This is a genomic window from Sphingomonas sp. GW821-FHT10F11, assembly GCF_058809095.1.
Window position 1 is genome coordinate 1,006,422 of the sequence record NZ_JBXASH010000001.1, and the last position, 56,374, is coordinate 1,062,795.

Below are 56,374 nucleotides of genomic sequence, written 5' to 3' on the forward strand. Positions count from 1 at the left end.
GGGCGATCCGGCCGCGTTGGCGCCCCAATCGGCTCCGTCCTTGAACGGGATGTAGAACATCACATGTGCCATGCCGTGGGTGCCCAGATCGGTCAGGTACGCCGTCTTCGACATCATGAAGCACATCGCGCCCGCTTCCAGCGGCGGAATGTCGCCGCTGCGCAGCTTGGCCTTTATACGCTCCATGATGTCGGCATCGGTGCGACCGGCAAGCGTCATCGCCGTACGAAGCCTGGCGATCGGGGTCATCGAGCGTGCCGCCTGGGGATTGTCGCAACCCGCCGCCCGAATTTTCGGATTCCATCGTTCGGACCAGTCGCTGGCACTGGCGAAGCCGCGGGCCACCCAGCAGACAAAGCCATTGGTTCCTGAAACGGCGGTTTCGTAGCCGGTCGGGGTCATGACGAGAACGGTCGCATCCTTCGAGATCGAAGCGGGCGCCGCGCTCCTGGCGAGCGCGATTTCCTGGTCGCGGTCCATCAGATAGGCGTCGATCGGGGCCATGCGGGCATATGTCTCTGCCGGCCCGGCCGTAGCGCCGGTGACCATAAACGACGCGGACGCCATGAATATGGCCCTGGTCGCCAGCCTGGCGACCGCATTCCAAATCGAGCGGCGGACGGGCCTCTCGCCGTCAGCGGCTTTTTTCCGAGACATCACCAAACGCATCGTCTTGCCTCCGTTGTGCAGGCCTCTCCCGTGGAGTGGCATCGGAACGACGAATGAGCGGATCGATATTCGACATCGTCTCGTAACTTTTTTCTACAGAAGATGCGGACGACGAATGGCTGCTTTTGGGATCGGCGCCAATTTCATTGATGACCGGAATTGGCCAGAGCGGCCGCTGATGACTGGATGAACAAGCGAATTCCGGTGACAATGCAGTCTGCCACCGGAATTCCCCGCTAGCCGACCGGCGGCTTTTCACTGATTCCGCGCTCGGCTGCTAGATCGGCTGACTTGGCTTGGCAGCTTGCGGAAAGACTGCTTCTGGCACCGTGCATGCGATATGCGGCCATTCAATCCGGCAAGACGAGAGGGTCGGCGGTGCTTGGCTGGCAAATAAATGCTGTCACCGGAATTTAAAAAGACGAACTGTCACAGCTGTCCCGAACGTTCAGTCCCGTGCGCTCGGACCTGGTCCGTCCGCGTCGAACTCGCGTGCTAGCCTGAATGGCAGTGAGGCGGCAACCCCGCGTTCGCCCACGATACGGAGCGCCTCACCTTCCACGTCCGGGCCGCCGGCCTTCGCTGCGAGACCCAACGCGAGCAGATCGAAATCAATGAGCTCGGCGGGCTGGTGAAGCCGCCGCCAATGGAACCCATCCAGCTGCGCCGTCTCCACGAGCTCGCGCCGGCGAATGGCTAAGCCAGTCAGAGTTTCGCGGCCCTTGCCGCCGAGGTCACCGGAGCGCAGTTCATCGAGCAAGCCGATATAGCGCCCTAGCGTCACGCCGGTAGCGCCGAACGGCAGTCCCCAATAGGCGGCGAGACGTTCGCGCACGATACCCTGAGCGCCGGCGAGCCCAGTCTTAGTTGCGATATCCGCCTGGATGAGACTGAGCAGTTGGCGCGGGTTGCGGGCTGCCTGGCGCACGAACGGCCTGCTCGCACCCTCGCCGCGCCCGCGCCATTCAGGGTCCATCACCGCCTCGTCGATCCACGCCGTGGTGTCTTGCACGCCCGCCCAATGGCCGTCACCGAGGCGAAGGAGGAAAGCGCCATAGAATAGGCCCAGACGGAGCCATTCCGTCCCGGCCCATGTGAACTCTGCCTTCGCATTCTTGGTGTCCCCCAGCAGCAGGGCGATCGCAGCAGCATCGCGGCGCAAGGTGGCGGCGCAGGCGCGGTGGAGATCGGTTCGGGCCTCCTCGGCCGGGCTGCCAGCAAGTATATCGCGGGCCTGGGCGCGCTCGCGCAGGAAATAGAACCGGCGCCGCGCCATGGCGTCGTTGAAACCGAGATCGGCGGTGTAGGCAACCATCAGAAATGCTCCCGCACGTTCAGGATCGGCGCGGGTCCCATGAACCTGGGGTTGATGCAGATATCCTGAGCGGCGGTCGCGTTGTTCGAGAGGTCCCACCATTCGACGCGTTCGATCTGGTTGGACGGAATGTGGATCTTCGCGGTGACCTCGCCTTCGAGTTGGAAGGGTGACCAGCGATGATAGACATTGAGGTCGCGGATCGCTTCGGCGACGCCGCTCAGTTGGACCGCCGGATTGAGGCTGGTGACGATCCAGCCGTAGAAAAGGCAGCCCGGATGGCTGCCGGCATCGGTCGCGAAATCGAGCGCGGTATCGACGGCGGAATAGACGCTGTTGCGGCGGATCAGTACGTCGCGCTCCACGCAGCCCGAGGCGAGCGAGATGAATGGCGTCTCGTCGCCGAAGCTGTCGTAATCATGCACGTGCCGCTCAAGGTTATATTCGGTCAGAACCGCGTCGACCTCGGAAGGGGAGATTTTGCAACCGGGCTTGTTGCGCCACCAGTTGGAGGTGATGCCGTGCCCGTTTAGTAGCAGCGCCTGGGCTTCGTGCCACTGCAGCCCAGAATTGCCGGCGGCGTCTCGACTGCCGATGCCCTTGACGAACCATTGCACGTACATGGGTCAGCTCCTGTTGCGCGCGAGGACGTCAAGAACGAGATGGATGAGTTCGTCGGGGCGACGAGTGATCCCGAAGGCCGCGGCTGGCACCGGTTTGCGCACCTCGTCGACATAAAGGATGACCGGCGGCGCGTTGCCAAGAGCGGCGAGTTCGTCGGCGAAGACGAGGCCCGCCTTAGGATCGTCACCGCGTGCGACGTCCGACAGGATAACATCGTAACGGACACGCCGCAGCGCGCCGCGCGCCGCCTCGCTCGATTCCTGCAGGTCGACCCGCGCCCCGGCTTCCTCGAAGAGTGCGATCTCATGTCGGTTGTTCTCGGGCTCATCGTCGATCCACAGAATGCGGGCGCCCTTGACCAGCTCGATCGAACGGGCGAGACGGCGGGAGGCGTGACCCAGCTCCGCAGGCGGCAGGACCTGCTCGCGGTTCTCGGCGGCCTGTTCGAGTGCGTTGCGGAACTCGACCTCGACGCCGGCCAAGGTGAATTTCTGCACGCGGCTGAGCAGTTCGAACAACCGCTTGCGCCCGATCCACCGCAAGGCCCAGAGCAGAAAGGCAACCCACAGGAGATGCGGACCGAGCGCATTCACGGTCTCCCACGGGAACGAGGCCCCCTTCTCGGCTGGGCCGATATGTATGTCGAGCATCCTTACCCCCTTGTAGGCGCGGCCCCCGTCCGCCTTTCGCTGATTAGCGTTGTGCCCTCGCCAGCGCGACTATAATCCGGGTCGTTTCCGTTCTACCCTGTCGCCATGGCAAAAGCCGAAGACACTCGCGCATCGATCACCCGGCAACTGCCGCCAGAGCAGGCGCGCCTGCTGGCGCGGTTCGGAGAGGCGTCACACCGTCTCCACCACCTCGAAATCCAGGCACTTCGCCTCACGACTGCGATCGAATTCACTCATCTCCTAAGCGAGCTTAGAGAACTGGGCGTGCCGCCGGACGATATGATCGAGGCCCTGCGGACGGCCGACGCCAATTGCGAGCACTGCGTTGCCGGCGCGTCTCACCCGGTGCGACCGCAAGCCCCATCGGGCCCGCCCTATTACCGGGTACTTCGTCCTATATCCTGATCGAGCAGCGAAACTCGAACGGACCGCAGACACCCCCCCCTCAAGCCTTGCGATAAGCCCAGGCCAACAACGGTCGCGCCAACGCCACCCCCGCCAGCAACCCGCCGACCGGCTCGACGATCGTCACCGACACCGCAAAGCTCTGCGCAATCACGGCAAACGCGATCTGGATCGCCATCCAGATGCCCGCGAGGATCGCGATCTGGGTCAACCGGTTATGGTGCCGCGCGATCGGAATGGCGTCCGGCACGCCGTACAACATGAAATAGGCGCCGATCACCGCGAACACCGGCGCGTCGAGCCCGGCACTCGCCAGCGCCGATCCCGGCGTCAGGATCAGCCGCGCCAGCGCGCCGCCATAGGCGCCCGCGACGAAGATCACGCCCAGCCCAAGCGGATTGATCGCCTTTTCGACATAGCGGCCGGCGATCAGCAGGAAGATCAGGTTGAAGATCGCCGACACGAAATCGCGCGCCAGGAAGGCGGAGGCGAGCGGCGAGAGCCACGACCGGATCGGATCGTTGCTCCACCCGCCGGCCAGGAAATCCCCCGGCGTGAAGCCGAACCAGATCGCGGCCGCATCCAGCCCGAGCACCGCCGTGGCGAGCAAGACGGTAAAGACCGACAGCGCAACCAGCGCGTCGGTGAACCGGCCCCGCGGAAGATCGATTCCGTTCAGATGAATTCGATCTTCGAGACGACGTAATAACGGTCGCCCGACGGCACCGTCACTTCGACTTCGTCATCGACCTTGCGCCCGATCAGGGCACGGCCGAGCGGCGAGTTGTACGAAATGCGCCCGCCCTTGGCGTCGGCCTCGGTCTGGCCGACGATCTGGTAGCGGATCGGCTTCTCGTCCTCGTCGAGCAGGGTGACGGTCGCGCCGAACACGACCTTGTCGCCCGACAGGTCGCGCGGATCGATCACCTGCGCGCGGCTCAGCTTGTCCTCGATGTCGGAGATCGACGCCTCGATCTGCCCCTGCCGCTCCTTGGCGGCATGATATTCGGCGTTTTCGGAAAGGTCGCCATGCGCGCGCGCTTCCTCGATCGCGTCGACGATGGTCGGGCGCTCCGCTTTCAGCCGCTTCAGGTCCGCATTGAGCTTTTCATAGCCCTCCTGCAGCATCGGCATCTTGTCGACGGTCGCCATCCCTTTAGGTCCTTCGTCAAAAAATCACTTGAAGCCGGCCCTCACGGACCCGCCCGCACGTCTTCTCTCATGTGGGAAATTATTTGTGCGAGTGCGAATAATAGGATTGCAAGGGCCGCACTTCAAGGCTGCGTGTCGCGAGCGCCACGATCGCCTGTGCCGCAGCGACACTGGCGGGGGCCGTGGTGAAGTACGGGATCTTCTGATTCAGCGCCGAAGCGCGGATCGGCTGCGAGTCCTTCAGCGACTGCCAGCCTTCCGTCGTGTTGAAGATCAGGTCGATCTGGCCGTCCTTGATCCGGTCGACGATATGCGGCCGGCCCTGCGCCACCTTGTTGACCCGCTCGACCAGCACGCCGTGCGCCGACAGATAATCCGCCGTGCCGCCAGTCGCGACGATCGCAAAGCCGTTCTCGGCAAGCAGCTTCACACCCGGCAGGACAACCGGCTTGTCGCCGTCCTTCACGCTGACGAACAGGGTGCCGCTCTTCGGCAGCACATTGCTCGCGCCGAGCTGCGATTTGGCGAAGGCCATGACGAAATCGCTATCGATCCCCATCACTTCGCCGGTGGACTTCATTTCCGGTGAGAGCACCGGATCGATCCCCGGGAAGCGATTGAACGGGAACACTGCTTCCTTCACCGCGACATAATCGATCGCGCGATCGATCCTGGGCAGGTCGGCGAGCTTCTCGCCCGCCATCACCCGTGCCGCGATCTTGGCGATCGGCGCGCCGATCGCCTTGGCGACGAACGGCACCGTCCGGCTGGCGCGCGGATTGACCTCGATGAGGTAAACGAGGCCGTCCTTCACCGCGAACTGGATGTTCATCAGCCCGACCACCGACAGCGCCTTGGCGAGCAGGGTCGTCTGGCGCTCGATCTCGGCGATGATCTCGTCGGACAGGCTGTAGGGCGGGATCGAGCAGGCGCTGTCGCCCGAATGCACGCCGGCTTCCTCGATATGCTGCAGCACGCCGGCGACCGTCACATCGGTGCCGTCGGAGATCGCGTCGACATCCACCTCGATCGCATCGCGCAGATACTGGTCGATCAGCACGGGCGAGTCGCCCGACACCTGCACCGCGGTCTGGATATAATCGTCGAGCTGCGCCGGGCCGTCGACGATCTCCATCGCCCGGCCGCCCAGCACATAGCTCGGCCGCATCAGCACGGGATAACCGATCCGCTCGGCCACCTTGATCGCCTCGTCGCGGCTGCGCGCGATGCCATTGGCCGGCTGGAGCAGGCCGAGCTTGGTGATCAGCGCCGCGAACCGCTCGCGGTCCTCGGCCAGGTCGATCGCGTCGGGGCTGGTGCCCAGAATCGGAATGCCGGCCTGTTCCAGCGCATGCGCCAGGTTGAGCGGGGTCTGGCCGCCGAACTGGACGATCACGCCGACCAAAGTGCCGTTCTGCTGCTCGACATGCAGGATCTCGAGCACGTCCTCGGCGGTCAGCGGCTCGAAATAGAGCCGGTCCGAGGTGTCGTAATCGGTCGACACCGTCTCCGGGTTGCAGTTGACCATGATCGTCTCATAGCCCGCGTCCGCCAGCGCGAAGCAGGCATGGCAGCAGCAATAATCGAACTCGATACCCTGCCCGATCCGGTTCGGCCCGCCGCCCAGGATGACGATCTTGCGCCGGTCCGACGGCATGGCCTCATTCTCGGGCTCGCCGAAGCTCGGCGCTTCATAGGTCGAGTACATGTAAGGCGTCTTTGCCTCGAACTCGGCCGCGCAGGTGTCGATCCGCTTGAACACCGGCCGCACGCCGAGCTTGTGGCGGAGCTTGCGCACCTCATCCTCGGTCACGCCGCCGGTCATTGCGACTACTGCGTCGTGAATCAGGCCCGACCCACGTGCGATGCTGCGGTCCATGCCGCCGTGCAAATTGGCCGATTTCAGTGCGAGCCAGGCAAGCCGCTTGTCGCTGAAACCCATCGACTTGAGCCGCCGCATGCCCGCGGCGTCCTGCGGCAGGCCACCTCGGCACACTTCCTCCTCGGCGTCGATGATCTCGGCGATCCGCTCCAGGAACCAGGGATCGTATTTCGCGATCGCGTGCACTTCGGCGACGGTGAAGCCTTCGCGCAGCGCCTGTGCCGCTACCAGCAGCCGGTCCGGCGTGGCCCGGGCCAGTGCCGCCTCGATCGCATCGCGCGGTGCGCCGACCAGCGCGTCGACCTGGTTGAAGCCGCTCAGGCCCGTCTCCAGCCCGCGCAGTGCCTTCTGCATCGATTCATGGATGTTGCGGCCTATCGCCATCACTTCGCCGACCGATTTCATCGCGGTCGACAGGATCGGCTCGGCGCCCTTGAACTTCTCGAAGGCGAAGCGCGGGATCTTGGTGACGACATAGTCGATCGTCGGCTCGAACGAAGCCGGGGTCGCGCCGGTGATGTCGTTGATGATCTCGTCGAGCGTGTAGCCGACCGCCAGCTTGGCCGCGACCTTGGCGATCGGGAAACCCGTCGCCTTGGAGGCGAGCGCCGACGAGCGCGACACGCGCGGGTTCATCTCGATGACGACGAGGCGGCCATCCTTGGGATTGACCGCGAACTGCACATTGGAGCCGCCCGTCTCGACGCCGATCTCGCGCAGCACCGCGATGCTCGCGTTGCGCATGATCTGATATTCCTTGTCGGTCAGCGTCAGTGCCGGTGCGACGGTGATGGAATCGCCCGTATGGACGCCCATCGGATCGACATTCTCGATCGAGCAGATGATGATGCAATTGTCGTTGCGGTCGCGCACGACCTCCATCTCATATTCTTTCCAGCCGAGCAGCGATTCCTCGATCAGCACTTCGGTGGTGGGCGACGCGTCGAGCCCTTTGCGGACGATCTCCTCGAACTCGGCGCGGTTATAGGCAATGCCCCCGCCCGATCCGCCCATGGTAAAGCTCGGGCGGATGATTGCCGGCAGGCCGGTCGTCTCGAGCCCGGCCACTGCCTCTTCCAGCGTGTGCGCAATGGCCGAGCGCGCCGATTCCAGCCCGATCTTGTCCATCGCGTCGCGGAATTTCAGCCGGTCCTCGGCCTTGTCGATCGCCTCGGCATCGGCGCCGATCATCTGGACGCCGTATTTCGCCAGGGTGCCGTCGTTGAACAGCGCCAGCGCGGTGTTGAGCGCGGTCTGCCCGCCCATCGTCGGCAGGACCGCGTCCGGCCGCTCCTTCTCGATGATCTTGGCGACGATCTCGGGCGTGATCGGCTCGACATAGGTCGCGTCCGCGAGCTCGGGGTCGGTCATGATCGTCGCCGGGTTCGAATTGACCAGGACGATGCGATAGCCTTCCTCGCGTAGCGCCTTGATCGCCTGCGTGCCGGAATAATCGAACTCGCACGCCTGGCCGATGACGATCGGGCCCGCGCCGATGACGAGGATCGAGGAGATGTCAGTGCGTTTTGGCATTATGTGGTGCTTTGGTCCTTCGCGTCTTCTGCTGGCTCAGGCGGATAGACGTTGGGTTTGTCGGTCATCAGCTTGTCGACGGCGGCAAAGGCCTCGCCGAAGCCGGTCATCACGGTCGCCTCGGCCGCGGGGTCGACCGCGCAGGTCTTGGCGAAATCGACGAAGGCCTCATGGACCTGCTTGCGGACCTCCGCCGCACGGTCCGCCGGCGGATCGCCGAAGTCGAAGCCCGAATTATAGCTCAGGCCCTTGCAGCCGTTGATCGCCTTGAACTCGGCCTGGATGCTGCCGGCGGTGTTGCTCTCGCTCGGGCGGTAGATCAGGTCGATCTCGGGAATGACCTTTTCGATCGTCACCAGCCGGTCGCTGTCGTCGCCGGGCTTGTGGCCGACATCCGCCAGTTTCCAGCCCGCCGCGATCGGGGTCAGGCTGTCCTGCGCCATGCTCGCGCCGGCGCACAGGAACAGGCCGGCCGCGAGGGCGGTAGCGGAAATGGCGGAGCGCGCGATCATCACTGGGCCGGCCCGGTCTCGGCCGCGCAGCCCCAGCCCTCATATTCCACGTCGTAGAGGATCTCGATCTGCAGGCATTGCAGGGTCAGCGCCTTGATCGATGCGGCATCGGCCTTCTGGTGGCGCGCGAGGAACAGCGAGATGCCGCCATCCTCATTCTCTTCGCGCTCGATCACCGAGAAACCGAACTGCCCGGCTTCCTCGGCCAGCTGGTCCAGCGCGTCTTCCTCGCCGGCAAAGCTGACATCGACCAGCCGCTCCAGCTCGGGCCGGTCGCCGCCCTCGGCGAGCCGCGCGAGCACGTCCCGGTCGCCGAGCCATTCCTGCTCGAACCGGGTCTGGTCCACTTCGGGAAGGCTCATGCCGCTTTCTCCAGTGACCCGACGAACTTCTCGAACAGATAGAAGCTGTCCTGCGGGCCCGGGCTCGCCTCGGGGTGATATTGCACGCTGAACGCCGGCCGGTCGGTCAGCTCGAACCCGGCGTTCGATCCGTCGAACAGCGACACATGAGTCTCGCGCGCCGTTGCCGGCAGCGTCTCGCTGCGTACTGCGAAGCCATGGTTCATGCTGGTGATCTCGACGGCGCCGTCGCTCAGCCGCTTGACCGGATGGTTCGCGCCGCGATGGCCCTGGAACATCTTGGTCGTCTCCGCCCCCACCGCAAGGCCGAGCAGCTGGTGGCCGAGGCAGATGCCGAACAGCGGGATGCGCGTCTCGAGCAATTGCTGGATCACCGGCACCGCATACTCACCGGTCGCGGCGGGGTCGCCCGGGCCGTTCGACAGGAAGATGCCGTCGGGCTTCAGCGCCATGACCTGCTCGAAACTGGCGGAGGCGGGCAGCACGCTAACCTTCGCACCGGCTCTCACCAGATTGCGATAAATGTTTCGTTTAGCGCCATAATCGATCGCCACGACATGTGGCCGCGCATCCCCCGAATCCATGGTCCCGTATCCGAACCCCAGCCGCCAGATGCCGCCCTCCCAGCCATAATGCGTCTCGGTGGTGACCGAAATGGCGAGGTCCATGCCCTCGAGCCCCGGCCATGCCCTGGCCATCTCCAGCAGCAGCGGAAGATCGAACTTCCCGTCCGCCCGGTGCGAGATCACGCCATTGGGCGCCCCGCCGGTCCGGATCCGCCGGGTCAGCGCCCGCGTATCGATGCCGGACAGGCCGATTCGGTCGTGCCGCTTCATCCAGTCGTCGAGCCGCTCGACCGAGCGGAAATTGGACGGCGCGGTCACATCCTCGCGCACGATGATACCCAGCGCATGTGGGTCGTTCGCCTCGATGTCCTCGGGGTTCGCGCCGACATTACCGATGTGCGGGAAGGTGAAGGTGATGATCTGCCCGGCAAAGGACGGATCGGTCATCACTTCCTGATAGCCGGTCATCGCGGTGTGGAAGCACACTTCGCCCACCGCCTCGCCTTCAGCGCCGAATCCGCGCCCCCACGCAATGTCCCCATTGGCGAGGACGAGAACCCCCGTCGCTCCTTCGGGCGCAGTTACGGGTTTGGCGTCGGCCATCGTGGCGGGCACTCCTTCGGGTTTCGATGTCGCTAAGCGGCGGTCGCTAAGCCTCGCGGGGCGGAGCGTCAATCTGTTAAAGATCGGGCCGCCGCGCTATCTGTGTGGATTACCGAAAAGGACCGACAATGATTCGCGACGACATCAAGGCCGCGCTCATCACCGCTATGAAGGGCGGAGACAAACAAGGCACCGCCGCCCTCCGCCTGATCCAGTCAGCGATCAAGAACCGCGACATCGAAGCGCGCACCGGCAAGGCGCCGGAGGACGACGACACGCTGGTGGTCGAGGTGCTGCAGAAGATGGTCAAGCAGCGCCGCGAATCGATCGACATGTTCGTGAAGGGCAACCGCCAGGAACTCGCCGACGCCGAATCCGCCGAGGTCGCTGTGATCGAGCGCTTCCTGCCGCAGCAGATGAGCGAGGCCGAGACATCGGCCGCGATCGAGGCGATCAAGGCCGAGCTGGGCGCGAGCGGCATGAAGGACATGGGCCGCGTGATGGCTGAACTGAAGGCGCGGCATGCGCAGAGCCTGGATATGAGCAAGGCGAGCGGGCTGGTGAAGGCGGCTTTGGCGTAAAAAATCGTTACGATCGGACTTCACCCCCCTCCGTTCGTTTCAAGCGAAGTCGAGAAACCGGGCTGGCAACGCCCTCAATGTGTCTCGACGACGCTCGACACGAACGGGGAGCGTGGGGCACAATGCACCATGGCTTTCTGGGCATATATTTTGCGGTGCGCGGACGGCAAATTCTATACCGGCCACACCGATAACCTCGATCGGCGCATCGGGGAGCACCAGAGTGGTGGGCACTGCGATTTCACTTCGCGCCGACTTCCGGTGGAACTCGTCTGGAGCCAGGATTTTCCGTCGCGGATCGAAGCGCTGGAAGCTGAACGAGTCGTCAGTGGCTGGTCCAGAGGCAAGAAAGAAGCACTGATCGTCGGTAACTGGTCGATGGTCTCGTATCTCTCGAAGCCACCCAAGGAAAGAAACGAACATCCCGTGCCACATGGTTTCTCGACTTCGCTCGAAACGAACGGTGGGGTGGGTAACTCCGCATACGAGCAGGGGAGCGGAAATGCGCGCCCGGATGAGGCTCTGCAATGAGCCTCTCCCCCCAATTCCTCGACGAGCTCCGCAGCCGCACCCTGCTTTCGGCGCTGATCGGCCGCACCACAAAGCTGCAAAAGGCCGGCCGGGAATTCCGCGCCTGCTGTCCGTTCCACAACGAGAAGAGCCCAAGCTTCTACGTCAACGACGACAAGGCGTTTTACCATTGCTTCGGCTGCGGCGCGCATGGCGACGCGATCCGCTGGATGACCGACCAGCGCGGCCTGCCCTTCATGGATGCGGTGAAGGAACTGGCCCAGGCCGCGGGCATGGAAATGCCGGCGATGGACCCGCGCGCGGCCGAAAAGGCGGAGCAGGCCAAGGGCCTGCATGACGCGATGAAAGCCGCGGCCGACTGGTTCGAAGGCCAACTCGGCGGCCTCGATGGCGGCGAGGCGGTGGCGCTGCTCAAGCGCCGGGGGATTACGGATCAGGCGCGGCGGGATTTCGGCCTTGGTTTCGCCCCCGATTCGCGCGGCAAGCTGCGCACCGCCCTGCGCGACTTCGGCGATCCGATGCTGGTCGAGACAGGCTTGCTCATCAAGGTTGACGACAAGGAGCCCTATGACCGCTTCCGCGGCCGGTTGATGATCCCGATCCGTGACCCGCGCGGGCGGACGATCGCGTTCGGCGGGCGCATCATCGGCGACGGCGAGCCCAAATATCTGAACTCCCCCGAAACCCCGCTCTTCGACAAGGGCCGCACGCTCTACAATCTCGATCGCGCCGCTCCCGCCAGCCGCAAGTCGGGCCGCGTGCTGGTGGTCGAGGGCTATATGGACGTCATCGCGCTCGCCCAGGCCGGCTTCGGCGAAGTGGTGGCGCCGCTCGGCACCGCACTGACCGAGGCGCAGCTCGAACGGCTCTGGCGCCTCTCCGACATACCGATCCTCTGCTTCGACGGTGATTCGGCCGGGCAGAAGGCGGCGATGCGTGCCGCACACCGCGCGCTGCCAATGCTCGCCCCGGGCCGCAGCCTTGCCTTCGTCACCCTGCCCGAAGGTGTCGATCCCGACGATCTGGTCCGCATGAAGGGACCCGCGGCGTTCGAGGAATTGCTCCGCGCACCCGAACCGCTGGTCGACCGCCTCTGGGCGCACGAACTCACCGCCGAGCCGCTCAACACGCCCGAACAAAAGGCGGGCCTGAAGATGCGCCTCAACGAGATCGCCCAATCGATCGCCGACAAGAATGTCAGCGTGGAATATCAGGCCGAATTCCGCCGCCGCTTCGACGATCTCTACGCCCGGGTCCGCGAGCCCTTCCGCCCCTTCCAGCCGGCGGCGAAGCGCAAACCCGGCCAGAAATGGAAGGCGCCCGATCCCCCAGTCGGCGAGGTCGCAAAGGGCGTCCGCGCCATCGGAATCGACCGGATCCTAGCCAAAGCGGTGCTCGCCGGCCTGATCCGCCACCCGGCCGAAATCGCCCGTCACATGGAGGTTCTCGGCTCGCTGAAGCTCGCCGACGGCGCCCTTGGGCGGCTGTTCGAGGCGGTCGTCGATCTTGCCGTCGAAGACCAGGCGCTTGATAGCGAGCGCTTGCTCACCATATTGTCGAAATCAGGATTCGATAACATCGCCAGCAATCTGCTACGGGCCGACCAATTATCGTGGTCGTTCACGCTGAAAGGCGCCGAACCCGCGAGAGCGAGGGAGGACCTGGACGAAGCCATCGCCATTCTGGTGGCGCGGCCGGAAGTGGATGCGGCACTGGCGGAAGCAACGGCGGCGCTCATGGCGCGTTATTCGGATGAAGCCTTTGAACGGCAGGTTTCGCTGGTGAAGGAACAACAGGCGCTCGACGCACGACTTGCAAATCTGGTGCAAGCGAACGAAGACGCCAGAGCTTTAGGTACCGAGGGCAATTAATGGCGAAGACGGAAATGGCGGACGTCGCTGACACGACCGAGAACAGCGATGCGCCGCTGATCGACTTGAACGATGCGTCGATCAAGAAGCTGGTCGCCCGCGCGAAGAAGCGTGGCTACATCACCTATGAGCAGCTCAACGAGGCGCTGCCGCAGGATCAGATGTCGTCGGATCAGCTCGAGGACGTGATGTCCGCGCTGAACGAGATGGGCATCAATATCGTCGAGAACGACGAAGCCGGCGAGGACGGCGAAGACGGCGATCAGCCCGAGGACGAGGTCGAATCGGTCGATTCGTCCGAGGAAAGCGCGCCCGCGCTCGAGACCAAGAAGAAAGAGGTCATCGACCGCACCGACGATCCGGTGCGCATGTACCTGCGCGAGATGGGCGCGGTCGAGCTGCTCAGCCGCGAGGGCGAGATCGCCATCGCCAAGCGCATCGAGGCCGGCCGCGACACGATGATCCTCGGCCTCTGCGAGAGCCCGATCACCTTCAACGCGATCATCGACTGGTCGACCGCGCTCAACGAAGGCACGATGCAGCTGCGCGAGATCCTCGATCTCGACGCGATGCTGTCGAAGGACCCCGCGCCCGAGTCGCTGACCGACGAGGACGCCGAGGGTTCGGGCGAGATTTCCGAAAAGACCGCCGGCCCATCCTTCAAGGAAGAGGAAGAGCCGGAAGAGCCCGCCGCCGACGAGGATGAGGATTCGATGACCGAGCGGCGCACGCCGCGGCCGTCGGATGACGAGGAAGAGGACAACACCCTCAGCCTGGCCCAGATGGAAGAGCAGCTCAAGCCGCAGGCGCTCGAGCGGTTCGCCAACATCACGGCGATCTACAAGAAATTCTCGAAGATGCAGCAGCAGCGGCTCGAGGCGATGGCCGCGGGCGGCGAACTGTCGGGTGCCGACGAGCGCAAATACCAGAAGCTGCGCGAAGATCTCACCGCCGAGGTCGAGAGCGTCCAGTTCCACAATGCGAAGATCGAATATCTCGTCGATCAACTCTATGCCTTCAACCGGCGCCTGACCGCGCTGGGTGGCCAGATGCTGCGCCTTGCCGAGCGTCACAAGGTGCCGCGCAAGGACTTTCTCGATCGCTATATCGGCCATGAGCTGGACGAGCAGTTCCTGCCCAGCGTGTCGAAGCTCGACAAGAAATGGACGGCTTTCGTCGTCAATGAGAGCGATGCGGTCGACCGTATCCGCATCGAGATTTCGGAGATCAGCCAGGCGACCGGCATGTCGCTCGGCGAGTTCCGCCGCATCGTCAACATGGTCCAGAAGGGCGAGCGCGAGGCGCGGATCGCCAAGAAGGAAATGGTCGAGGCGAATCTGCGCCTCGTGATCTCGATCGCGAAGAAATACACCAATCGCGGCCTTCAGTTCCTGGATCTCATCCAGGAGGGCAATATCGGCCTGATGAAGGCAGTCGATAAGTTCGAATATCGCCGCGGCTACAAATTCTCGACCTATGCCACCTGGTGGATCCGCCAGGCGATCACCCGCTCGATCGCCGACCAGGCCCGCACGATCCGTATCCCGGTCCATATGATCGAGACGATCAACAAGCTGGTGCGGACCAGCCGCCAGTTCCTCCACGAGCAGGGCCGCGAGCCCACGCCCGAGGAAATGGCCGAGCGCCTGTCGATGCCGCTCGAAAAGGTCCGCAAGGTGATGAAGATCGCCAAGGAGCCGATCAGTCTCGAAACGCCGATCGGCGATGAGGAGGATTCGCATCTCGGCGATTTCATCGAGGACAAGAACGCGGTCATCCCGGTCGACGCGGCGATCCAGGCGAACCTCAAGGAAACGGTCACCCGCGTCCTGGCGAGCCTCACCCCGCGCGAGGAGCGCGTGCTGCGCATGCGCTTCGGCATCGGCATGAACACCGATCACACGCTGGAGGAGGTTGGCCAGCAATTCTCGGTGACGCGCGAGCGTATCCGCCAGATCGAGGCGAAGGCGCTCAGGAAGCTCAAGCATCCGTCGCGGAGCCGCAAGATGCGCAGCTTCCTCGATCAATAGGCGCAGCGACGCGGCGGGCCCGGCAATACGGCCCGCCGCGCCCTGAAGTCAGCTGCTGAAGGTGAGGCTGGAGAAGGTCACACTGCAGTTTCCGCTGCCCTGCAGATAGCAGCCAGCCTTGAAATAGACACTCTTGCTCGAATTATCCCAATAGCCGAAATTGGTCGTGAAGTCGTGGATGGTGCTGCCATAGGTCACCTGGATGCGGTTGTTGCTGCCATATTCCATCGTGGCCTGGGTGTAGCTGGAGGTCGTTGCCGGCCCGAGATCGAAATACTCGACCGGAGCGCTGCCGGTGCCGGTGCGGTAAATTGCCCAGATGTGATTGCTTACGCCGGACCGGCTGGCATAGAATTCGAGGCGAAGGATCGGATCCTGCGTTGATTCGCCGAAGATCTGACCAACGGTGAACTCGTCCGAATAGCTGCCACCGTTCTGCAGCTTGATCTTGCCCGACCAGGTCTTGCCGGTCGACGATCCACTGAACGATTTGCCGCGCAGTTCGACGCGGTCGCCCGTGTTGCCTCCGGTGAAGGTGAACAACATGTTGTTGTTGTCCAGGTGCCAATTGTCGGTGTCGATCTTGAAGGCCTGCATATCCGCCGTCGTGAGACAGGTGCTGGTCGACTGAACCTGCAACGCCTGGCTGTTGTCGATGACGGTCTTGTACTTGCTGGCTGAGTAAGGCGAGTTGGTCGTATCGGTCGTGGTGTTGCAGCCGAACGCCAGAGCGGGCGTCGCCGCCAGCGCAAACGAACATCCCAATACCGTGAGTCCGACGCGCAGATAGCCGATGCTCATGAACCTCTCCTGTTTTTTGTTGACCGGCGCCCATGGTGAGTCGTGCCCGGCGGACGCAAAGTTATCATACAACTGACACCGGTATCAATTCATAGGGTTCGCTTTTGGTTCTAATAGACCACCGGGTTGCGGGGCTCTTTCTGCGGATACGCTGGGGAAGGAGCGTGTATTGCGCACGCGCTTTCGTATCGGCCTGGACACCGATCACACCTAGAGGTCGGCCAGCAATTCTCCGTGACGCGCGGGCGCATCCGCCAGATCGAGGCGCCAGATCGAGGCGCCAGATCGAGGCGAAGGCGCTCAGGAAGCCCAAGCATCCGTCGCGGAGCCGCAAGATGCGCAGCTTCCTCGATCAATAAGACCGGAAACGGTTCTTTCTGCCCGCAAGACGCCTGGGACTGATGTCCGAGGCGTTTTTGCATGCCCGCACCCGCGCCCGCGCCTTGGGCGCGAGAGAATTTGCGCGGATATGCGATGGAACGACGCTGGCGGACGTCGAAATAGTCGTGGTTGAGACAGACTTAATCGCCTCTAAACCAGGTCTTTACGCCCTTCGGTATATTCCGTGCCTTCATTGATGAAACCGCGCCGGATTGGCCGGCGCTTCAACAGAAACCCCGGGGGTTCATGGCTTTCGATTCGGCACTTGGTCAACGCATCGGCGGCAGCTGGGGCACCATCGCCACGCTGGCGTCGGTCGACGGGACCGCGACTCATCCGATGCCCCGCGCGCTGTCGGGTCCGACCGTCGCCGTGCGCGACCTGACCGACGCGGTGCATGCGCTGTGCTGGCTGCACGGCCGTCACCCGGGCGTGATCGACCATGCGGTCGTCCACAATCACCAGCCCGCCGCGCAGGACTGGCTCGAATCGGCCGCCGCTGCCTTTACCGAGGAACGCACCTATCTCGCGCGGCTTACCGCCGCCGCCGGCCCCCTGCCCTCGACTCCCGGCCAGGCCGAGTCGGAAGCCGCCGTCGCCGGCCAGCGCCACGCGCTCGACATGCTCGCCCAGTCGGATCGCACCGGCTGTGCCACCGGCGCCGCGATCGCTCTGGTGCTCGATTGGGCCGCCGTTCGGGTCATGCTCGATGCCGCCGCTCGCCGCTTCGGCATCGAGCCGTCCGCCTCCGACCTGCCCGACGAAATGGAAACCGCCTCTCTGGTTTCAGCGCTCGCCGAAACCCCGGCGATCGAGCGTGCCATGGCGTTCGGCGCGCAGCAGATCCTCGCCCAGCATCGCGGCCTGTGGGACCTGCTCGAAGCCCGCGCGAGCGCCCGCAACCACCAGTAGGGCGGCAGTAAACACCGGCTTGCGCACTGCGGCAAAATCCTTCTATCCCCAAACCCGATATTCGAAACGGGATTGGACGACCGGATGAAGCGCTTCGAGGGTACGCAAAGCTATGTCGCGACCGACGATCTGAAGGTCGCGGTCAACGCCGCCGTCACCCTGCGCCGCCCGTTGCTGGTCAAGGGCGAGCCCGGCACCGGCAAGACCGTCCTCGCCTATGAGATCGCCAAGGCAGTCGGCGCGCCGCTGATCGAATGGAACGTCAAATCCACGACCAAGGCGCAGCAGGGCCTGTACGAATATGACGCGGTCGCGCGTCTGCGCGATGGCCAGCTCGGCGACGAGCGTGTGCACGACATCTCCAATTACATCCGCCGCGGCAAATTGTGGGAGGCGTTCACTGCCCCCGAGGTCCCCGTCCTGCTGATCGACGAGATCGACAAGGCCGATATCGAGTTTCCCAACGATCTGCTCCAGGAGCTCGATCGCATGGAATTCCATGTCTACGAGACCAAGGAGACGGTCCGCGCCGCCGAGCGCCCGATCGTCGTCATCACCTCGAACAACGAGAAGGAACTGCCCGACGCGTTCCTGCGCCGCTGCTTCTTCCACTATATCAAATTCCCCGACCGCGAGACGATGCAGGCGATCGTCGACGTGCATTTCCCCGGCATCCAGAAGATCCTGGTCTCAAAGGCGATGGACATTTTCTACGATGTCCGCGACGTGCCGGGCCTGAAGAAGAAGCCGAGCACGAGCGAGCTGCTCGACTGGCTCAAACTCCTCCTCCACGAGGACATGCCGCTCGAAGTCCTGCAGAATCGCGATCCGACCAAGGCGATCCCTCCACTCCACGGCGCGCTGCTCAAGAACGAGCAGGACGTGATGCTGTTCGAACGGCTGGCGTTCATGGCGAAGCGGCAGGCGAACAAAGGCTGAGGCGTCCCGAAAACATGATTTACCTCCTGTAAACCACTGTCGGATACTCAAGCTTTGGGGGGGCACCATCAAGGTGCCCGTGTATGCGTATCTTTTCCTCGATTGCCCTTGTGGCGGCGGCCTGTGGCCTGTCGCCTGCCAGCGCGGCATCCCTGCTCGATTATGTCGGCGAGTGCGTGCCCTTTGCCCGCGCGGCGAGCGGCATCCAGATCTATGGCGACGCCTGGACCTGGTGGGACCAGGCCGACGGCAAATACAAGCGCGGCGACACCCCCAGGGTGGGCTCGGTCATCGTCTTCGCCAAGACCTCACGCCTGCCGCTCGGCCATGTCGCGGTGATCAGCCGGGTCGTCACGTCGCGCGTCGTGATGGTCACCCATGCCAACTGGTCGCGTATGAACGGCGAACGCGGCCATGCCGAGCAGGACGTGACCCTGACCGACGTGTCGCGCGACAATGACTGGAGCGAAGTGCAGGTCTGGTATCGCGACCGTGACGGGCTCGGGACGACGACCTACCCGGTCTATGGCTTCATTTACGGCACGCCCGAGGCGAAACAGATCGCCAGGGCCCACCCAGCGTCCGAGCTGACCGGCGACGATCCCGACTATGTCGGCGCGATGATCGACGTCTACGCACGCTGAGCTTGTTCCTGCCGTCCCGCGTGGCATGATGCCGTAAGGGAGGGCAATATGCTCGCTGCGCGCACTTTTCTGCTTTTGCTGTCATTGACTTTTGCCCAGCCGGCCCTGGCCCAGGTCGATCCCGGCGCCGGCGCATGGAAGCTCGACGGTCCCTATGCCACGGTCACCGCAGGCGGAATCGGCATTCCTGCGGTGGCAGGTGCGCTTTCCCTTTCCCAGACAGGTGAGGCATCGCTCAAAGGCAAGGGCGTCGACAATGTCGCTCAATATGAATCGGATGATCATGAGATCCAGGGGACGATCTACGTCTTCTATCCGAGCTATGCCGATACCGCCCTGGCGACCTGGGCGACGGATCGCGCGATTCGGGAACGCTTCGGGCCGAATGTGGTGCTTGCCGCCGACAGCGTCGTCACCGTGGGCGGCATCCCACATGCCGGCGTACGGCGCATCTATCAGAAGGGCGAGCTGACCGCCGGGAAACCCCTGACGACGGCCGCGGGCTTCGTCCGGGCGGGAAGCTGGATCATCGCCTTGCGGGTGAGCGGCCCCTCGGCACGAAATGCCGATGTCGAGGCCGCGCTCGACGCCCTGCTTGCCGGCATGCGGTTCGACGGCAAGGACAAACCGATGGAGGCCTCGCCGCTGAACCTTGCGGCACCCTGCCCCGCGACTGAAGGAAAACGCGCCAAGCTGCTGAAGGACAAGGCCGCCTCGGGCAATGCGCTGCTGGCCTCGTTGCTCGGCGGATCGATCGTCATCGACGACAAGACCGATGGGACCGTCACCGAGGCGACGGTACTCGCCTTTCCTCAGAACGGCGCAAAGGCGCTGTGCCTTCGCGGCGTCGTCGACACCGGGCAACGAAAGCTCGACGTGCTGTCGCCAGCGAACGCCGATGACGGCCAGATCGCGCTGATCCTGCTCGACGATGCCGGCGGCACTTTCGCAGTCGAGCCCGCCCTGCTGCTGGGCAAGGGTTTTGTCGTGAAACATTATGGCATCGGCACCGTCGATGTCCTCGGCAGCTATGACGCCATGCCGACCCTGGCGCAGATCGGCGACATCATGAGCGGTGCCGACAAGCAAGGCGGCATCATTCGGTCGAGCACGACCTTCACACCCGACGGAAAATCGACCATCAACATCAATGCGAATACCCTGAAGTGACGTCAAAGGCGCGGCGATGTTCCTGAACTTCCTCGACGAGCTCCGTGCCGCCGGCATCCCGGCCAGCATGAAGGAGCATCTGATCCTGCTCGAAGCGCTCGACCGCGACGTGATCGAGCGCACGCCGGAGGATTTCTATTACCTCTCCCGCGCGGTGTACGTGAAGGACGAGGGCCTGCTCGATCGGTTCGACCAGGTCTTCGCCAAGGTGTTCAAGGGTATCTCGACCAATTTCGCGACGCAGAATGCCGACATTCCCGAGGAATGGCTCCGCGCCGTCGCCGAGAAATATCTGACGCCCGAGGAGATGGAGGCGATCAAGTCGCTCGGCTCCTGGGAAGAGATCATGGAGACGCTGCAGAAGAGGCTCGAGGAACAGCAGGGCCGGCACCAGGGCGGCAACAAATGGATCGGCACCGGCGGCACCAGCCCTTACGGCAATTCGGGCTACAACCCGGAAGGCGTGCGCATCGGCGGCGAGAGCAAAAACAAGCGCGCGCTGAAAGTGTGGGACCAGCGCGACTTCAAAAATCTCGACAACACCAAGGAGCTCGGCACCCGCAACATCAAGATCGCGCTGCGCCGCCTGCGCCGCTTCGCCCGCGAAGGCGCGGCGGACGAGCTGGATATCGACGCGACGATCGACGGCACCGCCCGCCAGGGCTGGCTCGACGTCGTGATGCGGCCCGAGCGGCACAACGCGGTGAAATTGCTGCTGTTCCTCGATGTCGGCGGCTCGATGGATCCCTGGGTGAAGCTCTGCGAGGAATTGTTCTCCGCCGCGACCACCGAGTTCAAGAATCTCGAATTCTTCTATTTCCACAATTGCCCATATGAGGGCGTGTGGAAGGACAATCGCCGCCGCTTCACCGAGCGCACGCCGCTCTGGGACGTGCTCCACAAATACGGCCATGACTACAAGCTGGTGCTGGTCGGCGACGCTTCGATGAGCCCGTACGAAATCACGCATCCCGGCGGCTCGGTCGAGCATTTCAACGAGGAATCGGGCGCGGTGTGGATGCACCGCCTGACCACCACCTATCCCGCCGCGGTGTGGCTCAATCCAGTGCCCGAGCAGCAATGGGGTTATTCGCAAAGCGTGCGCATCATCCGCGAGCTGATGAACGACCGCATGTATCCGCTGAGCCTGGCCGGACTGGACGATGCGATGCGCGAGCTGACGCGGAAACGATGAGGGCAGGCATGCAACGACCGACCGCAGTCATCGTCTTCACGCTGGCCATGATGCTGCCCCTGACTCTCTTGGTCTCAAGATGGCGCAGCAAGATAGCGCTGTGGATTCTCGTCGCGTTGGGCGTGCTCGGAACCCCGCTTTTTCTTTACCAGGCGCCGACCGGGGTATTCGGCGGGTGGATATTCTTCATGGCGCTTCAGACTGCGCTGCAGTTGATCGGCCTCGTCCTGCTCTTCGCTAGGCCAGCGCGGCTATGGTTCGCCCAGCGTGATCCATCTCCGATCGCTGGTTGATCTCACTTCCGAGCCGCGGCTTCGACCGCCCTTGCGATCTGGCTGATCTGATAGCCCACTCGCCTGTTACCGGGCATCGCATAGAGCGCCTTCAGATAGGCGACATCCACTTCGGTCACGGATTGCGGCGGGCTCGCCTCGGAATCGAACAGGGTGAGGATCGTGCCGACCTTCGCCTCGCCTCCCACCGGCCTGGTCTTCGCCAGAGCGCGCATCGCGACATAATCGGCAAGCTGAATCACCGTCTTGCCCGCCATGACCGGCGAGTCGATCACCACCGTCGAGGTGTCGATAATCCGCTTGCTCGATGGATTGAGGATCGATGCGGTCTTCACGTTGAGCGAGGAGGGGCCCATCGGGTTGCCGCTCGACGGCGCGGACATACGCTGGCCGTCCTCGTTCACCGTGGCGGTCGCGCTCCATGCGCGTACCGGGCCGCCGCCATCGATCAGCCGGCGGATCTGCGTGGTCTCCAGCCCGGCAAGCAATTCGGGGTTGGTCGCCCGCATGCCCTTCACCAGCGCACCGCCATCAGGGGTCGCCACCAGCGCGACATTGCCCGCGCAGCCCTCCGGCGCGACCTCCGCGCCGACTGCCTTTGCGACCTTGCGGACGCGCGCGACGATCTGGCGCGATATCTCGGGCGTGAACCCGATCACCATCGGGCACACGGGTGCCTCGAACCGGGCCACCTGGCCATCGCTCTTGCCGGCGGTGATGCTGCTGACGAAGCGGGTTGCCTCTTCGCGATCCAGCGGCTTGCGCGCGGTCACGACGACATCGTCCTGGGACGAGTCCTGCGCGGCGGCATGTACTGCCCCGGCCAGGCCGATCGCCACGGCAACACTCAATCCGTACTTACGCATCCCACGCTCTTTCCAAGGAAAATCGTGACTTTCCCCTGAACGTCCCGGCGCCCGATGACCAGCCTTTACGCCGCGGCCCTGGCCAATAATGCTTCAGCCAGCATCGGCTGTGCTGCGAACGCGCCGTCCTGCCAGCCAGGCACCAGCCGATCGACCACCAGCATCAGCCCCAACCCCTCGTCCTGCGACCATTGTTTCCGCCCGCGCCGCACTGCCTTCAACGCCACCCCAGGCGCGTAGACCTTGTTCGGCCCATCGACATAATATTTGTAGATCAGCCACTGGCCGAGCCCTTCCATCTGCAGGAAGATATCGTCGAGCGGCTTCCACTTCTCCCGCGGCCCGACGAACCACATCGCGTGCCGCACGCGCATCGCGGTCAGCGCCCTGCGGGCCAGCCGGCGCGCCTCGGCATCGGTCGGCGCCGCGGCGGCGGCATAGAGCAGGTCGGTCTCGCCCTGCCAGGCGCTGACATAGGCCGGATCGTCCTTGAACGCGGCCTGGATCGAATCATCGTTGATGTCCTCGGGCAGGCCATATCGCTTGCTCAGCACGGCCATTGCCGGATTGGCGAAGGCGAATTGCCGCGTGTGCATCATTTCGTGCAGCAGTACCCCGTCCATCAGCGTTTCGAGACCGAGTTCGCTCGTCACCCCGCCTTTCCGCCAGACCGACGGCATGCTCATCACGAAGAAGCCGCGCGGGTTCTTCGGATTGGGACCTGCAAAGGACATCACGCCCACGGGAGCGGCATTCCCATCAGGCATCGTCACCGTGCCGTGATGGAGCCGCCCGCGCCACCGGATCGGCATGCCGGACTCCGGCACGGCATTCGCCTGGCAGGCCGCATCGACCGCCACGACTTCCGGCATCGGCACGGCCGGCAGGTGCAGCAGCTTGGCCTCGGCCCAGCGCCAATTGCCCAGCGCGCGGTCGATCCACAGTTGGTCGCCGGATTGCAGGCGGCAAGCGCTCCCGTCACCGGCGATGGCCGATGCCGGTCCCATGGCAAGGCATGCCAGGAGGCCGAGGTGCCGCATCCACATCATCGGTCGCATGCCACCCCTTCCCCGCCGGTTTCGCAACGCATTAGTACAGCAGATAGGGTTTCCGTGCTTCCACCCAGGCGCTTTCGTCCGGACTCGTCACAGCATCGAGGTCGCCCGCCGCCGCCGCCGCATCGTCGACCCATTCGCGCAAGCCCGGCCCGCCATTGATCACGTCGATCGCCAGCTTGCCGAATTCATATTCGTACGGGAAATCGCGCCACAAATCATAGTCCGGATAAAGCCGCCGGATCGCCTTGAACGCCAGCGCCTGCACCCGCCACGGCCGGAAAGCCTGATGGTCGTAGAACGGCCCCTCGGCATGGATATGCACGCCATTGCACAATTGCCCGACATGCTTGTGGAAGGTCGGCTGGAACCAGATGTCGCGCAGCGCGCAGCCCCGCAGCCAGTCGGGCGCCACGCGTCGCATCTCCGCCATCACCGCGCGCGCGTCGATATCGGGCGCGCCGAACAGCTCGAGCGGCCGCGTGGTGCCCCGCCCTTCCGACACATTGGTCCCTTCGAGCATCACCGTGCCGGCATAGGCACGCGCCATATTGAGGTTCGGCGCGTTCGGGCTCGGGTTGATCCAGATCCGGTCCTCCGGCCAGCCGAAGCCTGGCGCCGCTTCGGCTGCCCAGCCCTCCATCTCGATCACCCTGTAATCGACATCGAGCCCCTTCAGCGCGACGAACCAGTGGCCGAGTTCGCCCAGCGTCATCCCGTGCCGCATCGGCATCGGCCCGGCGCCGACGAAACTTTCCCATCCCGGCAGCAGGGTCAGCCCCTCGACCGGACGCCCGGCCGGGTTGGGCCGGTCGAGCACCCACACCGACTTGCCATGCCCGGCCGCAGCTTCCAGCGCATAAAGCAGGGTCGTGATGAAGGTGTAGATACGGCAGCCCAGGTCCTGCAGGTCGAACAGCATCACGTCGAACGTACCCATCGACTGGCCGGTCGGCCGGCGCACCTCGCCGTACAGGCTGAACACCGGCATGCCATAGGTGGGGTCGGTGAAGTCGGGCGACTCCATCATATTGTCCTGCAGGTCGCCGCGCACGCCGTGCTGCGGCCCGAACACCGCCGTCACGTTCAGCCCGCTCGCCACCAGGGCGTCGAGCGAATGCGTGAGGTCAGCCGTCACCGAGGCCGGATGGGCGAGCAACGCGACCCGCTTCCCTTCCAGCGGCTTGCGCAGGGCGGGTTCGGCGAGCAGGCGATCGATACCGAATTTCATGAAGCGGTCGGTGCCGCGAGCCGTGCCGTAAAGCAATCCCGATCGTGGAAATCCTCGGGTCCCGCAGGATGGGCAAGCGCCCAGAAGGATTTGGTGCCGTCGCGCTCCTCGATCACCGTGGTCAGGGCGAGATCCCAGTCGACACCCGCCAGTCCGGGCAAATCGGCGGTCGCCTGCAGTTCGGCAACATCCTTCCCGGGCTGCCACGCCACATCGCTGACCGTCGCACCGGCCGCCCGCCGCATCCCGGTACGGTGGTCGTCGAAATCATAGGCGGCCCACTCAGTCGACGGCGCGATATTGAGCTCGACGTAACGCGGCGTTCCTTCGTCCCCGACAAAGGCCTCGAAACAGCTATGCCGCCACAGCTCGTCCCTGAAGCCGGGCGCCGCCGGCACCGGCCACAACACATCGCCGACCCCGCCGGCCACGCGATAGGTCAGGCTGAGCCTGTCCCCGTCCCTTTGCGCCGTGACCGCAATCGATCGAACCGCACGGCTCGGGCAATCGGGATGCGGTACGAGGTCGAATGTCTGCGCGACTCCTTGCCCCTCTTCCTTCCCCGGCGAAGAGTGCCGGGTCGGATCGTCCCCCGGACGATCCTTGAACATGCGGGGCATGTTCAACCCGGCACTGGGTCCAGTCGGGATGTCGGTCATGGCTGCGCGATCCGCTCGTAAAGGTCTTCCCAATCTGGATTGAGCCCCTCGATCTCGCGCACCTTCCAAGCTCGCTTCCATTCCTTCATTCGAATCTCTCGCACCCTCGCAGACTCAAGATCGCTGTGAACCTCGTACCAGACCAGCAAACGGCAACCGTATTTCTTCGTGAAGCCTGCGACGACGCCATTCCGATGCTCCCATGCGCGCCGGACAAGATCGTTGGTCGACCCGATATAGATCGCACCCTTCCGCTGGTTCGTCATGATGTAGACGAAGAACTGCTCGTCCAAACTGCCGTCCCCCAACTGGACCCCGGCCTTCGCCGGGGAAGGGCTTACGAAGGAGCAATGATCGCTTCCTACAGCAGCGCGAAAACCACCCCCATCACGGCGTAGATCACCAGCCAATACCCCGCATCGATCAGGAACAGCCGCAGCGACTGGCGCGAGAAGAGGTAATTCACCCCGAGCGCCGGCACGATGAAGCCAAGCGCGATGCCGCCCGAGATCATCACGGAGAGGCTCAGGTCCGGCGCGCCATAGGTGGTCAGCGTGTGATCGAGGATGAAGGCCGAGAACAGGTTGAGCAGGAAGGTGAGGCCGAAGATCATCGGCATGTTGGCGTTCTTCATCGCATCGTCGCTCAGGCCGCGCGCCGCCTGCCACGCCTTGCCGAAGAGCGGGCCGTACCACAGCCCGCCGACAAGGAACCCCGAAACCGCGGCGACCAGGATCGCCAGCCAGTGCACTTCCGTCCCCATGGTGCTTCTCCCCTTCGTTTCGTCGCGCCACGATATGCCCGTTCGCCCCCTACGGGAAGCAACGACTGGAAAATCCCGCGCAATGCGCCTATGTGGCGCGTTCCCCATGGCAACGATCCTCCCCACCCCGCCGAAAATCGGCATGGTTTCGCTCGGCTGTCCGAAGAACCTGGTCGACAGCGAACGCATCCTGACCAAGCTCCGCTCGGACGGCTATGCGATGTCGCCCGACTATGCCGGCGCCGACGTCGTGCTCGTCAACACCTGCGGCTTCCTCGATTCAGCCAAGGAAGAAAGCCTCGAAGCGATCGGCGAAGCGATCGCCGAAAATGGCCGCGTCATCGTCACCGGCTGCATGGGCAAGGAAGCCGAGGTCATCCGCGCGCGCTTCCCCAACGTCCTCGCCGTCACCGGCGCGCATCAATATGAGGAAGTCGTCGGCGCGGTGCATGAAGCGGCGCCGATGCCGCCCAGCGCTTTTCTCAACCTGGTGCCCGAAAGCGGCCTGAAGCTCACCCCGCGCCACTACAGCTATCTGAAGATCTCGGAAGGGTGCAACCATCGCTGCTCCTTCTGCATCATCCCGTCCCTGCGCGGCGACCTGGTCAGCCGCCGCCCCGACGCGATCCTGCGCGAGGCGGAAAAGCTGATCGAGGCCGGCACCAAGGAGCTGCTGGTCATCAGCCAGGACACCTCGGCCTACGGCGTCGACATCAGGCATCACCCGCGTATGTGGCACGGCCATGAGGTCCGCGCGCACATGACCGACCTGTCGCGCGAGTTGGGCAAGCTCGGCGCCTGGGTGCGCCTCCACTATGTCTACCCCTATCCCCATGTCGACCAGGTCATCCCGCTGATGGCCGAGGGGCTGATCCTCCCCTATCTCGACATCCCGTTCCAGCACGCCTCGCGCGCGGTGCTGAAGGCCATGCGCCGCCCGGCCAACGAGGCGAAGGTGCTGGAGCGGATCAAGAACTGGCGCAATATTGCCCCCGACATCGCGATCCGATCGACTTTCGTCGTCGGCTTCCCCGGCGAGACCGAGGACGATTTCAAATATCTGATGGACTGGCTGGAAGAGGCCCGGCTCGACCGCGTCGGCGCGTTCCGCTTCGAGCCGGTCGAGGGCGCAGCCGCGAACGATCTGCCCAATCCGGTACCGGAAGAGATCAAGGAAGAACGCTACGCCCGGCTGATGGAGCTGACCGCGCGCATCTCGGCGGAAAAGCTCGAGGCGAAGATCGGCCGCACGCTCGACGTGATCATCGATGCGGTCGAGGGAGACGGCGCAACCGGCCGCTCCAAGGCCGATGCGCCCGAGATCGACGGCGAGGTCCATCTCCGCGACGCCGGGCATCTCAGCCAGGGCGATATCATCCGGGTCGAGATCGAGGATGCCGACGAGCACGACCTGTTCGGCGTGCCTGTCGCGTAACAAAAAGGGGAGGCAGCGCCTTTCCGGTCGCCACCTCCCCCTTCGATCGCGGCTAGCCCTTGTTGGTCATTCCGCCGATGCCGTCGACGATACTGCCGACCAGCACGCCGCCGGCAAAGCCGGTCAGGGCGCCAGCGAAGAACCCGGCATCGCCGATCACCGGCGTGAACGCCGTGCCTGCGACGATGCCGCCGACAGCGCCGGCTAGGCCGACCACCCACCACCAGGGATCCGGCTGCGGAGGCCGTGGGCCACGCCACCAGCCCGGCCATTTAGTTCCGCACCACCCCATCATCGCCAAGAATGCGTATCCCATGGACAACCTCTCCTGCGTTTCAAATGGCGGACATCGGTCCGACTGGCCGGTGTCTCGCGCGCACCATCCTCTCATTCCGGACTGATTCAAGACATATTGGCACCGATCTGAGGGTTGTCAGTGGACAACTGTCGTTCAACATCATGCCTACTTCGATTCATCTCGGCCTTGTCTTGCACGGGAACCGCCATGCTGGTCGCGCCCGCGCGTTGACAGTGTGTTGTGCAAACAATACACTGTGGCGACGGCAACAGGAGCGTCGGAAATGGTGAAGGCAGCGGTCCTGACGGCGGCACTCGCGACCACCGTCACTGCCTGCGTGCCGGCCAGGTTCGACGAGCTTGCCTATTCGGTCGATGTCGATGCGGACCAGAGCGTCGCGCTCTTCACCTGCCGGAAATCGTCGAGCGGCACGTGCGTCTTCCGCTTCGACGGCAATGCCAGCCCCGCCACCGCGACCGTCGCGGTCGACGAGACCGGGGCGGTCAGCGGGGTCGGCCCTGGCACCAGCTATTGCGCGACCTCCGGCGCAGACGGCGCGAAATGCCATTCCCAGACGCTGCAGATCGGCAAGCAGACGGTCCGCCACGTCAAGCGGAGTTCCTAGGCGGGCGCGCTGGCCCGCTCGCTGCGATAATAGGCAAAGGTCAGCCAGGTCGCGACCGCACCGAGCAGATGCCACGCCGCATGCCCCTGGAACAGGCTTGCGGGCGCGCAGGCCAGCCCGTGCTGGTCCAGGTTCCAGATGGCGAAGGCGATCGCATTGACCAGGATGCCGGCCAGGTAGAAGCGCAGCCGCACCCCCGGCCGGCGCGGCCGGGCAAGGCCAAGCTCCAGGACGATCGCCGCGATCAGCACCACCGCGAACAGAGAGCGCCGCACCGCGGGCGCCATGATCAGCACCGCGATCAGGGCGGCACACAACAATATATAGAGCAGGATCGCGCGCCGGTCCTTCATGCCCCTCCAGCGGGCAATCGCGCTCACCAGCAGGAACGACCCGACCAGATACATGCCGAGCACGTCGAAGAACTGGCCCCACAGGGTCAAGGTCGCGTGGAGCAGCGCCGATCCCAACCCGACGATGATCGCGGTGATCCCGAACGCCGCCGCCACGACCGGCGTCATCGCCGATTCCCGGTCCGACGCTCGCGCCAGCACGATCATCAGGAAACCGGCAAAGACGAATCCCAGCGACGACCAGCTATTGGCAGGTTGCAGGATCAGCGCCCCGACCCGCGGCATCTCGCAGAAGCAGCGCGTCGCCGTGCAGCTCGCCGGGGCATAGACGCCCCAGTCCGGGCCGAACGCCATGAGCAGCAGGGTAATGCCGAGCCCGGCGAGCGCCGTCAGCGCGAGAGCGATCGCCCATTGGCGCGGCCGTACCTGCTGCATCGCTCTCCCTCTTTTGGGGAGGCTAGCGCGCGCAAGGCACGCCGCCAAGCGCGACGCCCCGGCGCTAGGCGAGGTTCGCCTTGTACAGCTTGAGCAACTCGCCCCAGGCCTTCTCCGCCGCCGCTTCGTTATAGGTCTGGCTGCCCGGCACGCACCAGCCATGGTCGGCCGGATAGACCTCGACCGTCGCCGGGCGCCCCGCTGCCTCGAACGCCTTTTTCAGCACGTCCTTCGCCTCGGGCTGCCGCGCATCGTCATTCTGGGCGACCGCGATCAGATAGGCCGCCCTGGTGCTCGGGATCAGCAGATGCGGGCTGGACGGCTCCGCCGTCACCAGCCCGCCGCCATGGAAGCTGCCCACCGCGCCGATCCGGCCGGACACAGCGGCGGCGGTGCGGAAGGACAGCGGCCCGCCCATGCAATAGCCCTGCACGCCGACTTTCTTCTTCCTGTCCGTCTGCGGCTGAAGGTCGAGGAACGCGAGATAGGCGGCTGCATCCTTGTCGACGCCCGCATCGGTCATCGCCTGGCGGAAACCCATGACCTTCGCCCGGTCGTCCGGCTTGCTGAAATCGAACGCACCGTCGACGACCGGCGCGCGCTTGCTGCGATAAAAGGGGTTCGGCACCAGCACGACATAGCCTTCGTTCGACAGCCGCCGCCCCAGCTCGCGGAACACCGGGCGCAGCCCCAGGATATCGGGCCAGACCAGCACCGCCGGCCACGGCCCCTTGCCCTTGGGATAGAAAAGCGCGGCATCGGCCTCGCCGTCCGCGGTCTTCACCATCACATCGGTCTCGACGACATTCTCGGCAAAGGCCGACGTCGCCAGCCCGGCAACCGCCACGCCCGCCATCACGAACGCCCGGCGGGACAGGTCGGAGGTCTCGACCAGCCCCTGATGGATCTCGCTGTCACACATGCCGTCTCTCCCGGTTGCGATCCCAATTTCGATCGCCCCCATTCGACGGGCGGCGCTTGTCCAAGTCAAGGTTCGTCCCGGACCTATCGGACGATTGATCTACCCCGTTGCGCCGGGGCGGGGCCATGTTCCCATGAAAGATTCGTCATGGTCGCCCCCTTTTCTTTAGCGGCCGAAGATGAAAAGACGGCGCTCCCGCCGCTGGAAGGTGACCGATCCACAATGCTGCTCCGCTCGACGTTGACGATGGTTGCGCTGTTCGCCGCGACCCCGGCTTTCTCCCAGGCCCTGACGGCGGAGGAACGCGCCCAGGTCGACCGGATCGTCACCGATACGCTGAAGGCGACCGAAGTCCCCTCCGCCTCGATCGCGGTGGTGCGCGGCGGCGAGATCGTCTTCGCCAGGGCCTATGGCAAGCAGGCCGAGAACCTGCCCGTCCCGCGCGACGACGCGCCGTACCAGATCGCCTCGGTATCGAAGCAGTTCACCGCGGCCGCGATCCTGCTGCTCGCGAACGACGGCAAGCTCAGCCTCGACGACACGGTCGCGACCTATGTCCCCGACATCACCGACGGCGACAGGATCACTATCCGCCAGCTGCTCAGCCACACGTCGGGCCTGCAGGATTATTGGCCGCAGGATTACAGCTTCAAGGCGATGGCCACCCCGGTCACGCCGCAGGGCATCGTCGATCGCTGGGCGAAGAAGCCGCTCGATTTCGCGCCTGGCGCCCAGTGGCAATATTCCAATACGGGCTATGTCGTCGCCGGCATGATCGTCGAGAAGGTCGCCGGCATCCCGCTGCTCGACTTCCTCAAGCTGGGCATCTTCAGGCCGCTCGGCATCACCGCCTATGATCAGGATCTCGCGGTCGGCAAGGGCTTCCCCCAGGGCTATGGCCGCGCCGCGATGGGCCCGGTGCGCCCCGCCACGCCCGCCGCCCATGGCTGGCTGTTCGCGGCCGGCGAACTGGCGATGAGCGCGCGCGATCTCGCCAAATGGGACGTCGCCCGGCTCGACCGCAAGATCCTCACCCCCGACGCCTGGATGCTCCAGGAAACCCCGGTCAAGCTCAACGACGGCACTTCGACCGGCTATGGCCTTGGCGTCTCTATCGGCACCGCCAATGGCCGCCGCTTCATCGAACATACCGGTGAAGCGGTCGGCTTCCTGTCCGAGAACATCGTCTTCCCGGACGAGAAGGCAGCGATCGTCGTGCTCACCAACACCTGGTCGAGCGACGCCTTTATCACGATCGGCCAGGCGCTCGCCAAGACCCTGCTGCCCGCGCCGCCGCCCCCGCCTGCCGATGCCGCCGATACCGCGGCGCTCGGCCGCGTACGCGTCGTGTTCGACCAGCTTCGCGAGGGCAAGCTCGACCGCGGCCTGTTGACCGAGAATGCCAATTATTACTTCACGCCGGTCACCATCACCGACTTCCGGAACAGCCTGGCCCCGCTCGGCGACCCGGTGACTTTCGTCCAGACCGGCCGCGCCCGGCTGCGAGGCGGCTTTGTCGGCCGCGCCTTCCGCGTCACTTATGGCAACCGCGCGCTGACGATCAGCAGCTATGCCGACCAGAGCGGCAGGATCGAACAATTCCTCATTGCCCCGGTGCAACGCTGATGCCGACCAAGCTGCTCCACGCCGATCGCGGCCAGCCCGCCCATGCGATCGAGATCGTCGAGACTGCGGGCTATGACACCTGGCTCAACGCCCAGCAGCCCCGCACCCGCGCGGCGGTCGCGGCGCAGAAGCTGACTGGCAAGGCGGGCGGCAGCGCGACCCTGCCGGGGGAGGCGGACGACTGGTCGGTCGTGCTGGTGGTCAAGGACGCGACGCTCGGCGCCTGGGATCTCGCCAGGCTGGCCGAGACCCTGCCCCAGGGCAGCTACCGCCCCTCGCGCGATGCCGGCGCCGCGATGCTCGGCTGGGTGCTCGGCCAATACCGCTTCGACCGCTATCGCAAGCCCGAAGGCGAAGGCCCGCGCGTGCTGATCTCGGGCGAGCCGGCGCGGATCGAGGAGACCGTCCGCATCGCCGCCGCGACCAGCAAGGTGCGCGACCTGGTCAATATCGGCGCCTCCGATCTCGGCCCGGCCGAGCTGGAGGCCGAGGTCGCCGCGCTGGCCGAGGCGCATGGCGCCACGCTCCATGTCACCAAAGGCGAGGCGCTGGTGAAGGGCTATCCCATGGTCCATGCCGTCGGCCAGGCCGCGGCCAAGGGCCGCGAGCCGCGCCTGATCGAGCTCGAATGGGGCGACCCGAAACACCCGCGCATCGCGATCATCGGCAAGGGCGTATGCTTCGATTCCGGCGGGCTCGACATCAAGCCCTCGGCCGGCATGCGGCTGATGAAGAAGGACATGGGCGGCGCGGCGCACGCGCTGGCGCTGGCCGGTCTGGTGATGGCCGCGCGGCTCAAGGTGCGCCTGCACTTGCTAATCCCCGCGGTCGAGAATGCGATCGCCGGCAACGCCTTCCGCCCGGGCGACGTACTGAAGACGCGCAAGGGCCTGACGGTCGAGAACACCAATACCGATGCCGAGGGGCGCCTGATCCTCGGCGACGCCCTGACCCGCGCCGGCGAGGACAGCCCCGCGCTGATCCTCGACTTCGCCACCCTCACCGGCGCGGCGCGCGTCGCGGTCGGTCCCGATCTCCCCGCGACCTTCGTCAATGACGAGCCGCTCGCCGAGGCGCTGTTCGCCGCGTCGCGTGCGGTGGACGACCCGCTGTGGCGCCTGCCCTTGTGGGACGGCTATGACGAGATGCTCAAGTCCGACATCGCCGACATGATCAACGCGCCCGACGGCGGCTATGCGGGCGCGGTGACGGCGGCCCTGTTCCTCCGCCGCTTCGTGCCCGAGGGCACGCCCTGGGCGCATCTCGACACCTTCGCCTGGCGCCCCGCCGCCAAGCCCGGCCGGCCCAAGGGCGGCGACGCGCTGGGCCTGCGCGCCGCCTGGGCGATGCTGAAGGCGACCTATGGCTGAAGGCAGCCCTTAGTCCCGGGCGAACCGGGTCGGCGCGGGCTCGTCGATCCATTGCTGTTCCATCGCCTCCCGGTTCAGCCGGATGCGGAAGCGATCGTCATATCCCTCCACCGCGAACAGCCCATCGGCAGTGAGCGGCAGCAGTCGCGCGGTCTCGCCATTCTGGCGCTGGTAGAACAGCGCCCCGTCCCGCCAGATCACCCGCTTGCCGCGATAGGTGCCGGCCAGGCCGCGCAGGGTGGCGGCCGGGATCGTCACGGGATGGACCTGCGCCTCGACCGCGAAGCGAGCCCATTCCCAGTCGGCGCGCGCGACCGGATCGGCGTCGCGCCGCTCGAGCAGGTGAGCCAGGGCGAGCGACTGGGCGGTGTAGAGCGCCTTTGCCGGATCGACCGCGATATCGGGCGGCACCCCCACCCCGTCCCAATTGGTCCGCGACACCGGATGGACCGGACGGCCGGACGAGACGCTGAGCATGAAGCCCGGCGCGATCGGCGAAAAGTCGTTATTGTTGGCCGCGCCCGCGGTGGTCGCGCCGATCAGGGTGCCGAGGCGGAACTGCTGCACGTCATAGGCGAAAGCCTCGGCGGCGGACCCGACATGCTGGTCGATCAGCACATAGAGCGGCTTGCCCTTGAGCCGGCCGGCCGGAAGATATTCGAGCGTGCGCGACTGGACCGGCGCCTCGCCGGCCTGGTGGAAGGTGATGTCGAGCGTGTCGCCGTCCATGAAATGGCTGAGCAGATAGCGCACCGCGGCATGCGAGCCGCCGCCATTGCCGCGCAGATCGATGATCACCGCGTCGCCGCCGCGCAGGAAGCGCATGGCGTCGTCATAGGCGCCGCCGGTCTCGTCCGCTGCCCATTGGAAGGCGGCAACCTTCAGATAGCGGATGTTGCCGGGCAGGATGCTGGTCGCGGCGAGGCCGTGATTGGCGCGGAGCGCCTGCCGCTTGTGCAGGGCATCGAGCGCGCCGGGCTGGTCGGCCGGCCCCTTGGGCGCGATCGCCGCAGCATATTCGGCCGGCGCGTTGTTCATGTACATATGGCGATCGCCGCTCGATTCCCGAAGATCGGTGGTGACGAGCGCCGCGAAGCCCCCGGGGCTGTCGGTGTCGTAACGGCCTGTCGCGAGCCCCTGTTCGAGCCGCGCGGCGATCGCCGGCACGCGCTCCGGGAAGACATAGGTGGCACGCACGACCTTGAGGATCGCGGCGATCGCCGCCTGGCGGTCTGCCGCGGTCAGGGCCGCGGCGGCGTCCGCGCGCGCCACCGCGACGGGCGCGGCGCGCTGGGCGGCGGCAGCGGCCGGCAGGAGCGCGATGGGCGCGAGGGTGGCGAGGAGGGCATATCCGAACGCGGTACGGGGCATCATGCAGGGTCGGCTTTCGCTGGAGGAGCGCCATCGGCGAGGCGATCGGCAAAGGATCTGCGGTCGAGCAGGGCGAGCGTGCGGGCGAGGACGTCGGGCAGCGACAGGCCCAGCTCCTCGTCCAGGCTGCGCGCGGCGGCTTCGGTGGTGGCCCAGAGCTGTTCGAGGCGGGGGACCATCGCCCGCGCCGTGGCGGAGAGTTCGACGATCCGCTCGCGCGCATCCTTGCCGCTGGTGAGCGAGACGAGATCGCGTTCCAGCATCTGGCTGACCGTCTGGCTTGCCGCGGAGTGGCTCACCCCGGTGCGATCGGAGAGGGCGCGGATCGTGGCGGGTCCCTGGTCGATCAGGCAACGCATGATCGGCGTGTAGCGCGGGCGATAGTCGAGGCCGGCGGCCACATAGGTTCCCTCGACCGCGCCGTCGAGCTGCTCGGTCAGGCGGCGGAGCAGGGTGCCGAGCGTGGGGCCTGTCGTCATGGGACGAAGATATATAAGCGCTTATATATTTTCAATCGGTAAAGCGTCGCCACCCCGGCCTTCGCGCTTACTGAACCACGATCTTCCCGGTCATCCCGAAGGTCGAGTGCATGAAGTGCGAACAATGCGCCTCATAGGTGCCGGGCGCCGGCGCGGTCAGGTGCACGTCGGCGCTCTGCCCGCCGCGCAGCTCGATCTCTCCCTTGGCGACCGCCGCGCGATCCGCCGGCGCGATCGTCGCGGCATCGAAGAACGCCTTGGCCGCAAAATCATGCCCGCCCTTCGCCGAATTGACGAAGTGCAGCACATAAGGCTGCCCATGCCGCAGCGTGATGGTCGAAGGCGTGAACTTGAAGTTCGACAGGTCGATCGCGACTCGCTCGGGGCCGCCCTGGGCGGGCGCCTGCGCCCCGGCCAGGGTGAGCAGCGCGACGGCGGACAGGATGGATTTCATGTGGCGATACTCCGGACAGACGGCCCCCGCGGACTGTAAGTAGGGGTGAGCGGGCGGATCGTTCAATCATATCCTGGTATGCATCCCGCCTGCTCCGGGGCTGTGCCTCCTGGTAGCGATCGGCGGGCTCAACCCTAGCCACCATCACTGCGGGGAAAGAGGCGTATCACTCAATTAGAGTGTCTCAACACAGGGGTGCACTCCATTCCTGTCACCGTAATTCCAGAGTCCAGGTCTGCGATGAGCGGGCATTGTAGTTCGCCGCTTTGATCGGTTCACATCATAAAGCCCTCGGTTCTGTCGGGGAGGGGTATTTACTCAGGATGGCGCATGGAGGGGTAGGCTATAGCCACCTCATTCTTACTAAGCGCACCGAGTATTGAATCTATAGCGTTAATTGATATGGAGCCAGGAACGTCTATGGAATAACATCCCAAACTGTCTAGACTAGACGTGTTACAGCCGACTGCGCGGGCTCTTTCTAAGCATCCCGCTATTTCTGGCGCATCTGAGATACGAAGAAGCCATATCGTAGAGTGATTAGAACGCTTCTTATGCGTCCAAGAACTTACGTAGCCCTCTTCATCTTTCTCTACTTCTAACACATCATGAGCAGAAAGATCTCTGATAAACATAGGTGCACCTAACACCTCCAAGCCATCAGGTGATTTTTCGAACGGAAGCGACTCACTTCCCACCGGAGGCCATCCATCCTCAATGCAAAGGCGAAATTGAAGCCATAATTGCATAAGCATTCCTACATTCTAACGTTTTTTTGATGGCAATCTGGACATAAAATCACAGGTTTGCTATCTCGGCCCCCGCCTTGATTGATCGCAGGGGTCATGGTGTACTTGAGCTTGATTAGGTGGTGTTGGAACACCCTTTTCGCTCTTAATATTATCAACCTTTCGTCCACAGTCTGTGCATGCCATCTGGCCGCCGTTCTGCGCCGCATTTTCCGCCTTAGCTGCATTCTTCTGCGCCTTTGTGAAATCTCCGACTCTTGCACCCGATGCAGTACGTTCGACCCGGACAATCGCCTGCTCCACCCTAACGGTTTGAGAACCTCGACTCAGCGCAGGTGGCTCGCCTGTTATTGCTATTTCGGAATTCCGGTGACAGTGCATTCGGAATTCCGGTGACAGTGCATTTATCTCGGCTTGGGGCCGGGCCTGCCGGGCTTGAGCGATCGGCCCGCCTCCCTTTCGAGCCGATCGAGAAAGGCGGTATCGCCCATCGGCCGGCCCACCTGTTCCGCCTTGCGCAGTCGCATCACCCTTTCCTCATCCTCTCCGGCAGCGAGCAGCGCGGCAAAGTCCGGGTAGCGCGAGATGACGGGTTTACGCGTCGTGATACCATCGTCGAGGCGGCCGAGATGGGCGTGAACGCTCGACCACGGCCAGTCTGCCGCCCGCGCCGCCAGGCCGGCGCGCACCGGGTTCAGCGCGACGTAGCGCAGCGCGGCGCCGAGATGCGCCTCGTCCATCGCCATGCAGCCGAAGCGCCCCTGCCAGAAATGGCCGGTGCGCTTCAGCCGGGCGTGGATATGGCCCGCATAGCGCCGATGCACCGCCGACAGCGCCCGCCGCAGCCCGTCCGGGTCGGCCGGCGTGAGGATCAGGTGAACATGGTTCGGCATCAGCACTCAGGACCAGATTTCGACACCGGCCGCCGCGCAATGGGCGCCAAGCAGATCGCGATAGAGCGCATAATCCTCGTCGCCGAAAAAGGTCTGTGCACGGCCGTTGCCGCGCTGCGTCACATGGTGGGGATACCCCGGGGAAGATCGCGCGTGCCAAGCGGGCCATGGGCTGACGGTTATCCCAGGCGCACGACCGGGACAATTAAATGCACTGTCACCGGAACGCCCACCGGAACTCGGAATTTGGAACTCATCGGAAATCTATTCGTCGATAATGGATCTAGCCTCTTTATCGATAAGAATATTCCTAAAATTGCCACCCCGCCACATAGCCCTGATACTAGATAAATCGAAAAGCGGACCATTGAGCAATTCAATTAGTTTTTCTAAATTACCTTCATCGACTCGCTCTCCAACAAAATCTTCAGCCCTTCCCCTGATTGGAAATTTATTTTCTTTCATGTCAGTTGGATTGCCGAGAGCGTCAGGCCAAAGCGCGACATTCACATACACCTCATCAGAAAAATTAGAAGGCTGAAAGTTAACAAGTTGAACAACATCACTCGGTTTGCGAGAAAATGTTTTTCCTCTTCCCTTAAATCCAGCCTGCTCCAAAATATCTCGTCTCACGGTACTTTCCTGCAATAAGTCTGAACACTACACGTCCATTTTTCGCCCGTTTGCTTCTCAAGCTGCCTGCGATAGCCTTCCACTTGTCGTTCACCGCGAGCAATAGCACCTGGATTATCTGGCTTAAGCTCTTTCACGTGCCGCTCGGCAGGGTTTAAGGCATCAACGCGCTTACCGTTTGCTAGAGTGACTTCTTTGCGATACCCTGGTCCAGCATTCCATTCCTTATGCGCCTTTCGCCCAGCCTCGGCGGCTTCTCTTACTACTGGGTTTCGCGAACCTCGTTCAACAACTCCCCTCACTTTACTGAGAACGCGAACCAGGTCCCGCCCTCGCTCAAGTGTCTTGAGCGGATTGACCATGCCCTTCACGGTCTCAACAGCAGCAGCCCCAAGATCCACTTTGCCGTCAGTCGCCACTTGGATCGCCACCTCGATCCCAAAGTCAATGGCTACCTTGCATGGCAGGCCGCACATCCCGTCCGGATCCCGCCCATCGACCGGATCATTCCCGACATAGGCATATAGATTGACCTGATCCTTATACCCGATGGGATCAGTCTGCAAAAACCGCCCGAGCTTCGCCGAGTAGATCCGCGCCTTGTAATAATACATGCCCAGGTCCGGCAGCCACGCCTGCCCGGTATACTGGAACGCCCCGACATCACCGCCACTGGCCACGCCATATTCGTCATAGGCCCTGATCGCGAGCATCGCGCCCGAAGCATCCGCCGACGACACGATCGAGCCCTGATGGTTGCTCTGCAGGCTGCGGCGGTCGGTGAGGCCCGAGCCTTCGTACCAAAGCTGCGGATCGTCGTCCCCGGGCCCATGGACATAGCGCCGCAACAGGCCGGACGCGCCGTTATATTCCGCGATCCGCTCGTCCCCGTCATACAGGAACTGCCGCGTCACCGACACGCCGTCATAGGTCTGGAACAACCGGCCCAGCGGATCATAGACCATCGTGGTCGCCAGCGTGCCGGCCGCCAGCACCAGCCGGTTCTCCACATCATAGGTGAAGCTGGTGCCGCCATTCGCAGCGAGGTTGCCGTTGGAATCATAGCCGAGCGAACCGGCGCCGACGGTCACGTACTGGTTCAGCCCGTTGACGCCGTAGGCGTTGTTCACCGGCGTATAGGCGCCGTACGCATAGCTGTCGTTCGAGCGGCCGAACCCGGTGATCTGGCTCGCATGATTATAGCCGAACGTCGACGTGACATCCGCGCTGGTGCCCGACAGATCGTCCGCCAGGCTCTGGAGCCGTGAGATATCGTCATAGCCGTAAGTGGTCAGCACGGCACCCCGCGCCGCATGCCAGCGCTGGCCCTTCGCCTCGTAATCATAGCTGGCGACCTGGGTCCCGCCGTTCTGCCGGATCGCGCTCATCCGGTCGAGGCCGTCATACTCATAGGTGAAGTAATTGCCGTCCGGATGCGTCACCCGGATGCGGTTGCCGTCCGCGTCATACATCCGGCCGACCGCCCGGCTCACCCCGCCCATGCTGACTGTGCTCGAGGTCAGCCGCCCGAACCCGTCATAGACATTGATCACCGCATCCGCACCGCTCGCGCTGTCGAACCGGGCCGAGGTCAGCTGCCCCCGCGCGTCATAGCCGGAATAGACATTGCGCACCGCCCAGCTCGGCGGCGTGGTGCAGGCATAACCCGAGACGCACGCACCGCTCACCGTCTTCACCGTCGCCCGGTCGAGCGCATCATAGGCATAGGTCAGCGTGCGCCCGTCGCGCTTCCGCAAGCTCGTGCGGTTGTTGTTCGCATCATAGCCATATTGCTCGAAATCGGTCGTGCTGGCGGTGCCCGGCGTGGTCGGCGACGGGAAGGCCCAGATCACCTGCCGGTCGAACCCGTCATAGCCGTACGCCGCCTTGTTGCCATTGGCGTCGGTGATCGAGGCCTGCTTGCCATTGTCGGTATAGCTATAGGTCGCGTAATCCTGCTGCAGCGTCGCCGGAAAGCCATTGGCCGTGGTGACGCCGTACGCCTTCTGCACCTTCAGCACCTGGCCGGCATAATCATAGACGGTCCTGGTGATCCGGTCCGGCCCCTCGCTGCCGGTCGTGCCGAGCGTGCAGGCGCTCGCCGGAAGGCTGGCATAGACCGCCGGGTTCAGGCGGACCGCCGTGCATTCAAGCCGCCCCGCCGCGTCATAGCTGTACTGCGTGACCGCGTAAGGCGTGACCGTGAAACTCGGCCCCGGCCCGACGCCCGACACCACTTCCTTGATCTTGCGATCGAGCAGATCATAGGTCGTGTCGATCCGCTTCGAGACGACGAAGTCGGCCCCCCAGGCCGAGGGAAGAATGCCCTCCGGTTTCCAGTTCTGCAGTTCCCCGCTTTCGACCAGGACGAGACGCCCGTTGACATCATAGCTGTTGCGCGTCGCCGCATGCTTCAGCGGCCCTGCCCCGTCCGGATCGGGCGCGATGGTGCCGACGACCTTGCGCTCGATGTCGTAGCGCGTCGCCGAAGTGAAGGGCGACGCCGAACTCTGCGCCGTGGCCGGGACGACCGGCAGCGCGGCGAGCAAGGCGGCGAGCCCGAAGGCCAGGCGGTTCAGCATGGTGCGCATCTCCCCCACCCCGCTCACGGACAGCTCGTCAGGCCGGCCCGCGGGCTGGTCTCGCTGATCTTGTTGTTCAGACTGTCATAGCCGTAGCAGGTGCGCAGGCTCACCCCCGCCGAGGTCACCACCTTGCCGCGCACCAGCAGATTGTCCGCCGTGCCGTTCGCGCCATATTCGTAAGTGGTCACCGTGATCGGCGCACCGCTGTCGCAGACCGGCGTACTGCTGCCCGCGGCCGTCTGGCACAGCGTTTCGGAATTGGGCAGCCAGACCGGCGTCGCCGCCGCGACCAGGCTGCCGCCGGCATTCTTGATATAGGCATATTTCTGCACGTAATCGGCCAGCTTGAGCGGCCGCGCGGCGCCGGCCGTCGGCGCCGGCTGCATCTCCGATTTCAGGCCGCCCCAGCTGTAATAATCATAGTTGATGACGTTGCCCTTCGCGTCCGTGCTCGTGATCGGCTTGGTGCAGTTCTGCCGCGTATAGGGCGAGGAACAGGGCGCGAAACCGAGCGATTCCACCTGGGGGGTCAGGCCACTGCCGGGCTTCGGGGTCCAGGTCTGCGAGGAGCGGGCATTATAATGGTCCACGTCATAGGTGGCGTTGTACTTGTTCCCTTCCGGAAATGTCGCCTCCATCAGCAGCGCGCCCTTGGCGGTCGGATTGGCCGAGTCATAGGGGTTGAAGAGATTGCCGCCCGAATAGCGATATTGCGTCACCTTCCCGTTGGCATCGGTGAAGGCATAGGGCGAGCTCTTCGTGAAGACATAATTGCCCCCGGTGCCGGCGGGACCGGAAACCGCTGTCTGACAGGAGCCATCGAACGATCCGAAGTCGGGAAATCGCTCGTTCGGATCGCAGCCCACAATGTAGTTCCAGGTCGATCCGTCCGCCAGAACCTGCTTGGTGAGCTGGGTCGCATTGAACATGTTGTACGTGTTGCTGACCTTGCACGTCGCGTAGCCGGGCGGCTTCACGCAGGCGATCTCGCTGGTGAATCCGCTGCCGACATAGCCGTAGGTCGTGGTTTCGCCCGTTACGTCGGTAACGCCGGTCAGAACCCCGCCCGTGTAACCGTAACTGGTCTTCAGCGTCGCACCCGCACAGCTCGTACTGGCCGTCACATAGGTTTGGGAGAGATTGAAGGCGCAGGCCGCGGTCACCACCGGCGATCCGCTCGGACCGACATTGCCGTAATTGAAGACGATCGCGTAGCCGCGGCTGTCGGTTACCATCTTCAGGAAACCGGTAGTGGCGCTGTCATAGGTGAAGGTCAGCTTATGCCCGTCGGGATAGGTAATGGTACCGACGCGCTTGACCGAGTTGCCGGGATTGGTCGTGACGTTCGGGCCGAAATAATACACGACACCGTCCTGGTCGGTGTAGATATAAGCAGTGCCATCCCATTCCAGGCTGCCCGAAGCCGCATCGATGGAATAGGGCGAGATGAACCACGGCGTTACATTTGTAGCGACATCGTAGATGCTGGTCGCCGTGTTGCCCATATACACAATGGCTTGCGTATACTGCGTATATGGCGGCGGCGGTGCCGACGTCACATGGGTAATCTTGACGTAGATGTCGAAATTGCTGCTCATATGTGGCCCGAAAAAGGGCGGGATCGGGTCGTGGAGGCCCGATAGATGGAATCGCTCCATACTCATCGGTCCGATGGTCAGGTCCGTATCCTTCAGGACGAAGGTACCGTCCGACAGGTTCGCGCCGGCCGGGGTGACCGCATAAATGACCGGCGGAACGATGTCGGACGCCAATGCGGCCGTCAAAGGGGAGAGCAACAGCCCGCTGGCGCCGAGAAGCCGGAGCACCCCCTCGACCAGTCCGCTCGATCCATATCTCCGATCGGCTGTCTTGCGGCGTTGCGCGTGAACACGGCAGGACACCGCGACTTTCTTGATTGAAAACATCATCGTCAACTCTCGGCTGGCGGGTGAAATCTGAGGGCGTCGTTCGGATTGAGCCGGCAACTCGTCCCGGTGGTGGTGATGGTGATGTCGCCCGTCGAGGTCGCGCCGAGGCTGTCGGACACCACATATTGCAGCGGGAAGGTGCCAGCGATGCTCGCCCCGATCTCGACCGAGGTGGCACTGACCACGCTCGCCCAGGCATTGTTGTCGAGCGAGGTCACGCTGACGACGGTCAGCGGCAGGTTGTTCTCCGGATCCGTATCGTTGGCGACGACATTGAGCGTCTTCAATTGCGAGCAGTTGAAGCTGGTCGAATCCGGGACCGCCACCGGCGGCGAGTTGGTCGGTGTCGGCGTGGGCGTAGGGGTGGGTGTCGGCGTCGGCAGGGGCGTTGCGCAGGCGGGCGCGCCGCTGGTCCCCACGAAATACTGGGAACGGTTGCCGGCCGGGTCGAAGCAGGTGGCCATCATCACACCGCTGCTCGGGCCGCCCGTCCGCTGGCTCGTCACCAGCCGGCCGAGCGCGTCATAGACATAGACGGTGTTTTCCGACGCCTGGGATGAAGGGCCGGCCAACAGGACCGCGCACGCGACTCCAGCCAGCAACAGCGAACGCGCGCGCATGCAATATTCCCCCCGGGGTGAAACGAAGGCGACGAGCGCCGTCTCCTGCCTCTTTCTGTCCAGCGACCGTCGCAGCGTCAACCGGAACTCCGGTTTCGGTATATCCATTCCGGTTCAAACAGGGCGACGACGCTGATTCACGCTTGGCGGATTCATCCTCCCGAGCAGAAATCCGCGACCCGATTATATCCGCATTATATCCGTAATGGAGGAATCGGCCGAATCCGGCACCGCGCGCAACCGCCTCGATTCACCCGGCGCGCGCCGCCTGCGACCGTCCCCGCACCCGGCAACCCGGCCGAACGATGGTGACGTCGCATACGTGCGGAATCGATGCCCTGATCGGGCATGGGCCGCATCAATTCAACCGGCCTCCGCACCGGCCTAGACTGCGCATGCCGATGGCTGCTCCACGGCGACCCAGGGGATATGTCATGACAATAAAGCCCTCTCGCTGCATTTACTCGCAAGTAAAGCCGAAAATAATTCCGATAGGGGTCGCGAAATTCAGCAAGAACGCGCCAAATTGTCGCCTCGCACTTTTTCACGCCCGGCGTCACCGCGCGCCCCGATCTATAGCATCGAATACTCCAAACACGCTGCAGGCCGCCAGTAGCGCCCGATTCCGCCCCTCTCGCGGGTGGGTCGCGAAAATCAGCGAATATTGCCGGTTTCCCGCAGCCTCCAACACGGATACTTCGCCTTTACTCCAGCGCCGCGCCCGCCTCGATAATCGGCACGAACTTCGCCGCGGTCAGGCTCGCCCCGCCGACCAGCGCGCCGTCGACATCGCCTGCCCCGAGCAGCTCGGCCGCATTGTCCCCCGTCACCGATCCGCCATACAAAATCCGCACCGCGTCCGCTTCGGCGCCGATCAGTTCCCGCAACCGCGCCCGGATCGCGCCGTGCATCGCGGCCACATCCGCCACCGTCGGCGTGCGCCCGGTACCGATCGCCCAGACCGGCTCATAGGCGATCGACAGCCAGCCGGCCGCCGCGCCCTCGGGCAGCGACGCCGCGAGCTGCCCCGTCACCACGTCTTCCGCCCGGCCGGCATCGCGCTCGGCCAGCGTCTCGCCGACGCACAGGATCGCGCCCAGCCCGCCGCGGTGCAGCGCCTCGGCCTTGGCCTTCACTTGCGCATCGGTCTCATGGCAGTCCGCGCGGCGCTCGCTATGGCCGACGATCGAGAAGGACGCCCCCGCCTCCTTCACCAGCGCGACCGAGATGCAGCCAGTATGGGCGCCCTTGTCCGCCGGATGCACGTCCTGCGCGCCGATCGCGAGACCCGCGCGCGCAGCGGCGGCGGCTGGGGCGATCAGGGTCGCCGGCACGGCGATCGCGACATCCACGCCCGGCGCCGCGACTGCCGCGGCGGCGATGCCGTCAAGCTCGGCCAGCGCCGCCAGGCTGCCGTTCATCTTCCAGTTCCCCGCGATCAGCCTGCGTCGTGCCAAAGCCCTGTCTCCCCGTTTCCTGGCGCAGCCGATAACGCGCGTTCAGAATCGCACAAGCTTGAAGGAGCGGGTCGCTCCCCGTAAAGCGTCGCAGTTCGTTCCCTGTCAGCCCCCATAGATCGGCTCTTCTCGACCATGCTCAGTCTCATCCGCCGCGCCGTCAATTCGAAGGTGGGCGTCGTCATCACCCTCGGCGTGCTTGCCGTGATCGCGCTCATGTTCGGCATGGGCGACATCACCGGCCTTGGCGGCACCGGCCGCGTGTCGGGCGATTCGGTCGCAAAGGTCGGCAAGGTGCAGCTCAGCGAGATCGAGCTGAGGGAACGCGCCCAGAACCAGCTCGAGGCGCTTCGCCGCGAGCAGCCGACGATCGACATGGTCCAGTTCGTCAACCAGGGCGGCCTGGATTCGACGCTCAACCGCAGCATCGATGTCCTGGCGTTCCAGGAATTCGCGCAGCGCCAGGGCCTGGTCGCCTCGAAGCGGCTGATCGACGGCCGGATCGCCAGCCTGCCCGGCGTGCGCGGGTTCGACGGCAAATTCAGCCAGTCGGCCTATGAACAATTCCTCGCGCGCAATCGCCTGACCGACAGGCAGGTTCGCTCCGATCTGCTGAGCGAGACGATGGCCCAGTTCGTGGTCGTGCCGGCTTCGGAAGGCTATGTCCCGGTCAAGTTCGCCACGCCCTTCGCCTCGCTGCTGCTCGAAAAGCGCGACGGCCTGGTCGGCTTCATCCCCACGCCCGCCATGGGCAAGGGCGCGCCGCCCACCGATGCGGAACTCGCCGCCTTCTACAAGCGCAACCTCGCCCGCTACACCGTGCCGGAACGCCGCATCGTGCGCTATGCGACGGTGACGATGGACGGCATCAAGGCCGGCGCCATCCCGACCGAGGCGGAGATCGCCAAGGGCTATGAGCTGCAAAAGAAGAGGTTCCTGGCGACCGAAAAGCGCGACATCGTCCAGGTCGTCGTGCCGGATCAGGCAGCCGCCAATGCGCTGGTCGCCAAGGCGAAGGCCGGTTCGCTCGAGGAAGCCGCCCGCGCCGGCGGGTTCGAGCCCAACACGCTGAAGGGCGCCGAAAAGCCCGCCTACACCACCGCCAATTCGCCCGAGATCGCCAATGCCGCCTTCGCCGCCGCCAAGGGCGCGGTGCTCGGCCCGTTCCGCACCGCGCTCGGCTTCACCGTGCTGCGCGTCGACGGGATCGAGAAGGTCGAGGCGAAGTCGCTCGACCAGGCCCGGCCCGAGCTGATCACGCAGATCGGCGCCGAAAAGGCCGTGGTCGCGATGCAGGCCAAGCGCGACGCGATCGACGATGCGATCGGCAACAACGCGACCTTCGACGAGATCGTCGCCGACCAGAAGCTCACCGCCGCCAATTCGGTCCCGCTCACCGCGGCCGGCCTCAACCCGGACGATCCCGCGTCAAAGGCCGATCCCGCCTTTGCCCAGGCGCTGGTCGCCGCCTTCGCCGCCGAACAGGGCGACGATCCGCAGCTCGTACCGGTGGGTGAGGACGGCAGCTTCGCGGTCGTGTCGCTGGCGCGCATCGTGCCCGCCGCGCCGCGCCCGATCGCCCAGATCCGCGAGCGGGTCGCCAGCGACTTCATCATCGACCGGGCCCAGCGCCTCGCGCGCCAGGCGGCGGTCGACGTCACCGCGCGGGTCAACAAGGGCATGCCGCTCGCCCAGTCCATGGCCGAGACCAAATTGGGCATCCCCGGCCCGCAGCAGGTCCCCGCGATCGCGCGCGGGCAGATCGAGAATACGCGCGAGCCGGTGCCGCCGGCGATCACGCTGATGTTCAGCATGACCGAGAAGAAGGCGCGCATGATCGAGGCGCCGAACAAGGCTGGCTGGCTCATCGTCTATCTGAACCATATCGAGCGCGGCAACGCGGCCGGCCAGAAGCCGGTGATCGACCGCGCCCGCGCCCAGATCGGCCAGACGATCGGCCGCGAATATGTCCAGCAGCTCACCGAGGCGGTGCGCCGTTCGGTCGGCGTGACGAAGAACGACAAGGCGATCGGCGTGGTCCGCGCCGCGCTGGTCGGCCAGGGCGGCTCCAATTAATCCTGGGGCGTCCGCGATGACCGGGGCCGCCGTCTCCGCCCTTGCGGGCGGGCGGCCGGCGCTCGTCTGGCGCCGCCAGATCGCCGACACCGAGACCCCGGTCGCGGCGGCGCTCAAGCTGATCGAGCCGGGCCGCGGCGATTTCCTGCTCGAATCGGTCGAAGGCGGCGCGACGCGCGGCCGGCACAGCCTGATCGGCCTCGCCCCCGACCTGGTGTTCCGCGCCGCCGGCGCCCGCGCGGAGGTCAACCGCCACTGGCTGACCGACAAGGCGGCGTTCGAGCCTTGCGAGGCCTCGACGCTGGAGGCGTTGCGCGCGCTCGTCGCGACCTGCCGCATGGACGTGCCCGCGGAACTGCCCCCTGCGCTTGCCTGTCTGGTCGGCTATTTCGGCTATGAGACGGTCGGGCTGGTCGAAAAGCTCGATCGCCCGGCGAACGACCCGCTCGGCCTGCCCGACATGATGTTCGTGCGCCCGACGGTGGTGCTGATCTTCGACCGGCTGGCCGATGCGCTGTTCCTCGTCGCGCCCGTCTGGCCCGATGCGGCGCGTCAGCCCGGCGCGATCGTCGCCGAGGCGCAGGACCGGATCGACGCGGTCGCCGCCCGCCTCGCCACCGCCGCGCTCCCCGCGCCGGTGCGCGCGGTCGACACCGCCGACATCGCGCTCACGCCGGTGCTGCCCGAGGGCCGCTATGGCGAGATGGTCGCGCGCGCCAAGGATTATATCGTCGCCGGCGACATCTTTCAGGTCGTGCTCGCCCAGCGCTTCACCGCGCCCTTCGCGCTGCCCGCGTTCGAGCTTTACCGTGCGCTGCGCCGGATCAACCCGTCGCCCTTCCTCTACCATCTCGACCTGCCCGGCTTCGCGCTGACCGGGTCGAGCCCGGAGATCCTGGTCCGCGTGCGCGACGGGGAGGTCACCATCCGCCCGATCGCCGGCACGCGCCCGCGTGGGCGTACGGCGGTCGAGGACGAAGCCAACCGCCAGAGCCTGCTCGCCGACCCCAAGGAACGCGCCGAGCATCTGATGCTGCTCGATCTCGGCCGCAACGATGTCGGCCGTGTGGCAGAGGCGGGCAGCGTCAGGGTGACGGCGAGCTACACCACCGAGCTGTACAGCCATGTCATGCACATCGTGTCGAACGTGGTCGGCCGGCTCGACAACAGCCACGACGCGCTCGACGCGCTGTTCGCGGGCTTTCCCGCAGGCACGGTCAGCGGCGCGCCGAAAGTGCGCGCCTGCGGCGTGATCGCCGAGCTGGAGCAGGAAGTGCGCGGCGCCTATGCCGGCGGCGTCGGCTATTTCTCGCCCGACGGATCGATGGACAGCTGCATCGTGTTGCGCACCGCGGTGGTGAAGGACGGCGTCATGCACGTCCAGGCCGGCGCCGGCATCGTCGCCGACAGCGACCCGGCGTACGAGCAGCGCGAATGCGAGGCCAAGGCCGGCGCGCTTCTGGCTGCGGCGCGCGAAGCGGTGGCGCAGGCATCCGAAAGCGGGTTCGGGCAATAACCCTTTTTCACCCCTCCCCCTCGGGGAGGGGCAAGGGGTGGGGCAGCCTTGATCGGGGCTCGATGCCCTGATCAAGGCTTCGGTGCCGGGCGAGACGAGCTTTTGGAGCGCGCGGACGCGCGCACCCACCCCTAACCCCTCCCTTTCAGGGAGGGGAACAAGGATCAGGGAATCACGCTCTCCTGCCGCTTCTTCTCGGCCCGCTCGGCCGCATATTGCTGGTTCATCTTCAGCGCGCAGCCGGTCTGGCCGCCCGAGCCCACCGGCGAGCAGGTATCCGGCAAGCCGCCCGCCTCGCGCCCGACTTCGTCGAGCGTCGCGGCGCGGTTGACCCAGCTATTGGTCGCCGCGCTCTTCTTGGTCTCGCGCAGCGCCTTCGGGATACGGTACGGTTCTTCCAGCGTGCTGCACACCACCACTTCGCCCTCGGCCGGCTTCGGGCATTTGTCGGCACCAGTCAGCGTCACGTTGCGGATGCGCTGCGGCGGCTGGCCGGATTCGGCCTGCCGGTCCTGCGCGCTCGCCACTCCGGGAAGCATGAACAGGGCAGCGATGGCGATGGTACGAAACATAAAGAGCGACCTCCTGGGCGGTATCAACGTCCGCGACTGGCCATTGCTCCATCCTGAATGGAGCGGCAGTGAGCCATAATCTAGGTACGATAAAGGCACGGCGCTATGCTCCAAGGGCGCATACTTTGGGTAGGATTGACGTCGTGAACCGAAATGCAGCACTGTTTGGCCTGCCCCTCTCGATTATAGCGGCAAGCTGCACCGCGCCATCGGCTGCCCAGGCGCCGACGGCACGGAAATCGCCCTGCCGCGCCGTGAGATTCGAAGGAACACCGTTCACCCTGTGCGATGCCGATCCGGCACGCCACGCCATCGCCCTGCTCGGCCGCGGTGCGGACGGCGTACCGATGCAGGATTTCGCTGGTGTGCCCGGGCGGCTGGGCAAGGCCTTTCCTCGCCTCGCCTTTGCCATGAATGCCGGCATGTTCGGCGTCACCGGCGATCCGATCGGCCTCTATGTCGAGGATGGCCGTCAACTGGTGCGGCTCAATCGACGCAGCGGCGGCGGCAATTTCTACACGCCGCCGCCCAACGGGGTCTTCTACGGCACCCCAACGGGTTGGCACCTTGCCACGACGGCCGATTTCGCCGCGCACCGGCCCGCCGCCTTGTCCTTCGCCACTCAGTCCGGCCCGATGCTGGTCATCAAGGGCGCGATCAACCCAGGCTTCGACGCAAACGGCGTCTCGTTGAACATCCGAAACGGCGTCGGCATTGCCGGAAACGGGCATGCCTATTTCGCGATAAGCGACGCGCCGGTGTCGTTCGGCCGCTTCGCCAGGCTGTTCCGCCGGCTCGGCTGCGTCGATGCACTCTATTTCGACGGCGCCGTCTCGCGGCTCTGGGTTCCGGCGACGGGACGAAAGGATGCCGGTCCGAAGATCGGGCCGATTGTGGTTGCCCTGCAAAAGCGTTAGCGCCCTCGCGCATGATCCTCGTCATCGACAATTACGACAGCTTCACCTGGAACCTGGTCCATTATCTGATGGAGCTGGGCGCCGAGGTGAAAGTGGTGCGCAACGACGCCCTCACCGCGCGCGAGGCGATCGAGAGCAACGCGCAGGGCTTCCTCATCTCGCCCGGCCCCTGCACGCCGAACGAGGCGGGCATCAGCCTCGATCTCGTCGCGGCCTGCGCCCGGGCGGAAAAACCGCTGCTCGGCGTCTGCCTCGGTCATCAGGCGATCGGCCAGCATTTCGGCGGCCAGGTCGTGCGGGGCGGGCTGATGCACGGCAAGACCTCGCCCGTCTCGCACGACGGCACCGGCCTGTTCGAAGGCCTGCCCTCGCCCTTCACCGCGACGCGCTATCACTCGCTGATCGTCGAGGACATTCCCGCCGACCTGATCGTCAACGCGACCGCCGACGACGGATCGGTGATGGGCTTCCGCCACGCGACCCTGCCGATCCACGGCGTGCAGTTCCACCCGGAGAGCATCGCGACCGAACATGGCCATGCGCTGCTGGCGAATTTCGTCCGGCTGGCCGGCATCGATGTGAAGGCGCTGGCGTGAAGGCAGCGGCACTTTCCCTCCGTTCGTTTCGAGCGAAGTCGAGAAACCGGGCTGAGCGCTTCGCCAATGTTTCTCGACTACGCTCGAAACGAACGGTGAGGGGTACGGCTCGCTCATGACCACCCTATCCCTCCTCCCCGACCCCTCCACCCCGCTTTCCCACGAAAGCGCGGCGCAGGCCTTCGCCGACATCCTCGACGCGAAGACCTCGGAAGAGGCGATCGCCGAATTCCTCATCGCGCTCAGCGACCGGGGCGAGACGAGCATCGAAATTGCCGAGGCCGCCAAGGCGCTCCGCGCCCGCCTCATCCCGATCGACGCGCCGCACGGCGCGATCGACGTGTGCGGCACCGGCGGCGACGGCCATCACACATTGAACGTCTCCACCGCGGTCTCGATCATCGTCGCTGCCTGCGGCGTGCCGGTCGCCAAGCACGGCAATCGCGCCGCCTCGAGCAAGGCCGGCGCCGCCGATACGCTCGAGGCGCTCGGCCTCGACATGGAACGCGCCGGCCTGAACGCCGAGGCGAGCCTGCGCGATATCGGCATCGCCTTCCTGTTCGCGGCGAATCATCACCCGGTGATGAAGCGCATCACCCCGATCCGCCGCCATATCGGCCGCCGCACCATCTTCAACCTGATGGGCCCGCTCGCCAATCCGGCGCGCGTCACCCGCCAGCTCATCGGCATCGCCCGCCCCGATTATGCCGTGCCCTATGCCCAGGCGCTCGAACAGCTCGGCACCGAGGCGGCGTTGGTCGTCTCGGGCGAGGAGGGTCTGGACGAAGTCTCCGGCGCCGGCCCGACCATCACGGTCAGCGTCGGCAGCCTCTCGATGCCGACCCGCATCGCGCCCGAAGACGCCGGCCTGCCCCGCCACGCCATCGCGGCCATCCGCGGCGGCGACCCCGACTATAACGCCGCGGCGCTGCGCCGCCTGCTCGCCGGCGAGCATGGCGGATATCGCGACGCCGTCCTGCTCAACTCGGCCGCCGCGCTGATGGTCGCGGGGAAAGCCGCCGACCTCATCGACGGCGCGGCACTGGCCGCCGAAGCGATCGATTCCGGCGCGGCCAACGGCCTGCTCGATCGCTGGATCGCCTATCCATGACCGATATCCTCGAACGAATCCTCGAAACCAAGCGCGCCGAAGTCGCCGCGCGCAAGGCGACCATGCCGCTGTCGGAGATCGACGCCTGCATCGAACGCCAGTCGAAGCCGCGCGGCTTCCGCGCCGCGCTCGACGCAAAGGCGAAGACCGGCCATGCCCTGATCGCCGAGATCAAGAAGGCCAGCCCTTCGAAAGGCCTGATCCGCGCCGATTTCGATCCCCCCGCCCATGCCCGTGCCTATGAGGCCGGCGGCGCGGCGTGCCTCTCGGTGCTGACCGACGAGCCCTGGTTCCAGGGGGCGGATTCCTATCTCACTGCGGCGCGCGACGCCTGCGGCCTGCCGGTGCTGCGCAAGGACTTCATGGTCGATCCCTGGCAGGTGCCGGAGTCCCGCGCGATCGGGGCCGACGCGATCCTGCTGATCATGGCCGCGCTCGACGACGGCCTGCTCGCCGAGATCGAGGCAAGTGCGATCGACTGCGGCATGGACGTGCTGGTCGAGGTGCACGATGCGAAGGAGCTTGAGCGCGCACTGAAGCTCAAGTCGCGGCTGATCGGGGTCAACAACCGCAATTTGCGCGACTTCACCGTCGATTTCGACAACACCTATCGCCTGATCGGCAAGGCGCCCGCCGACTGCACCTTCGTCGCCGAAAGCGGCCTCACCATCCGCGCCGATCTCGACCAGATGGCGGAACACGGCGTTCACTGCTTCCTGATCGGCGAGGCGTTGATGCGCCAGCATGATGTGGAGGCGGCGACGCGGGCGCTGGTGGGATAGCCGGATCGCGAGATTTTCGCGCCCCTTCCCCACCGTCATGCCGGGCTTGTTCCGGCATCCATGTCTCCCCGAGAGCTGCGGCCGGTGCGTGTGCGGAGCCATGGCCCCCGGAACAAGTCCGGGGTAACGGTCAGCTTACCAGGCGAAGCGGGTGAATCAGGGAGCAAAGACCCGATTTTCCTTCCGTTCGTTTCGAGCGTAGTCGAGAAACAGGCCCAGGCGCTAGAAGGACTGGGACAGACAATCCCTCCCCCGTTCGGGCTGAGCTTGTCGAAGCCCTGTCCTTGCTTCCGCGGAAGAGAAGAGCAGCCCTTCGACAAGCTCAGGGCGAACGGAGGAAGTGGAGCGCTCGCACGAAAACGAAGGCCAGCCGTATGACCCTAACCCATCTCGACGACACCGGCGCGGCGCACATGGTCGACGTCTCGGGCAAGGCCATCACCGCCCGCGAAGCCAGGGCCACCGGCCGCATCGACATGTCGCCCGAAGCCGCCGGCGCCATCCGCGACGGTACCGCATTGAAGGGCGATGTCCTCGCCGTCGCCCGCGTCGCCGGCATCATGGCCGCAAAGCGCACCGCTGAGCTGATCCCGCTCTGCCATCCCCTGCCCCTCACCCGCGTCGCCATCGACCTGTCCGTGGACGAAACGGGCGTGACCGCCACCGCCACCGCCGCGACCGAGGGCAAGACCGGCGTCGAGATGGAAGCGCTCACCGCCGTCTCGGTCACGCTGCTGACGATCTACGACATGGCCAAGGCGATCGACAAAGGGATGACGATCGGCGGCGTGCGCCTGCTGACCAAGACCGGCGGCAAATCAGGCGACTGGAAAGCCTGACCCGCCCTTCACGAACGAACACTAAAGCTATTGCCTAACTATCTCTGCCGCGATAGTTAGGCATATGCTTAACCAACACGATTCGCTCGATCTCGCCTTCAGCGCCCTGGCCGACCGCACCCGCCGGTCGATCGTCGAGCGCCTGTCGCGCGGCGAGGCCTCGGTCAGCGAGCTTGCCCGCCCGCTCGCCATGTCGCTGCCCGCGGTCATGCAGCACCTCTCCTTGCTCGAAAGCTCGGGGCTGGTCCGGTCGGAGAAGATCGGGCGCGTGCGCACCTGCAGCCTCGATACCGCCGCGCTGGGCCAGGCGGAGCAATGGATCCAGCAGCGCCGCCTCGAATGGGATCACCGCCTCGACCGGCTCGGCACCTATCTCGAAACGCTCATGAACAAAGGAGACGATGATGGCACAAAAGGCTGAAGCGACCGAACCCCTGCGCATCTCGCGCGTCTACCCGGTGCCGCGCCCGATCGTGTTCGAGGCATGGAGCACCGCCGAGCATGTGAAGCAATGGTTCTCGCCGGCAGTCTACACCACGCCCGACGCGACGGTGGACATGCGGATCGGCGGCACTTTCGACGTCTGCATGCGGGCGCCCGACGGCAAGGACAATTGGACGCGCGGTACGGTTGCCGAACTGGTGCCGGACGAACGGCTGGTGCTCGATCTGCGCGCCGAGACCGGGGACGGGAAGTTGCTGTTCAACGCCTGGACCGAGGTGAATTTCTCGGACGAAGCTGGCGGCACCCGGGTCGATGTCGTGCAGACCTATGTCTTTGCCGACCTGACCCTGGCGCCGATGATGGTTCAGGGTGCGCCAATGGGCTGGAGCCAGTCGCTCGACAAGCTGGGAGTCGAACTCGCCCGGATGACCGCCTGAGGAAACACGCCGCCCGTCAGCCTGAAGGGTATGACGGGCGGCGATCGATTGCCCGCCCTTAGCGGAACTTGCCGCTCACCGAGATGCCGATGACGCGCGGTTCGTTGAACACCGCCGCCATATAATTCTCGATCACGCCCTTCAGGTTCTTCTCGTTGGTGATGTTCCGCCCGAACAGCGCGACCTCATAGGCCCCGCCCGGCGCGGTGTAACCGACCTTCAGGCCGCCTTCGAACGTGCCGTCCGAATAGAACTCCTTGGTCTTGTAGAGCACGAAGTTCGTATAGCCCTGCAGGTTCCAGTCGGTCGCCAGGAACACCTTGCCGCCATTGCTCAGCGGCACGTCGTAGCGGCCGGTGAAGTTGACGGTATATTCCGGTGCGTTGGGCAACGGCTGGCCGTCGATCTGGGCGAACACCGCCGGCGACCCGAACACGGGGACCGTGATCGTCGGGTTCTGCACGGTGCAGACCACCACGCCGTTCAGCGCGCAGACCTGCGCATAGACGCGCTTGTCCTTGATCTCGCTGTGCAGCAGGCTGAGGCCCAGGCCGAGGCTCAAATTGGACGTCGGGCGGAACTCCGCCTCGGCTTCAAGGCCGTACGCCTTGGCCTTGTCGGCATTGAACAGCACGCCGTTGCCGTTGGAATCATTGCCGTTCAGCTGGATGTCGTCGACCGTGTAGGTGAAGGCCGTTGCGTTCAGGCTCAGCATGTTGTTGAACAGCCGGCTCTTGAAGCCTGCTTCCCAGGACAGGATCGTCTCGGAATTTGCCGTGGTGAAGTCCGAATTGAACACCGCCGACCGGCCCTGGATGGTCGGCCCGCGGAAGCCGCGCGCGACGCGCGCATAGAGGCTGAGATCCGAACTCGCCTCGTACAGCGCACTGAAATCCCAGCTCGGCTGCGTATCCTTCAGTTCGACGAAGCGGCGGCCGGTATAGGTCACGGCGTTCGCCGCGGTGTTGGCCGTCTTCAGCAGCTGGGTGGTCTTCTTGTCCTCGGTCACCCGGCCGCCGGCGGTGAGCGTCAGGTTCGGCAGGATCTTGTAGCTGACCTGGCCGAACGCCGCCCAGGAGGTGTTCACGTCATGCAGCCGCACCCAGTTGTTCGGGTTGCGCGCGGCGGTGTTGAGGAAATAGGCGCGCTGGTAGAAATCGGTGATGTCGCGGGAATCGAAATACATGCCGCCGATCTGCCACTTGAACGGGCCGTCGCCGTCGCTGGCGAGCCGGACTTCCTGGCTGAGCTGGTCGAGGCTGCGGACATTGCCCTGCGATTGGCCGAAGCCGGTCCCGCCGAAATTGGCCGCCGCGCCGCCATCGGTGTCGCCGCGACTGAAGCCCTGGGTCGTCTCGTACGCGCTGATCGAGGTCAGCACGACGCCGCCGAAATCATAGGCAGCGCGAACCGACTCGCCATAGGTCGTATAGGCCTGCGGGTTGTTCATCGCTTCGTCGAACGCGACCTTGTCGCGCGGCTCGGCATCAACGCTGTTCGAGCCCTTCTTCAGCGCGGCGCGGTGGAACAGGGTCGAGGTGCCATCATAGTCGCGGACATGCGCCGAGACGTTGACCGAGAGGCGGTCGCCCGGGGTGAACAGCAGCTGGAAACGAACGTCGCGCTCGTCGAAGCCGCCCATCGCGTCCTTCTGCGGCGAAACGGTGCCGTCGGCGCTGGTGCCGGTGAAGGTGTTGTCGACCCAGTTGTCGCGGTGCTGGTACAGCGCCGACACACGGAACGCGAGCAGATCCTCGACGATCGGGCCACCCACGCCGGCGTCGGCCGTGATCGTGTTGTAGCTGCCATAGGAGAACTGGCCGCGGCCTTCGAACGTCTGGGTCGGCTTGATCGTGTCGAACTTGATGATGCCCGCCGTCGTATTACGGCCGAACAGCGATCCCTGCGGGCCGCGCAGCACTTCGGTCTGCGCCACGTCGAACACCGGGTTCGACTTCAGCACGACATGCTCGAGCACGACATCGTCCTGGATGATCGACACCGGCTGCGATGCGCCAAGGTAAAAGTCGATGTTGCCCAGGCCGCGAATGTAGAAGCGCGGGAAGATACGGCCGGTCGTCGTCTCGGCATAGAGGCCGGGCACGCGGCCGGAGAGCGACAGGATGTCGTCGCCGCCGGTCTGGAAGGAGCGCAGCGAATCACCGGTGAGCGCCGTGACCGACAGAGGCGATTTCAGCACCGTCTCGGGGCGCCGCTCCGCCGTCACCACGATGTCGTTCAGCCCGGCGTCCGCCGACTCCTGCGCCGCCGGCGTGGCGGCCTCCTGGGCGAAGGCTCCGGTCGAACAAAGCAGCGCGCTGATAGCGGCGCCGAACAGGAGCGAAGATTTGGCAACGGTCGATCTGGACACGGGGAACCCCTTTTAATCTGAACTGGGCGCGCGGCTTTTCCCGAACCGAGACGAACGTCACGGTCCCTCGAATCGTTATCGATTTCGCTGGACGAGCCCCACTGACGGGGCCCCTAAGCGCGGAATAAGTCCGTGGAATGACAAGATCATTTCGATGGCGGAACGACAAGATTGATTCAACCTTGGCGCAATCCGTGCGAGCGCGGCGCCGCCGGAAATCCGGCGCTCTTTCTCATTGTGACCGTAAATGTTGGCCGCTCGGCT

55 protein-coding genes and 1 pseudogene (1 of these 56 running past the window's edge) are annotated in these 56,374 nt (G+C 64.9%); 24 read left to right on the forward strand and 32 right to left on the reverse strand.

The features are described from left to right. The 10 genes from AC1RT8_RS04960 to carA form a co-directional block, all read right to left on the reverse strand. Positions 1-567, reverse strand: the 5' portion of a protein-coding gene (locus tag AC1RT8_RS04960; protein WP_493074467.1) for a hypothetical protein. 135 nt of this gene lie to the left of the window's left edge; only the first 567 of its 702 coding nucleotides appear in the window; it begins with the start codon at positions 565-567; its stop codon lies beyond the left edge, outside the window. 550 nt (positions 568-1,117) lie between these two features. Next, a complete protein-coding gene (locus AC1RT8_RS04965; RefSeq protein ID WP_493074468.1) occupies positions 1,118-1,984 on the reverse strand; it encodes a hypothetical protein in 867 nt (288 codons plus the stop codon). After that, a complete protein-coding gene (locus tag AC1RT8_RS04970) occupies positions 1,984-2,607 on the reverse strand; it encodes a hypothetical protein (protein WP_493074469.1) in 624 nt (207 codons plus the stop codon). The genes AC1RT8_RS04965 and AC1RT8_RS04970 overlap by 1 nt, the downstream gene beginning before the upstream one ends. Before the next feature lie 3 nt (positions 2,608-2,610). Next, positions 2,611-3,126: a hypothetical protein gene (locus tag AC1RT8_RS04975; protein WP_493074470.1), complete on the reverse strand. Its 516-nt coding sequence runs from the start codon at positions 3,124-3,126 to the stop codon at positions 2,611-2,613. Between the two features lie 598 nt (positions 3,127-3,724). Then, positions 3,725-4,294: a rhomboid family intramembrane serine protease gene (locus tag AC1RT8_RS04980; RefSeq protein ID WP_493074471.1), complete on the reverse strand. Its 570-nt coding sequence runs from the start codon at positions 4,292-4,294 to the stop codon at positions 3,725-3,727. A gap of 65 nt (positions 4,295-4,359) precedes the next feature. Continuing rightward, complete coding sequence (greA, locus tag AC1RT8_RS04985) at positions 4,360-4,836, reverse strand: transcription elongation factor GreA (protein ID WP_372851374.1); 477 nt, start codon at positions 4,834-4,836, stop codon at positions 4,360-4,362. 79 nt (positions 4,837-4,915) lie between these two features. Further along, on the reverse strand, positions 4,916-8,251 hold the full coding sequence (gene carB, locus AC1RT8_RS04990; protein WP_493074472.1) for a carbamoyl-phosphate synthase large subunit: 3,336 nt from the start codon (positions 8,249-8,251) through the stop codon (positions 4,916-4,918). After that, positions 8,251-8,763, reverse strand: a complete 513-nt coding sequence (locus AC1RT8_RS04995) for a hypothetical protein (protein ID WP_493074473.1) — start codon at positions 8,761-8,763, stop codon at positions 8,251-8,253. The genes carB and AC1RT8_RS04995 overlap by 1 nt, the downstream gene beginning before the upstream one ends. After that, positions 8,763-9,125, reverse strand: a complete 363-nt coding sequence (locus tag AC1RT8_RS05000; protein ID WP_493074474.1) for a ribonuclease E inhibitor RraB — start codon at positions 9,123-9,125, stop codon at positions 8,763-8,765. The genes AC1RT8_RS04995 and AC1RT8_RS05000 overlap by 1 nt, the downstream gene beginning before the upstream one ends. Continuing rightward, the gene (gene carA, locus AC1RT8_RS05005; RefSeq protein ID WP_493074475.1) at positions 9,122-10,294 is read right to left on the reverse strand and encodes a glutamine-hydrolyzing carbamoyl-phosphate synthase small subunit; all 1,173 of its coding nucleotides are present in this window, start codon (positions 10,292-10,294) and stop codon (positions 9,122-9,124) included. The genes AC1RT8_RS05000 and carA overlap by 4 nt, the downstream gene beginning before the upstream one ends. 128 nt (positions 10,295-10,422) lie before the next feature. Here carA and AC1RT8_RS05010 point away from each other — a divergent pair, with 128 nt between their 5' ends. From AC1RT8_RS05010 to rpoD, 4 genes are all read left to right on the forward strand, one after another. Continuing rightward, positions 10,423-10,875, forward strand: coding sequence for a GatB/YqeY domain-containing protein (locus AC1RT8_RS05010; protein WP_493074476.1), 453 nt, complete (start codon positions 10,423-10,425; stop codon positions 10,873-10,875). 129 nt (positions 10,876-11,004) lie between these two features. Next, positions 11,005-11,406, forward strand: a complete 402-nt coding sequence (locus AC1RT8_RS05015) for a GIY-YIG nuclease family protein (protein ID WP_493074477.1) — start codon at positions 11,005-11,007, stop codon at positions 11,404-11,406. Beyond that, complete coding sequence (dnaG, locus tag AC1RT8_RS05020) at positions 11,403-13,277, forward strand: DNA primase (RefSeq protein WP_493074478.1); 1,875 nt, start codon at positions 11,403-11,405, stop codon at positions 13,275-13,277. Before AC1RT8_RS05015 ends, dnaG begins: the two co-directional genes overlap by 4 nt. Further along, positions 13,277-15,307, forward strand: coding sequence for an RNA polymerase sigma factor RpoD (gene rpoD / locus AC1RT8_RS05025; protein WP_493074479.1), 2,031 nt, complete (start codon positions 13,277-13,279; stop codon positions 15,305-15,307). Before dnaG ends, rpoD begins: the two co-directional genes overlap by 1 nt. 48 nt (positions 15,308-15,355) lie before the next feature. On the opposite strand, the gene AC1RT8_RS05030 is transcribed toward rpoD, so the two are convergent. Beyond that, a complete protein-coding gene (locus AC1RT8_RS05030; RefSeq protein WP_493074480.1) occupies positions 15,356-16,108 on the reverse strand; it encodes a polysaccharide lyase family 7 protein in 753 nt (250 codons plus the stop codon). A gap of 136 nt (positions 16,109-16,244) precedes the next feature. On the opposite strand from AC1RT8_RS05030, the pseudogene AC1RT8_RS05035 reads away from it, so the two are divergent. The 7 genes and pseudogenes from AC1RT8_RS05035 to AC1RT8_RS05065 all read left to right on the forward strand — a co-directional run. Then, a pseudogene (locus AC1RT8_RS05035) lies at positions 16,245-16,467 on the forward strand (hypothetical protein); the annotation flags it as partial. Between the two features lie 268 nt (positions 16,468-16,735). Then, positions 16,736-17,401, forward strand: a complete 666-nt coding sequence (locus tag AC1RT8_RS05040) for a DUF6975 family protein (protein WP_493074482.1) — start codon at positions 16,736-16,738, stop codon at positions 17,399-17,401. 84 nt (positions 17,402-17,485) lie between these two features. Continuing rightward, positions 17,486-18,340 carry an AAA family ATPase gene (locus tag AC1RT8_RS05045; protein ID WP_493074483.1) on the forward strand — a complete coding sequence of 285 codons (855 nt, stop codon included), beginning with the start codon at positions 17,486-17,488 and terminating at the stop codon, positions 18,338-18,340. Between the two features lie 83 nt (positions 18,341-18,423). Next, complete coding sequence (locus tag AC1RT8_RS05050) at positions 18,424-18,984, forward strand: CHAP domain-containing protein (RefSeq protein ID WP_493074484.1); 561 nt, start codon at positions 18,424-18,426, stop codon at positions 18,982-18,984. Positions 18,985-19,068: 84 nt separating this feature from the next. Continuing rightward, entirely contained in the window at positions 19,069-20,154 is a 1,086-nt protein-coding gene (locus tag AC1RT8_RS05055; RefSeq protein ID WP_493074485.1) for a hypothetical protein, read from the forward strand. Positions 20,155-20,170: 16 nt separating this feature from the next. After that, a complete protein-coding gene (locus AC1RT8_RS05060; RefSeq protein ID WP_493074486.1) occupies positions 20,171-21,349 on the forward strand; it encodes a vWA domain-containing protein in 1,179 nt (392 codons plus the stop codon). A gap of 8 nt (positions 21,350-21,357) precedes the next feature. After that, the gene (locus AC1RT8_RS05065; protein WP_493074487.1) at positions 21,358-21,642 is read left to right on the forward strand and encodes a hypothetical protein; all 285 of its coding nucleotides are present in this window, start codon (positions 21,358-21,360) and stop codon (positions 21,640-21,642) included. A 2-nt stretch (positions 21,643-21,644) separates the two neighbouring features. On the opposite strand, the gene AC1RT8_RS05070 is transcribed toward AC1RT8_RS05065, so the two are convergent. From AC1RT8_RS05070 to AC1RT8_RS05095, 6 genes are all read right to left on the reverse strand, one after another. Further along, a complete protein-coding gene (locus tag AC1RT8_RS05070) occupies positions 21,645-22,508 on the reverse strand; it encodes a hypothetical protein (RefSeq protein WP_493074488.1) in 864 nt (287 codons plus the stop codon). 65 nt (positions 22,509-22,573) lie between these two features. Next, complete coding sequence (locus AC1RT8_RS05075; RefSeq protein WP_493074489.1) at positions 22,574-23,566, reverse strand: hypothetical protein; 993 nt, start codon at positions 23,564-23,566, stop codon at positions 22,574-22,576. A gap of 31 nt (positions 23,567-23,597) precedes the next feature. Further along, a complete protein-coding gene (locus AC1RT8_RS05080) occupies positions 23,598-24,794 on the reverse strand; it encodes an exo-beta-N-acetylmuramidase NamZ family protein (protein ID WP_493074490.1) in 1,197 nt (398 codons plus the stop codon). Continuing rightward, positions 24,791-25,453 carry a DOMON-like domain-containing protein gene (locus AC1RT8_RS05085; protein ID WP_493074491.1) on the reverse strand — a complete coding sequence of 221 codons (663 nt, stop codon included), beginning with the start codon at positions 25,451-25,453 and terminating at the stop codon, positions 24,791-24,793. The genes AC1RT8_RS05080 and AC1RT8_RS05085 overlap by 4 nt, the downstream gene beginning before the upstream one ends. Next, positions 25,450-25,746, reverse strand: coding sequence for a GIY-YIG nuclease family protein (locus AC1RT8_RS05090; protein WP_493074492.1), 297 nt, complete (start codon positions 25,744-25,746; stop codon positions 25,450-25,452). The genes AC1RT8_RS05085 and AC1RT8_RS05090 overlap by 4 nt, the downstream gene beginning before the upstream one ends. 68 nt (positions 25,747-25,814) lie before the next feature. Next, positions 25,815-26,216, reverse strand: a complete 402-nt coding sequence (locus AC1RT8_RS05095; RefSeq protein WP_493074493.1) for a DUF1761 domain-containing protein — start codon at positions 26,214-26,216, stop codon at positions 25,815-25,817. Between the two features lie 106 nt (positions 26,217-26,322). On the opposite strand from AC1RT8_RS05095, the gene rimO reads away from it, so the two are divergent. Beyond that, a complete protein-coding gene (gene rimO / locus AC1RT8_RS05100) occupies positions 26,323-27,651 on the forward strand; it encodes a 30S ribosomal protein S12 methylthiotransferase RimO (RefSeq protein WP_493074494.1) in 1,329 nt (442 codons plus the stop codon). Between the two features lie 52 nt (positions 27,652-27,703). Here the strand turns inward: rimO and AC1RT8_RS05105 are convergent, their stop codons facing one another. Further along, a complete protein-coding gene (locus tag AC1RT8_RS05105; protein ID WP_493074495.1) occupies positions 27,704-27,967 on the reverse strand; it encodes a hypothetical protein in 264 nt (87 codons plus the stop codon). A 265-nt stretch (positions 27,968-28,232) separates the two neighbouring features. Here AC1RT8_RS05105 and AC1RT8_RS05110 point away from each other — a divergent pair, with 265 nt between their 5' ends. Beyond that, the gene (locus AC1RT8_RS05110) at positions 28,233-28,574 is read left to right on the forward strand and encodes a hypothetical protein (RefSeq protein WP_493074496.1); all 342 of its coding nucleotides are present in this window, start codon (positions 28,233-28,235) and stop codon (positions 28,572-28,574) included. On the opposite strand, the gene AC1RT8_RS05115 is transcribed toward AC1RT8_RS05110, so the two are convergent. Further along, the gene (locus AC1RT8_RS05115) at positions 28,571-29,362 is read right to left on the reverse strand and encodes a ceramidase domain-containing protein (protein WP_493074497.1); all 792 of its coding nucleotides are present in this window, start codon (positions 29,360-29,362) and stop codon (positions 28,571-28,573) included. The genes AC1RT8_RS05110 and AC1RT8_RS05115 overlap by 4 nt on opposite strands. A gap of 64 nt (positions 29,363-29,426) precedes the next feature. Further along, the gene (locus AC1RT8_RS05120) at positions 29,427-30,284 is read right to left on the reverse strand and encodes a dienelactone hydrolase family protein (protein WP_493074498.1); all 858 of its coding nucleotides are present in this window, start codon (positions 30,282-30,284) and stop codon (positions 29,427-29,429) included. Positions 30,285-30,506: 222 nt separating this feature from the next. Between AC1RT8_RS05120 and AC1RT8_RS05125 the strand changes: the two genes are divergently transcribed. Beyond that, the gene (locus AC1RT8_RS05125; RefSeq protein ID WP_493074499.1) at positions 30,507-31,910 is read left to right on the forward strand and encodes a serine hydrolase domain-containing protein; all 1,404 of its coding nucleotides are present in this window, start codon (positions 30,507-30,509) and stop codon (positions 31,908-31,910) included. Continuing rightward, entirely contained in the window at positions 31,910-33,280 is a 1,371-nt protein-coding gene (locus tag AC1RT8_RS05130; RefSeq protein WP_493074500.1) for a leucyl aminopeptidase family protein, read from the forward strand. The genes AC1RT8_RS05125 and AC1RT8_RS05130 overlap by 1 nt, the downstream gene beginning before the upstream one ends. A gap of 9 nt (positions 33,281-33,289) precedes the next feature. Here AC1RT8_RS05130 and AC1RT8_RS05135 read toward each other — a convergent pair whose 3' ends face one another. From AC1RT8_RS05135 to tpiA, 10 genes are all read right to left on the reverse strand, one after another. Beyond that, on the reverse strand, positions 33,290-34,654 hold the full coding sequence (locus AC1RT8_RS05135; protein WP_493074501.1) for a S41 family peptidase: 1,365 nt from the start codon (positions 34,652-34,654) through the stop codon (positions 33,290-33,292). Continuing rightward, positions 34,651-35,130 (reverse strand): MarR family winged helix-turn-helix transcriptional regulator, encoded by a 480-nt coding sequence (locus AC1RT8_RS05140; protein ID WP_493074502.1) that lies wholly within the window; start codon positions 35,128-35,130, stop codon positions 34,651-34,653. The genes AC1RT8_RS05135 and AC1RT8_RS05140 overlap by 4 nt, the downstream gene beginning before the upstream one ends. A 67-nt stretch (positions 35,131-35,197) precedes the next feature. Next, positions 35,198-35,584 (reverse strand): cupredoxin domain-containing protein, encoded by a 387-nt coding sequence (locus AC1RT8_RS05145; protein ID WP_493074503.1) that lies wholly within the window; start codon positions 35,582-35,584, stop codon positions 35,198-35,200. Between the two features lie 314 nt (positions 35,585-35,898). Further along, positions 35,899-36,339 carry a DUF4265 domain-containing protein gene (locus AC1RT8_RS05150; protein WP_493074504.1) on the reverse strand — a complete coding sequence of 147 codons (441 nt, stop codon included), beginning with the start codon at positions 36,337-36,339 and terminating at the stop codon, positions 35,899-35,901. Positions 36,340-36,737: 398 nt separating this feature from the next. Then, complete coding sequence (locus tag AC1RT8_RS05155) at positions 36,738-37,226, reverse strand: transposase (protein ID WP_493074505.1); 489 nt, start codon at positions 37,224-37,226, stop codon at positions 36,738-36,740. Between the two features lie 264 nt (positions 37,227-37,490). After that, positions 37,491-37,859 carry a DUF4304 domain-containing protein gene (locus AC1RT8_RS05160; protein ID WP_493074506.1) on the reverse strand — a complete coding sequence of 123 codons (369 nt, stop codon included), beginning with the start codon at positions 37,857-37,859 and terminating at the stop codon, positions 37,491-37,493. Continuing rightward, on the reverse strand, positions 37,856-40,441 hold the full coding sequence (locus tag AC1RT8_RS05165; RefSeq protein ID WP_493074507.1) for an RHS repeat-associated core domain-containing protein: 2,586 nt from the start codon (positions 40,439-40,441) through the stop codon (positions 37,856-37,858). The genes AC1RT8_RS05160 and AC1RT8_RS05165 overlap by 4 nt, the downstream gene beginning before the upstream one ends. 23 nt (positions 40,442-40,464) lie before the next feature. Next, entirely contained in the window at positions 40,465-42,216 is a 1,752-nt protein-coding gene (locus AC1RT8_RS05170; RefSeq protein WP_493074508.1) for an RHS repeat domain-containing protein, read from the reverse strand. A 158-nt stretch (positions 42,217-42,374) separates the two neighbouring features. After that, on the reverse strand, positions 42,375-42,992 hold the full coding sequence (locus AC1RT8_RS05175) for an Ig-like domain-containing protein (RefSeq protein ID WP_493074509.1): 618 nt from the start codon (positions 42,990-42,992) through the stop codon (positions 42,375-42,377). A 704-nt stretch (positions 42,993-43,696) separates the two neighbouring features. Then, a complete protein-coding gene (tpiA, locus tag AC1RT8_RS05180; RefSeq protein WP_493074510.1) occupies positions 43,697-44,449 on the reverse strand; it encodes a triose-phosphate isomerase in 753 nt (250 codons plus the stop codon). Positions 44,450-44,584: 135 nt separating this feature from the next. On the opposite strand from tpiA, the gene AC1RT8_RS05185 reads away from it, so the two are divergent. Beyond that, positions 44,585-46,525: a peptidylprolyl isomerase gene (locus AC1RT8_RS05185; protein WP_493074511.1), complete on the forward strand. Its 1,941-nt coding sequence runs from the start codon at positions 44,585-44,587 to the stop codon at positions 46,523-46,525. 16 nt (positions 46,526-46,541) lie between these two features. Next, a complete protein-coding gene (trpE, locus tag AC1RT8_RS05190; RefSeq protein ID WP_493074512.1) occupies positions 46,542-48,041 on the forward strand; it encodes an anthranilate synthase component I in 1,500 nt (499 codons plus the stop codon). 164 nt (positions 48,042-48,205) lie between these two features. Here the strand turns inward: trpE and AC1RT8_RS05195 are convergent, their stop codons facing one another. Next, positions 48,206-48,613 (reverse strand): hypothetical protein, encoded by a 408-nt coding sequence (locus tag AC1RT8_RS05195; protein ID WP_493074513.1) that lies wholly within the window; start codon positions 48,611-48,613, stop codon positions 48,206-48,208. Between the two features lie 254 nt (positions 48,614-48,867). On the opposite strand from AC1RT8_RS05195, the gene AC1RT8_RS05200 reads away from it, so the two are divergent. The 7 genes from AC1RT8_RS05200 (at position 48,868) to AC1RT8_RS05230 (ending at position 53,739) form a co-directional block, all read left to right on the forward strand. Then, positions 48,868-49,530: a phosphodiester glycosidase family protein gene (locus AC1RT8_RS05200; RefSeq protein WP_493074514.1), complete on the forward strand. Its 663-nt coding sequence runs from the start codon at positions 48,868-48,870 to the stop codon at positions 49,528-49,530. A gap of 11 nt (positions 49,531-49,541) precedes the next feature. Beyond that, positions 49,542-50,126 (forward strand): anthranilate synthase component II, encoded by a 585-nt coding sequence (locus AC1RT8_RS05205; RefSeq protein WP_493074515.1) that lies wholly within the window; start codon positions 49,542-49,544, stop codon positions 50,124-50,126. Between the two features lie 115 nt (positions 50,127-50,241). After that, entirely contained in the window at positions 50,242-51,237 is a 996-nt protein-coding gene (gene trpD, locus AC1RT8_RS05210; RefSeq protein ID WP_493074516.1) for an anthranilate phosphoribosyltransferase, read from the forward strand. Further along, positions 51,234-52,019 (forward strand): indole-3-glycerol phosphate synthase TrpC, encoded by a 786-nt coding sequence (gene trpC, locus AC1RT8_RS05215; RefSeq protein WP_493074517.1) that lies wholly within the window; start codon positions 51,234-51,236, stop codon positions 52,017-52,019. The genes trpD and trpC overlap by 4 nt, the downstream gene beginning before the upstream one ends. A gap of 374 nt (positions 52,020-52,393) precedes the next feature. Next, on the forward strand, positions 52,394-52,858 hold the full coding sequence (gene moaC / locus AC1RT8_RS05220) for a cyclic pyranopterin monophosphate synthase MoaC (RefSeq protein WP_493074518.1): 465 nt from the start codon (positions 52,394-52,396) through the stop codon (positions 52,856-52,858). 64 nt (positions 52,859-52,922) lie between these two features. Further along, entirely contained in the window at positions 52,923-53,279 is a 357-nt protein-coding gene (locus tag AC1RT8_RS05225; protein WP_493074519.1) for an ArsR/SmtB family transcription factor, read from the forward strand. Next, a complete protein-coding gene (locus AC1RT8_RS05230; RefSeq protein WP_493074520.1) occupies positions 53,263-53,739 on the forward strand; it encodes an SRPBCC family protein in 477 nt (158 codons plus the stop codon). Before AC1RT8_RS05225 ends, AC1RT8_RS05230 begins: the two co-directional genes overlap by 17 nt. A 58-nt stretch (positions 53,740-53,797) precedes the next feature. On the opposite strand, the gene AC1RT8_RS05235 is transcribed toward AC1RT8_RS05230, so the two are convergent. Continuing rightward, a complete protein-coding gene (locus AC1RT8_RS05235) occupies positions 53,798-56,110 on the reverse strand; it encodes a TonB-dependent receptor (RefSeq protein WP_493074521.1) in 2,313 nt (770 codons plus the stop codon). Between the last annotated feature and the right edge of the window lie 264 nt (positions 56,111-56,374).

Coding starts and splice junctions, on each gene's coding strand:
- trpD (WP_493074516.1), top strand. CDS start 50,242: ATGACCACCCTATCCCTCCTCCCCGACCCCTCCACCCCGCTTTCCCAC.
- AC1RT8_RS05135 (WP_493074501.1), bottom strand. CDS start 34,654: ATGATGCCCCGTACCGCGTTCGGATATGCCCTCCTCGCCACCCTCGCG.
- AC1RT8_RS04995 (WP_493074473.1), bottom strand. CDS start 8,763: ATGATCGCGCGCTCCGCCATTTCCGCTACCGCCCTCGCGGCCGGCCTG.
- AC1RT8_RS05065 (WP_493074487.1), top strand. CDS start 21,358: ATGCAACGACCGACCGCAGTCATCGTCTTCACGCTGGCCATGATGCTG.
- AC1RT8_RS05230 (WP_493074520.1), top strand. CDS start 53,263: ATGGCACAAAAGGCTGAAGCGACCGAACCCCTGCGCATCTCGCGCGTC.
- AC1RT8_RS05130 (WP_493074500.1), top strand. CDS start 31,910: ATGCCGACCAAGCTGCTCCACGCCGATCGCGGCCAGCCCGCCCATGCG.
- AC1RT8_RS05080 (WP_493074490.1), bottom strand. CDS start 24,794: ATGAAATTCGGTATCGATCGCCTGCTCGCCGAACCCGCCCTGCGCAAG.
- AC1RT8_RS04970 (WP_493074469.1), bottom strand. CDS start 2,607: ATGTACGTGCAATGGTTCGTCAAGGGCATCGGCAGTCGAGACGCCGCC.
- AC1RT8_RS05000 (WP_493074474.1), bottom strand. CDS start 9,125: ATGAGCCTTCCCGAAGTGGACCAGACCCGGTTCGAGCAGGAATGGCTC.
- AC1RT8_RS05155 (WP_493074505.1), bottom strand. CDS start 37,226: ATGCCGAACCATGTTCACCTGATCCTCACGCCGGCCGACCCGGACGGG.
- AC1RT8_RS05165 (WP_493074507.1), bottom strand. CDS start 40,441: ATGCTGAACCGCCTGGCCTTCGGGCTCGCCGCCTTGCTCGCCGCGCTG.
- AC1RT8_RS05070 (WP_493074488.1), bottom strand. CDS start 22,508: ATGCGTAAGTACGGATTGAGTGTTGCCGTGGCGATCGGCCTGGCCGGG.
- trpC (WP_493074517.1), top strand. CDS start 51,234: ATGACCGATATCCTCGAACGAATCCTCGAAACCAAGCGCGCCGAAGTC.
- AC1RT8_RS04965 (WP_493074468.1), bottom strand. CDS start 1,984: ATGGTTGCCTACACCGCCGATCTCGGTTTCAACGACGCCATGGCGCGG.
- rimO (WP_493074494.1), top strand. CDS start 26,323: ATGGCAACGATCCTCCCCACCCCGCCGAAAATCGGCATGGTTTCGCTC.
- AC1RT8_RS05045 (WP_493074483.1), top strand. CDS start 17,486: ATGAAGCGCTTCGAGGGTACGCAAAGCTATGTCGCGACCGACGATCTG.
- AC1RT8_RS05115 (WP_493074497.1), bottom strand. CDS start 29,362: ATGCAGCAGGTACGGCCGCGCCAATGGGCGATCGCTCTCGCGCTGACG.
- rpoD (WP_493074479.1), top strand. CDS start 13,277: ATGGCGAAGACGGAAATGGCGGACGTCGCTGACACGACCGAGAACAGC.
- dnaG (WP_493074478.1), top strand. CDS start 11,403: ATGAGCCTCTCCCCCCAATTCCTCGACGAGCTCCGCAGCCGCACCCTG.
- AC1RT8_RS05060 (WP_493074486.1), top strand. CDS start 20,171: ATGTTCCTGAACTTCCTCGACGAGCTCCGTGCCGCCGGCATCCCGGCC.
- AC1RT8_RS05040 (WP_493074482.1), top strand. CDS start 16,736: ATGGCTTTCGATTCGGCACTTGGTCAACGCATCGGCGGCAGCTGGGGC.
- AC1RT8_RS05010 (WP_493074476.1), top strand. CDS start 10,423: ATGATTCGCGACGACATCAAGGCCGCGCTCATCACCGCTATGAAGGGC.
- moaC (WP_493074518.1), top strand. CDS start 52,394: ATGACCCTAACCCATCTCGACGACACCGGCGCGGCGCACATGGTCGAC.
- AC1RT8_RS05185 (WP_493074511.1), top strand. CDS start 44,585: ATGCTCAGTCTCATCCGCCGCGCCGTCAATTCGAAGGTGGGCGTCGTC.
- AC1RT8_RS05195 (WP_493074513.1), bottom strand. CDS start 48,613: ATGTTTCGTACCATCGCCATCGCTGCCCTGTTCATGCTTCCCGGAGTG.
- AC1RT8_RS05175 (WP_493074509.1), bottom strand. CDS start 42,992: ATGCGCGCGCGTTCGCTGTTGCTGGCTGGAGTCGCGTGCGCGGTCCTG.
- AC1RT8_RS05140 (WP_493074502.1), bottom strand. CDS start 35,130: ATGACGACAGGCCCCACGCTCGGCACCCTGCTCCGCCGCCTGACCGAG.
- AC1RT8_RS05015 (WP_493074477.1), top strand. CDS start 11,005: ATGGCTTTCTGGGCATATATTTTGCGGTGCGCGGACGGCAAATTCTAT.
- AC1RT8_RS05105 (WP_493074495.1), bottom strand. CDS start 27,967: ATGGGATACGCATTCTTGGCGATGATGGGGTGGTGCGGAACTAAATGG.
- AC1RT8_RS05120 (WP_493074498.1), bottom strand. CDS start 30,284: ATGTGTGACAGCGAGATCCATCAGGGGCTGGTCGAGACCTCCGACCTG.
- trpE (WP_493074512.1), top strand. CDS start 46,542: ATGACCGGGGCCGCCGTCTCCGCCCTTGCGGGCGGGCGGCCGGCGCTC.
- AC1RT8_RS05150 (WP_493074504.1), bottom strand. CDS start 36,339: ATGCTTATGCAATTATGGCTTCAATTTCGCCTTTGCATTGAGGATGGA.
- AC1RT8_RS05145 (WP_493074503.1), bottom strand. CDS start 35,584: ATGAAATCCATCCTGTCCGCCGTCGCGCTGCTCACCCTGGCCGGGGCG.
- carB (WP_493074472.1), bottom strand. CDS start 8,251: ATGCCAAAACGCACTGACATCTCCTCGATCCTCGTCATCGGCGCGGGC.
- greA (WP_372851374.1), bottom strand. CDS start 4,836: ATGGCGACCGTCGACAAGATGCCGATGCTGCAGGAGGGCTATGAAAAG.
- AC1RT8_RS05085 (WP_493074491.1), bottom strand. CDS start 25,453: ATGACCGACATCCCGACTGGACCCAGTGCCGGGTTGAACATGCCCCGC.
- AC1RT8_RS05225 (WP_493074519.1), top strand. CDS start 52,923: ATGCTTAACCAACACGATTCGCTCGATCTCGCCTTCAGCGCCCTGGCC.
- AC1RT8_RS05075 (WP_493074489.1), bottom strand. CDS start 23,566: ATGCGACCGATGATGTGGATGCGGCACCTCGGCCTCCTGGCATGCCTT.
- AC1RT8_RS05125 (WP_493074499.1), top strand. CDS start 30,507: ATGCTGCTCCGCTCGACGTTGACGATGGTTGCGCTGTTCGCCGCGACC.
- AC1RT8_RS05030 (WP_493074480.1), bottom strand. CDS start 16,108: ATGAGCATCGGCTATCTGCGCGTCGGACTCACGGTATTGGGATGTTCG.
- carA (WP_493074475.1), bottom strand. CDS start 10,294: ATGGCCGACGCCAAACCCGTAACTGCGCCCGAAGGAGCGACGGGGGTT.
- AC1RT8_RS05095 (WP_493074493.1), bottom strand. CDS start 26,216: ATGGGGACGGAAGTGCACTGGCTGGCGATCCTGGTCGCCGCGGTTTCG.
- AC1RT8_RS05110 (WP_493074496.1), top strand. CDS start 28,233: ATGGTGAAGGCAGCGGTCCTGACGGCGGCACTCGCGACCACCGTCACT.
- AC1RT8_RS05205 (WP_493074515.1), top strand. CDS start 49,542: ATGATCCTCGTCATCGACAATTACGACAGCTTCACCTGGAACCTGGTC.
- AC1RT8_RS05050 (WP_493074484.1), top strand. CDS start 18,424: ATGCGTATCTTTTCCTCGATTGCCCTTGTGGCGGCGGCCTGTGGCCTG.